The sequence below is a fragment of the Vitreoscilla stercoraria DSM 513 genome (assembly GCF_000382305.1).
Lineage (GTDB): Bacteria > Pseudomonadota > Gammaproteobacteria > Burkholderiales > Neisseriaceae > Vitreoscilla > Vitreoscilla stercoraria.
On the sequence record NZ_KB908025.1, the window covers coordinates 56828 to 114498 of the forward strand.

General features: G+C 44.8%; 52 protein-coding genes and 3 tRNA genes (2 of these 55 running past the window's edge). 32 read left to right on the top strand and 23 right to left on the bottom strand.

All coding sequences use genetic code 11. From position 1 onward, the window contains the following. Positions 1 to 82, top strand: the 3' end of a protein-coding gene (locus H150_RS0107345; RefSeq protein ID WP_019958407.1) for a hypothetical protein. It extends 155 nt beyond the left edge of the window; only the last 82 of its 237 coding nucleotides appear in the window; the start codon falls outside the window, past its left edge; the stop codon is at positions 80 to 82. Here the strand turns inward: H150_RS0107345 and H150_RS0107350 are convergent. The 4 genes from H150_RS0107350 to H150_RS14770 all read right to left on the bottom strand — a co-directional run bounded on the left by H150_RS0107350 (position 69) and on the right by H150_RS14770 (position 3116). Continuing rightward, on the bottom strand, positions 69 to 860 hold the full coding sequence (locus H150_RS0107350; protein WP_158667106.1) for a TatD family hydrolase: 792 nt from the start codon (positions 858 to 860) through the stop codon (positions 69 to 71). The two genes, H150_RS0107345 and H150_RS0107350, sit on opposite strands and share 14 nt — an antisense overlap. Positions 861 to 864: 4 nt before the next feature. Beyond that, a complete protein-coding gene (locus tag H150_RS13980) occupies positions 865 to 1290 on the bottom strand; it encodes a ProQ/FINO family protein (RefSeq protein ID WP_019958409.1) in 426 nt (141 codons plus the stop codon). A 160-nt stretch (positions 1291 to 1450) separates the two neighbouring features. Then, entirely contained in the window at positions 1451 to 1876 is a 426-nt protein-coding gene (locus tag H150_RS0107360; RefSeq protein ID WP_155970482.1) for a hypothetical protein, read from the bottom strand. Next, complete coding sequence (locus H150_RS14770) at positions 1800 to 3116, bottom strand: hypothetical protein (RefSeq protein ID WP_019958411.1); 1317 nt, start codon at positions 3114 to 3116, stop codon at positions 1800 to 1802. The genes H150_RS0107360 and H150_RS14770 overlap by 77 nt, the downstream gene beginning before the upstream one ends. Positions 3117 to 3296: 180 nt before the next feature. On the opposite strand from H150_RS14770, the gene H150_RS0107370 reads away from it, so the two are divergent. From H150_RS0107370 to dapC, 3 genes are all read left to right on the top strand, one after another. Further along, positions 3297 to 3917: a flavin prenyltransferase UbiX gene (locus H150_RS0107370; RefSeq protein ID WP_019958412.1), complete on the top strand. Its 621-nt coding sequence runs from the start codon at positions 3297 to 3299 to the stop codon at positions 3915 to 3917. Positions 3918 to 4232: 315 nt separating this feature from the next. Beyond that, positions 4233 to 4763, top strand: coding sequence for a hypothetical protein (locus H150_RS0107380; protein WP_019958413.1), 531 nt, complete (start codon positions 4233 to 4235; stop codon positions 4761 to 4763). Between the two features lie 6 nt (positions 4764 to 4769). After that, positions 4770 to 5960 carry a succinyldiaminopimelate transaminase gene (dapC, locus tag H150_RS0107385; RefSeq protein WP_026353564.1) on the top strand — a complete coding sequence of 397 codons (1191 nt, stop codon included), beginning with the start codon at positions 4770 to 4772 and terminating at the stop codon, positions 5958 to 5960. Here the strand turns inward: dapC and H150_RS0107390 are convergent. Further along, positions 5935 to 6822, bottom strand: coding sequence for a LysR family transcriptional regulator (locus tag H150_RS0107390; protein WP_019958415.1), 888 nt, complete (start codon positions 6820 to 6822; stop codon positions 5935 to 5937). The genes dapC and H150_RS0107390 overlap by 26 nt on opposite strands. A 301-nt stretch (positions 6823 to 7123) precedes the next feature. Here H150_RS0107390 and H150_RS13990 point away from each other — a divergent pair, with 301 nt between their 5' ends. The 5 genes from H150_RS13990 to H150_RS0107415 all read left to right on the top strand — a co-directional run bounded on the left by H150_RS13990 (position 7124) and on the right by H150_RS0107415 (position 12127). Then, a complete protein-coding gene (locus H150_RS13990; RefSeq protein WP_019958416.1) occupies positions 7124 to 7510 on the top strand; it encodes a DUF485 domain-containing protein in 387 nt (128 codons plus the stop codon). Beyond that, on the top strand, positions 7511 to 9193 hold the full coding sequence (locus tag H150_RS0107400; protein WP_019958417.1) for a cation acetate symporter: 1683 nt from the start codon (positions 7511 to 7513) through the stop codon (positions 9191 to 9193). Positions 9194 to 9285: 92 nt separating this feature from the next. Then, positions 9286 to 11250 (top strand): acetate--CoA ligase, encoded by a 1965-nt coding sequence (gene acs, locus H150_RS0107405; RefSeq protein ID WP_019958418.1) that lies wholly within the window; start codon positions 9286 to 9288, stop codon positions 11248 to 11250. Positions 11251 to 11359: 109 nt separating this feature from the next. After that, entirely contained in the window at positions 11360 to 11668 is a 309-nt protein-coding gene (locus tag H150_RS0107410; protein ID WP_019958419.1) for a hypothetical protein, read from the top strand. A gap of 48 nt (positions 11669 to 11716) precedes the next feature. Then, positions 11717 to 12127, top strand: coding sequence for an HNH endonuclease (locus tag H150_RS0107415; RefSeq protein WP_019958420.1), 411 nt, complete (start codon positions 11717 to 11719; stop codon positions 12125 to 12127). Between the two features lie 84 nt (positions 12128 to 12211). Here H150_RS0107415 and H150_RS0107420 read toward each other — a convergent pair whose 3' ends face one another. After that, positions 12212 to 12715, bottom strand: coding sequence for a tetratricopeptide repeat protein (locus tag H150_RS0107420; RefSeq protein ID WP_019958421.1), 504 nt, complete (start codon positions 12713 to 12715; stop codon positions 12212 to 12214). Positions 12716 to 12845: 130 nt separating this feature from the next. Here H150_RS0107420 and H150_RS0107425 point away from each other — a divergent pair, with 130 nt between their 5' ends. Continuing rightward, positions 12846 to 13652, top strand: coding sequence for an alpha/beta fold hydrolase (locus H150_RS0107425; RefSeq protein ID WP_019958422.1), 807 nt, complete (start codon positions 12846 to 12848; stop codon positions 13650 to 13652). Between the two features lie 413 nt (positions 13653 to 14065). Here H150_RS0107425 and H150_RS0107430 read toward each other — a convergent pair whose 3' ends face one another. Both H150_RS0107430 and H150_RS0107435 read right to left on the bottom strand, forming a co-directional pair. Continuing rightward, entirely contained in the window at positions 14066 to 14410 is a 345-nt protein-coding gene (locus H150_RS0107430; RefSeq protein WP_019958423.1) for a zinc ribbon domain-containing protein YjdM, read from the bottom strand. A 127-nt stretch (positions 14411 to 14537) separates the two neighbouring features. Further along, on the bottom strand, positions 14538 to 16175 hold the full coding sequence (locus H150_RS0107435; RefSeq protein WP_019958424.1) for an acyl-CoA synthetase: 1638 nt from the start codon (positions 16173 to 16175) through the stop codon (positions 14538 to 14540). Between the two features lie 752 nt (positions 16176 to 16927). On the opposite strand from H150_RS0107435, the gene H150_RS13995 reads away from it, so the two are divergent. Then, positions 16928 to 17845: a LysR family transcriptional regulator gene (locus tag H150_RS13995; RefSeq protein WP_019958425.1), complete on the top strand. Its 918-nt coding sequence runs from the start codon at positions 16928 to 16930 to the stop codon at positions 17843 to 17845. An 84-nt stretch (positions 17846 to 17929) separates the two neighbouring features. Here H150_RS13995 and H150_RS0107445 read toward each other — a convergent pair whose 3' ends face one another. Beyond that, positions 17930 to 19225, bottom strand: coding sequence for a replication-associated recombination protein A (locus tag H150_RS0107445; protein ID WP_019958426.1), 1296 nt, complete (start codon positions 19223 to 19225; stop codon positions 17930 to 17932). Positions 19226 to 19540: 315 nt separating this feature from the next. Here H150_RS0107445 and scpC point away from each other — a divergent pair, with 315 nt between their 5' ends. The 8 genes from scpC (at position 19541) to H150_RS0107485 (ending at position 28637) form a co-directional block, all read left to right on the top strand. Continuing rightward, positions 19541 to 21046: a succinyl-CoA:acetate CoA-transferase ScpC gene (gene scpC / locus H150_RS0107450; RefSeq protein ID WP_019958427.1), complete on the top strand. Its 1506-nt coding sequence runs from the start codon at positions 19541 to 19543 to the stop codon at positions 21044 to 21046. A 125-nt stretch (positions 21047 to 21171) separates the two neighbouring features. Next, positions 21172 to 22227: a putative lipopolysaccharide heptosyltransferase III gene (gene rfaQ, locus H150_RS0107455; protein ID WP_019958428.1), complete on the top strand. Its 1056-nt coding sequence runs from the start codon at positions 21172 to 21174 to the stop codon at positions 22225 to 22227. Positions 22228 to 22239: 12 nt separating this feature from the next. Beyond that, on the top strand, positions 22240 to 22635 hold the full coding sequence (locus H150_RS0107460; protein WP_019958429.1) for a hypothetical protein: 396 nt from the start codon (positions 22240 to 22242) through the stop codon (positions 22633 to 22635). 8 nt (positions 22636 to 22643) lie between these two features. Continuing rightward, a complete protein-coding gene (thrC, locus tag H150_RS0107465) occupies positions 22644 to 24059 on the top strand; it encodes a threonine synthase (protein WP_019958430.1) in 1416 nt (471 codons plus the stop codon). A gap of 138 nt (positions 24060 to 24197) precedes the next feature. Continuing rightward, positions 24198 to 25970 carry a lipid A export permease/ATP-binding protein MsbA gene (gene msbA, locus H150_RS0107470; RefSeq protein ID WP_019958431.1) on the top strand — a complete coding sequence of 591 codons (1773 nt, stop codon included), beginning with the start codon at positions 24198 to 24200 and terminating at the stop codon, positions 25968 to 25970. A gap of 43 nt (positions 25971 to 26013) precedes the next feature. Next, positions 26014 to 26790 (top strand): ferredoxin--NADP reductase, encoded by a 777-nt coding sequence (locus H150_RS0107475; RefSeq protein WP_019958432.1) that lies wholly within the window; start codon positions 26014 to 26016, stop codon positions 26788 to 26790. A gap of 66 nt (positions 26791 to 26856) precedes the next feature. Continuing rightward, entirely contained in the window at positions 26857 to 27768 is a 912-nt protein-coding gene (locus H150_RS0107480; RefSeq protein WP_019958433.1) for a LysO family transporter, read from the top strand. 89 nt (positions 27769 to 27857) lie between these two features. Continuing rightward, complete coding sequence (locus tag H150_RS0107485) at positions 27858 to 28637, top strand: DeoR/GlpR family DNA-binding transcription regulator (RefSeq protein ID WP_019958434.1); 780 nt, start codon at positions 27858 to 27860, stop codon at positions 28635 to 28637. Between the two features lie 93 nt (positions 28638 to 28730). On the opposite strand, the gene H150_RS0107490 is transcribed toward H150_RS0107485, so the two are convergent. The 3 genes from H150_RS0107490 to H150_RS0107500 all read right to left on the bottom strand — a co-directional run bounded on the left by H150_RS0107490 (position 28731) and on the right by H150_RS0107500 (position 32430). Further along, complete coding sequence (locus H150_RS0107490; RefSeq protein ID WP_019958435.1) at positions 28731 to 30512, bottom strand: ABC transporter ATP-binding protein; 1782 nt, start codon at positions 30510 to 30512, stop codon at positions 28731 to 28733. Between the two features lie 102 nt (positions 30513 to 30614). Beyond that, the gene (locus tag H150_RS0107495) at positions 30615 to 30878 is read right to left on the bottom strand and encodes a hypothetical protein (protein WP_019958436.1); all 264 of its coding nucleotides are present in this window, start codon (positions 30876 to 30878) and stop codon (positions 30615 to 30617) included. Between the two features lie 133 nt (positions 30879 to 31011). After that, positions 31012 to 32430, bottom strand: a complete 1419-nt coding sequence (locus tag H150_RS0107500) for a DHA2 family efflux MFS transporter permease subunit (protein WP_019958437.1) — start codon at positions 32428 to 32430, stop codon at positions 31012 to 31014. Positions 32431 to 32657: 227 nt separating this feature from the next. Between H150_RS0107500 and putA the strand changes: the two genes are divergently transcribed. From putA to H150_RS14000, 4 genes are all read left to right on the top strand, one after another. Continuing rightward, positions 32658 to 36242: a bifunctional proline dehydrogenase/L-glutamate gamma-semialdehyde dehydrogenase PutA gene (putA, locus tag H150_RS0107505; protein WP_019958438.1), complete on the top strand. Its 3585-nt coding sequence runs from the start codon at positions 32658 to 32660 to the stop codon at positions 36240 to 36242. Positions 36243 to 36742: 500 nt separating this feature from the next. Then, a complete protein-coding gene (gene trmA, locus H150_RS0107515; protein WP_040755764.1) occupies positions 36743 to 37810 on the top strand; it encodes a tRNA (uridine(54)-C5)-methyltransferase TrmA in 1068 nt (355 codons plus the stop codon). A gap of 19 nt (positions 37811 to 37829) precedes the next feature. Beyond that, positions 37830 to 39296 (top strand): anthranilate synthase component I, encoded by a 1467-nt coding sequence (gene trpE, locus H150_RS0107520; RefSeq protein WP_019958440.1) that lies wholly within the window; start codon positions 37830 to 37832, stop codon positions 39294 to 39296. A gap of 24 nt (positions 39297 to 39320) precedes the next feature. Then, positions 39321 to 40187: an alpha/beta hydrolase gene (locus H150_RS14000; protein ID WP_019958441.1), complete on the top strand. Its 867-nt coding sequence runs from the start codon at positions 39321 to 39323 to the stop codon at positions 40185 to 40187. Positions 40188 to 40263: 76 nt separating this feature from the next. On the opposite strand, the gene aroC is transcribed toward H150_RS14000, so the two are convergent. From aroC to H150_RS0107570, 9 genes are all read right to left on the bottom strand, one after another. Then, positions 40264 to 41358, bottom strand: coding sequence for a chorismate synthase (gene aroC, locus H150_RS0107530; RefSeq protein WP_019958442.1), 1095 nt, complete (start codon positions 41356 to 41358; stop codon positions 40264 to 40266). A 44-nt stretch (positions 41359 to 41402) separates the two neighbouring features. Continuing rightward, the gene (locus tag H150_RS14775; protein ID WP_019958443.1) at positions 41403 to 41933 is read right to left on the bottom strand and encodes a hypothetical protein; all 531 of its coding nucleotides are present in this window, start codon (positions 41931 to 41933) and stop codon (positions 41403 to 41405) included. Positions 41934 to 41953: 20 nt separating this feature from the next. Then, complete coding sequence (gene ypfJ, locus H150_RS0107540) at positions 41954 to 42805, bottom strand: KPN_02809 family neutral zinc metallopeptidase (RefSeq protein WP_019958444.1); 852 nt, start codon at positions 42803 to 42805, stop codon at positions 41954 to 41956. Positions 42806 to 42977: 172 nt separating this feature from the next. Then, complete coding sequence (miaA, locus tag H150_RS0107545) at positions 42978 to 43940, bottom strand: tRNA (adenosine(37)-N6)-dimethylallyltransferase MiaA (RefSeq protein WP_019958445.1); 963 nt, start codon at positions 43938 to 43940, stop codon at positions 42978 to 42980. Positions 43941 to 44055: 115 nt separating this feature from the next. Next, positions 44056 to 44796 (bottom strand): acetoacetyl-CoA reductase, encoded by a 741-nt coding sequence (gene phbB, locus H150_RS0107550; RefSeq protein ID WP_019958446.1) that lies wholly within the window; start codon positions 44794 to 44796, stop codon positions 44056 to 44058. Between the two features lie 34 nt (positions 44797 to 44830). After that, positions 44831 to 46369 carry a phospholipase D-like domain-containing protein gene (locus tag H150_RS0107555; protein WP_019958447.1) on the bottom strand — a complete coding sequence of 513 codons (1539 nt, stop codon included), beginning with the start codon at positions 46367 to 46369 and terminating at the stop codon, positions 44831 to 44833. Positions 46370 to 46437: 68 nt separating this feature from the next. Further along, positions 46438 to 47670: an FAD-dependent 5-carboxymethylaminomethyl-2-thiouridine(34) oxidoreductase MnmC1 gene (gene mnmC1 / locus H150_RS14015; RefSeq protein WP_019958448.1), complete on the bottom strand. Its 1233-nt coding sequence runs from the start codon at positions 47668 to 47670 to the stop codon at positions 46438 to 46440. Beyond that, positions 47667 to 49778 carry an AsmA family protein gene (locus tag H150_RS0107565; RefSeq protein WP_019958449.1) on the bottom strand — a complete coding sequence of 704 codons (2112 nt, stop codon included), beginning with the start codon at positions 49776 to 49778 and terminating at the stop codon, positions 47667 to 47669. Before H150_RS0107565 ends, mnmC1 begins: the two co-directional genes overlap by 4 nt. A 91-nt stretch (positions 49779 to 49869) precedes the next feature. Further along, positions 49870 to 50730 (bottom strand): phosphoribosylaminoimidazolesuccinocarboxamide synthase, encoded by an 861-nt coding sequence (locus tag H150_RS0107570; RefSeq protein ID WP_019958450.1) that lies wholly within the window; start codon positions 50728 to 50730, stop codon positions 49870 to 49872. On the opposite strand from H150_RS0107570, the gene H150_RS0107575 reads away from it, so the two are divergent. From H150_RS0107575 to H150_RS0107595, 5 genes are all read left to right on the top strand, one after another. Continuing rightward, positions 50729 to 50920, top strand: a complete 192-nt coding sequence (locus H150_RS0107575) for a hypothetical protein (protein WP_019958451.1) — start codon at positions 50729 to 50731, stop codon at positions 50918 to 50920. The genes H150_RS0107570 and H150_RS0107575 overlap by 2 nt on opposite strands. Further along, entirely contained in the window at positions 50917 to 51870 is a 954-nt protein-coding gene (gene thiL, locus H150_RS0107580; RefSeq protein ID WP_019958452.1) for a thiamine-phosphate kinase, read from the top strand. Before H150_RS0107575 ends, thiL begins: the two co-directional genes overlap by 4 nt. Further along, entirely contained in the window at positions 51854 to 52357 is a 504-nt protein-coding gene (locus H150_RS0107585) for a phosphatidylglycerophosphatase A family protein (RefSeq protein ID WP_019958453.1), read from the top strand. The genes thiL and H150_RS0107585 overlap by 17 nt, the downstream gene beginning before the upstream one ends. Positions 52358 to 52362: 5 nt before the next feature. Further along, entirely contained in the window at positions 52363 to 52734 is a 372-nt protein-coding gene (gene apaG / locus H150_RS0107590; protein WP_026353565.1) for a Co2+/Mg2+ efflux protein ApaG, read from the top strand. 81 nt (positions 52735 to 52815) lie between these two features. Continuing rightward, positions 52816 to 53976 (top strand): MFS transporter, encoded by a 1161-nt coding sequence (locus tag H150_RS0107595; protein ID WP_019958455.1) that lies wholly within the window; start codon positions 52816 to 52818, stop codon positions 53974 to 53976. A gap of 117 nt (positions 53977 to 54093) precedes the next feature. On the opposite strand, the gene H150_RS0107600 is transcribed toward H150_RS0107595, so the two are convergent. Next, positions 54094 to 56001, bottom strand: a complete 1908-nt coding sequence (locus tag H150_RS0107600) for an aminotransferase class I/II-fold pyridoxal phosphate-dependent enzyme (RefSeq protein WP_019958456.1) — start codon at positions 55999 to 56001, stop codon at positions 54094 to 54096. 161 nt (positions 56002 to 56162) lie between these two features. Here H150_RS0107600 and H150_RS0107605 point away from each other — a divergent pair. The 3 genes from H150_RS0107605 to H150_RS0107615 all read left to right on the top strand — a co-directional run bounded on the left by H150_RS0107605 (position 56163) and on the right by H150_RS0107615 (position 56466). Beyond that, positions 56163 to 56238, top strand: a tRNA-Thr gene (locus H150_RS0107605). Between the two features lie 39 nt (positions 56239 to 56277). Continuing rightward, positions 56278 to 56353 (top strand) — tRNA-Thr (locus H150_RS0107610). A 37-nt stretch (positions 56354 to 56390) separates the two neighbouring features. Further along, a tRNA-Thr gene (locus H150_RS0107615) sits at positions 56391 to 56466 on the top strand. Positions 56467 to 56551: 85 nt separating this feature from the next. On the opposite strand, the gene H150_RS0107620 is transcribed toward H150_RS0107615, so the two are convergent. Next, the gene (locus H150_RS0107620) at positions 56552 to 56956 is read right to left on the bottom strand and encodes a roadblock/LC7 domain-containing protein (RefSeq protein ID WP_019958457.1); all 405 of its coding nucleotides are present in this window, start codon (positions 56954 to 56956) and stop codon (positions 56552 to 56554) included. A gap of 246 nt (positions 56957 to 57202) precedes the next feature. On the opposite strand from H150_RS0107620, the gene H150_RS0107630 reads away from it, so the two are divergent. Then, positions 57203 to 57671: the 5' portion of a hypothetical protein gene (locus H150_RS0107630; RefSeq protein ID WP_019958459.1), read on the top strand. The gene runs 398 nt beyond the window's last position; the window shows 469 of its 867 coding nt (coding positions 1–469); its start codon is at positions 57203 to 57205; its stop codon lies off the right edge, out of view.

Genomic DNA, 57671 nt, shown 5'->3' on the forward strand with positions numbered 1-57671 from the left:
AGAGCTGCATGCGGTCAAAGCCAAAGCACAAACAAGTAATCCAAATAAGGTTTTCATGGTGGTATCTTTCAAAAAGATGTAAGAGGTCGTCTTGCTAAAACTGCGTGCACGTTCTGACTGCTATTTTGGGCGATGGTTTGCCAAGAAACTTGATAGAAGTCTGCCAAAATTTGAGCCACTAGCAAGGTATTTGCAGGTTCATTATATTCTTTAGACATATTTTGAAATGGCATATAAGGGGCATCGGTTTCAACAACATAATCTTGCGAATTTAAATGGGGTAACAATTGGTAAATTTTTTTGGCATTGGGCTTGAGTAAGACTGAGCCAAGCCCCAATTTGAACCCCAATTGCAACCAAGGTCTGGCTTGTTGTATGTTACCTGAATAAGCATGTAAGAAACCACCCTGTTGAAAACCTATTTTTTTGATGCTGTGCAACATAATATCCAGTGATGCACGATGATGGAGAATGACAGGGCGTTGGTATGTTTGCGCCAAGTACAATTGCGCTTCAAAAAAGTCAATTTGCTGTTGTTTGTGGGCGTCAGATAAATGTTTGTTGCCAAAATCCAAACCAATTTCACCGACCAATGCTTGTGGCTGCGTGAGTAAGATGGACTCTAGATTTTGGAGGGTAATGTGTAAGTCTGCTTCGGCTATAAAAAATGGATGGACGCCAAAAGCAGGTGTGACACATGCATAGCGCTCACACAATTGTAGCTGTTTGTCAAAATCGGCAAGATGGCTACATGGGACAATAAAATGATGTACAGCAGACGCAAAAGCTGCCTGAATGATTTCAGGCAGCTTTTGCCATAAAGGCGTATCTAATAAATGACAGTGGCTGTCTATTAACACATCTTTATGCTTGGATGATGTCATCTTGCACAACTTCAACAGAAGCTGTGAGTGTTTCAGCCGTAGCAACATCCTCAGCAGGCTTGGTGCTTTGCATGCAAGGGTGGCTTTGAGCAATTTTTTGCTCTTCAGCAGTCACTTCACCTTTGAAACGACTATTTAAGTCAAAGCGTTTACCACCACGGGCTAAAGCTTTGATATAGCGTGGGCGACGGCAATGGTTAGCCAATACACGAGCAATCAAAGTCGCATCAAACTGTGGTAAAGCCGCGATCAAGTCTTGATCGATGCCGACAGCCAATGGCTTAAATTTTTTGAATACATCGTATTTTTCATAGATATGAATACCAATCATATCTGTTTGTTTCTTTTTGCTCATTGTTTGCACAGCTGCTTTTAATGCTGCGCCAATGCTTGTTTCGTTTTGCATGTTTGCTTCAGTCCTTACCGCATCAAGACAATGACGGCCTGATTATAGATTTAAGCAGTGCCGTCTGAATTCAATGACTGCATCTTAACCGATTTTAACGGCATGAGCAAAAAAACTCGCTTGCTCTTGCTGTTTGAATCCATTAATGACAGCGCTAATATTAATTGGATTTTTTGTTGCTATTGCTTTTTGATGTTGTTTTGTTTGTATTTTTTGTCTGTGTTTTAGCGTTATTGGTTTTAGCTGTTTTGTTATTGTCTGCTGATTTGGTATTGTTGTTTTTATTGTTTTGTACTGCGTTTTTTTTGTTGGTGTTGGCTTTTTGGTTATCTTCTTTAACATTTTTAGCATTGTTTTTAGTGGCAGCATTGGTACGGCTGTTCTTTTGGGTAGTAACTTTTTTGTTATCAACAGGCTTTTTAGTGGCTTTGCTGGCATTGGCCTTATTGGTTGTTGATTTATTAACTGTTGTTTTTGGGTTGGTAGTCACTTTTTTATTTTGTGCTTTGTTAGAAGTTGCTTTGTTGCTGGTTGCTGGTTGCTTTATTGTTCGTGGTTTTGCTAGTGGTTGTTTTTTTGCTTGCAACTGTTTTGCTGGTTGCTTTTTTGCTTACTGCTGTTTTGTTGGTGTCTTTGTTATTGGTCGTGGCTTTTTGAGCAGATTGTTGGCTGCGAGTGGCTTTTTTGTTGTCTACAATGGCTTTGCTGCTGTTGGATTTGGTACTTGATTTTTTCGTTGTGTTGGCAGCGGTTTGTGTAGTGGCTTTTTTAGCAGTGTTTGTGTTGGTTGTTGTGCGTTTGGCAGTGCTGCTGGTTGTGGTGCTATTTGTACGTGTTGCAGAGGTGTTCGCTGCGGTTGTGGTGCGAGTAGGTGTGTTGCTGGCTATGGCAACACGGTTGTTGCTTATATTGGTAGTTACTGTGCGAGTAGGGGTCGCTGGTACGGCTGAACGATGGTTGTTGTTCAACTGTTGGGTGTTGTTTGAGCTGCTCAATGCTTTGGCTGCCAACGGTGCTGCAACCATGGCAGCAGTCAATGGCGCGACAATATTCATATCATCTTGCGTTAATTCGGTATTGTTATTCCAATTGCTTGGTGTTGCGCTACTGTGTTGAGCTGCTGCGATGCTTGGATGAGATGGCGTTTGAGTAGGCGTGTTGATAGCAGCCACTTGTGGTGTGTTCACGACACGAGGTGCGGTCACTGTTGTGGTTTGTACATTGGCATTGTTGCGTGTGTCTACCCAAGCGTTATTGGTACCATCTTGCGTTCGTGCGACGAAATTAATATTGTTATTAGCAGGGCGAGCCGCTGCCATTTGGGTGCTGGCTGTTTTAGACGGTGGAACAATTTGCGCCACAGTCGAGGTTTTGCCTTGACCACATTTACTTGGCAATTGTTGCCATGCACGCGACAATAAATTGCCATTGCCATACAGTTTGATTTCACTGCTAGAACCTCTGCCAATCACATCCATGGTGATGCCTTCGGTTTGTGTGAATGGATTAATCAAGCCTACGCTGTGATTGTTGTCGGTATAGACTTTGTGATTGATGAATTCTGCTGGCAATTTGAATTCTGTCGCCAATTTTTGGCGCAAACAACTGGAAGTGTCTGCGACGCTGTGATTGGACTGGGTCGTGCTGTGGGGATTTTCGACACGGCTCGGCATGGTTTTGTGATTCATCGCATTGACGCCACCGATTCGAGTGCTTTCATTCGTATTGGATTGAAGCGTTGAGTTCGTTGACATGGGCGTGGGTACGGCGGTACAAGCAGACAAACATGCCAACACTGCGCTGACCAACAGACGACGTACGAACATAAGCACTTCCTGAGTTAAGAATGAAAAAACACTTCATTGTAACCAATTTGTGATTAAAGGTTCACCTGTTTAATGAAAAATAAATGCAAATATTGATTAAAAATTGACCCATCTCACGATAAGTTTGGGTGCAGGACGCTTATTCGGTACAATTAAGGTTTTACAGGACGCTTAAAATTGATGATGCTCTCTACCCCGATTCAAACTGTCACTTTGGGTTTAACTGGCGCTTCCGGCATGCCATATGGCATTCGTTTATTAGAATGTTTGCTGCGTTATGGTAAAACTGTGTGGTTGGTGTATTCGCAAGCTGCACAAATTGTGGCACAACAAGAAATGGGTTTGCAATTGCCATCATCACCCTCTGCATGTGAAAAAATGTTGCATGAGCGCTATGGTGTGGATGCGTCTCGTTTGCGGGTGTTCGGTCAAAATCAATGGTCAGCGCCACCTGCTTCGGGTACGCATGTTGCCGATGCGATGGTGGTATGTCCTGCTACGATGGGGATGGTCGCAGCCATCGCTTATGGCACTTCAGACCACTTGCTTGAGCGCGCGGCTGATGTGTGCATTAAAGAGGGACGTCCGTTGATCATTGTGCCGCGAGAAGCCCCATTTTCGGCGCTACATTTGGAAAATCTATTGAAATTGGCTCGTTTGGGCGTCTGTGTGTTGCCGCCATCTCCCGGTTTCTACCAGCACCCGAAAACCATTGAAGACATTATTGACTTTGTGGTGGCTCGTATTTTGGATCAATTGCGCATTGAGCATGATTTGCTGCCACGTTGGGGTGAGGAATAAGTGGAGGGCTTGCGGCAATTATTAGAGTTGCTGTGGCGTTTTGTGTCATGGATTATGTGGCTATTGGAAAAGTTGGCAGGTTAGATTTGACAACATTCAATCATATGGGTTAGTGTAATAAACATGAATACTTTGATGTCTGTGAATGTTTCTTTTGCTTACTATTGGTACCGCTCAAATACAGCGGCGCTTCGTGGTGCATGACAGATTCACATTCAAACACGATAAAAACAGCCGCTCACATTGAGGCGGCTTTTTTTATATCCACAGTGAACGCCTCAATCAAGCAAATCTCAAAAGCAAGGAAGGCGTATCATGAATACCGTAGCAATGTTAAAACTTACCCATACTCAAGTTGAACCTGTGCAAACCATTTGCTTGGTGGTCGATGGCAACAGCCATGCCACCCAATTGCTCAATCCTGCGGTACCTGAACATGGCTTGCTGGTCAGCGAAGCTTTGTTACCATTGATTCGCACGGTGGCGATGATGATGGCAAGTTTGCGCTTGGACTTTACAGGCCGCATGCAAGAGCATATTACGGATGAAGCCGATTGGTTTGCAGCGCGTTTATTGGTTTTGGGTGTCAAACAATTTCATTTGGATGTGTCTTTATTGCCGATGCTGCAAACGGCCAATGCCCGAGCGCAGGCATTTGCTGAAATTCATGGTCTGCCTTTTCAGGCCGCTGGCATGAAAATGAGTTTGCATGCAGGTCGTGCCAACAATGTTTTGTTGATGGACTTGCCTGCCGATACTTTGGCACAAAATATGGGTTTGCTTGCAAATAGTTTGGCTTTGAAACACAAAATTTCGTTACAATCGCATTTTTGTCATTTTTTGTAAGCCACTATGAACCCATTCATGCAGCAATTGAATCCATACCCTTTTGCGCGCTTGCGTGCATTGATGCGCGATGTGCAAGTTTCTGAGCATTTGAACCCTATCATGTTGCAAATTGGTGAGCCCAAGCACGCCACACCACAAGTGATACAGGACGCTTTGGTGCAAAATTTGGATGGTTTGTCTAAATATCCAGCCAGCAAAGGCATCGATGCGTTGCGTGAATCATGCAGTGCTTGGCTCAAGCGTCGTTATGATATTTTGGTAGATGCCAACACGCAGATTTTGCCAGTTAATGGCAGTCGTGAGGCTTTGTTTTCATTTGTGCAAGTGGTTTTGGATGCGCAAAGTGTTGAGAAACCTGTGGTCATCAGTCCCAATCCGTTTTATCAAATCTATGAAGGCGCCACTTTTCTAGCAGGCGGTGAAGTGGTGTATGTCAATTGTGAGGCGCCTAATTTCATGCCCGATTGGAAAACGATTGATACCGCGACATGGCAGCGCACGCAATTGGTATTTGTGTGCAGTCCTGGCAATCCATCGGGCGCGGTGATGCAATTGGAAGATTGGCAAGAATTGTTTGCCTTGCAAGACCAATATGGTTTTGTGATTGCTTCGGATGAATGTTATTCCGAGATTTATTTTGGCGACAATGCGCCTTTGGGCAGTTTACAGGCCGCTTCGATGTTGGGTCGTTCTTGGGATGATTTGGTGATGTTCACCAGTTTGTCTAAGCGTTCTAATGTGCCTGGTTTGCGTTCGGGCTTTGTGGCGGGCGATGCCAAATGGATGGCGGCATTCTTGGAATACCGTACTTATCACGGCAGCGCGATGGGCATTTCTGTGCAACACGCAAGCATTGCTGCTTGGAACGATGAAAAACACGTTGAAGAAAACCGTGCTTTGTACCAACAAAAATTTGAGCAAGTGGTGGCTTTGTTACAGGACGCTTATGAAGTCAGCATTCCTGATGCTTCGTTTTATATCTGGTTAAAAGTACCTGATGGCGACGATGCTCGTTTTGCCCAACGCTTGTGGGCAGAACAAGCCGTACAAGTTCTACCAGGACATTTGTTGGCACGAGATACGGTTCATGGCAATCCTGGTGCAGGTTATATCCGCATTGCTTTGGTCGCCAATGTGGATGAATGCGTAGAGGCAGCCAAACGTTTGCTTACATTTGCTCAATCCTTTGCGTGACTTTGGCCAAAGTGTGTTTCCAAGCTTCAATAATGGGATCTTGTTCTAAATCTATGGCATAGATAAAAGACAACATTTCAGTCAATTGAATTTCAGGCAAGCGCACAATCGCATCACGTTGAGCATGAACATCTAAATAATGACTCGGTAGCAATGCCACACCGTGACCTGCTTCAACCAAGTTTAATAAAGCGTACATATCATCGCATTGTAAGGCGGTAGTGGGAGTGACTTTCCATTGCCGCCAAATTTTTTGGGTAAAGCGGGTGAGGGCAGAGAATGCAGACAAGCTAATCCATGGCAATTGTTGCATGGCTTTTTGGTTATTTTCAAAATGCCCCAACCATTTTTGAGCCATGACGACTTCAAATTTGAGTGGCATGATGTCGACGGTGTGCACATTGCGATAAGGATTATCCCCTACAAAAAAACCACCCGTTAATTCTCTTTGTTTGACTTGATTCAAGATAATTCCGCTCAAACCCAAGCTGAAGCTTTGGTGAATGTGTGGAAATTCGGTTTGCAATATCCCCACACATTCGGTCAAAAAAGGAACGGGTAACATTTGAATGATGCCGACTTTGGATTGCAGATGAAAATCATTTTTGATGCTTTGGGCAAAAGAATCTAGATGGTGCATTTGTTGTAACATGGTTTCGGCTCTAGGCAATAAAACTTTGCCTGCGCTGGTCAAACTCATGCCTTGGGCATTGCGATCGAAAAGCTGTACGTCTAAATTTTTTTCCAATGCCTTGATTTGGGCTGAAACAGCAGGTTGAGACAAATGCAAGGTTTCAGCTGCTTGCGTCAAATTTTGTTGGTGTGCGACAGCCACAAAGCTTTTGAGTTGATTTAAATCCACAGCTTATTTCCCCTTACAGTGGTCAATGCTTCATTATGGAAAAGTTTTATGATTTTTAACAAGAATTTTTTGTTTGTAAGTCTGATTTTTTGCGTTAGCACAAAAGAAATTAAAAAGATTTGGGGATTTTGAAAAAAATACCTCAGTGATTATTTGTATTAAATGATTGAAAATAAACACTTATTGCGATGCATCATAATTTCAACAAATCCAAGCCATCCAAAAAAAAAATTATGCGCCATGTAAATCGGGCTTTACATTTCTCACTGTGCGAAACCAACCACGTACAAAGGAGAGAAAAATGGAGAAAAATATTGCACGGCAAGTGCTTGAAAATCCAAAGTTTCAAAAGATGGCCAAAACCAAGAGTATGTATTGCTGGAGTTATTCGGCTTTGATGTTTGTCATTTATGTGATTTTCATCATGTATATTGGCACGAGTCCTGAATCATTTGGGACACCAGTTTCAGAAGGCAGTACCACTACTGTGGGTATTTATGTGGGTTTGTTTGTCATTTTATTTGCCATTGCTATTACGGGTGTGTATGTGCGTCAAGCCAATGGTCCACTAGAAGTGATTACACAAGATGTGGTGAGTGAAGTATTGAACAATACCAAAACCGATTCAGCTTCTAAAAATGCAGCCAGTGATACTGATGCTGTGAATGCTGCGGCAAAGGAGGCATAAATGACTCAATATAAAAAATATGCATTGTATGGCTTGTTGGCGTTGACAGGGGCGTTTGCGCAAGCAGATGCCTTGACAGGGGAAGTCAAAAAACAATCGGTGAATATGTCTGCCATCATCATGTTTTTCATTTTCGTTGCGGCGACTTTGTACATCACATTTTGGGCAGCCAAGCAAAACAAATCGACCAAAGACTTTTATACCGCAGGTGGTGGTATCTCAGGCTTTAAAAATGGTTTGGCGATTGCCGGTGACTACATGTCAGCAGCTTCGTTCTTGGGTATTTCTGCGATGGTATATACCACAGGTTATGACGGTTTGATTTATTCAACTGGCTTCTTAGTGGGCTGGCCTATCGTCTTGTTTTTGATTGCTGAGCGTTTGCGCAATTTGGGTAAATACACTTTTGCTGACGTAGCTGCTTACCGCTTAAAACAAAAACCTGTGCGCTTGTTCGCTGCCTCAGGCACTTTGTTGGTAGTCATCATTTACTTGATTGCTCAGATGGTTGGCGCAGGCAAATTGATCCAATTGTTGTTCGGTTTGGATTACATGTATGCGGTAATGATTGTGGGCGTGTTGATGGTGATGTATGTATTGTTCGGTGGTATGTTGGCAACGACATGGGTACAAATCATCAAAGCAGTGATGTTATTGTCTGGTGCAACGTTCATGGCTTTGATGGTTTTGAAAGTCGCCAATTTTAGCCCAGAAGTAATGTTCACTGAAGCGGTTGCAGTACATCCTAAAGGTGACGACATCATGTCTCCGGGTGGTTTGGTGAAAAACCCAATCGACGCTTTGTCTTTAGGCTTGGCTTTGATGTTCGGTACGGCTGGTTTGCCACACATCTTGATGCGCTTCTTTACCGTTAAAGATGCCAAACAAGCGCGTAAATCTGTTTTTGTTGCAACGGGTTTCATCGGTTACTTCTACATTTTAACATTCATCATCGGTTTTGGCGCGATCATGTTTTTGACCAAAAACCCGAACTTCTTTGAAGAAATCACCAAAGACGGTGCACCTGTGATGCAAATGATTGGTGGTACCAACATGGCGGCGGTACATTTGTCTCAAGCTGTGGGTGGTGACTTGTTCATGGGCTTCATTTCTGCGGTGGCGTTTGCAACAATTTTGGCGGTAGTTGCAGGTTTGACTTTGTCAGGTGCTTCTGCTGTGAGCCATGACTTGTATGCAACTGTGATTAAAAAAGGTCAAGCCACTCAAGCGGAAGAATTGAAAATGTCTCGTTTGACCACTTTGGTATTGGGTGTGTTGGCGATTTTCTTGGGCATTGCTTTTGAAAACCAAAACGTGGCTTACATGGTGGGCTTGGCGTTTGCCTTGGCAGCTTCAGGTAACTTCCCAATCTTGGTGTTGTCAATGTTCTGGAAAGGCTTGACCACTCGTGGTGCGGTTGTTGGTGGTTTCTCAGGTTTGTTGGTTGCCGCTTTGTTGATCGTGTTGGGACCAACTGTATGGGTATCTGTGTTGCACCATGATGCACCAATTTTCCCTTACGGTAACCCTGCTATCTTCACCATTCCATTGGCATTCATCATGGCTTGGATTGTGTCTGTGACGGATAACTCAGCTCAAGCAGTACAAGACCGTGCAGGCTTTGAAGCACAATATGTACGTTCAATGACGGGTATCGGTATCACGGATGCTTCAGATCATTAAAAAAGATGGTTATTAATTGGCAGTAAATAGGTTCAGGACGGCTAACACAGCGTCCTGAAACAAAATAAGAAAATGCAACGGAGAATCAAATCATGGCAGCAATCGAATCGGTATTAAAAGAAAATCGTGTGTTTGAACCATCAGAAGCGTTTCAAAGCACCGCTAATGTGAGTGGCATGGCCGCTTACAACGCTTTGTGTGAGAAAGCCAACCAAGACTACGAAGGTTTTTGGGGCGATTTGGCACAAGAGATGATTACTTGGAAAAAGCCATTTACACAAGTTTTAGATGAAAGCAATGCGCCATTTTACAAATGGTTTGCTGATGGTGATTTGAATATTTCTTACAATTGCTTGGATCGTCATTTGGCTGACAAAGCCAATAAAACGGCCATTATTTATGAAAAAGACGATGGTTCTTCTGAAAACATCACTTACCAACAATTGTATGAGCGTGTGTGTCAGTTTGCCAATGGTTTGAAATCTTTGGGCGTGGGCAAAGGCGATCGCGTGATTATTTACATGCCGATGGTTCCAGATGCTGTGGTGGCGATGCAAGCGTGTGCGCGCATTGGTGCGATTCATTCTGTGGTGTTTGGTGGTTTCTCAGCAGGTGCGGTCAAAGACCGTGTACAGGACGCTGCTGCCAAAATCATCATCACTGCCAATGAAAGCGTTCGTGGCGGTAAAAGTGCCCCATTGAAAGTGACCGTAGATGAAGCTTTGAAAGATGGCGATTGCCCAAGCATTGAAAAAGTGATTGTGTTTGCCCGCACTGACAAAGAAGTGGCGTTTGACGCGGCACGCGATATTTGGTGGCACGATTTGATTGCCAATCAGGCCAGCGAATGTGAACCTGAATGGATGAATGCAGAAGATACTTTGTTTGTTTTGTACACCTCAGGCAGTACGGGCAAACCAAAAGGCGTACAACACAGTATTGCAGGTTATTTATTGGGCGCGATGTTGTCTTTGAAATGGGTTTTTGACCACAAACCAGACGATGTATTCTGGTGTACGGCTGACGTAGGTTGGATTACCGGTCACACTTACATTGCTTATGGTCCTTTGGCTTGGGGCGCGACACAAATCGTGTTTGAAGGTGTGCCAACTTATCCTAATGCAGGCCGCTTCTGGGAAGGCGTAGAAAAACACAAAGTGACCACATTCTACACCGCACCAACCGCGATTCGTTCATTGATTAAATTGGGTGCAGATTTGCCTAATCAATACGATTTGTCTAGCTTGCGTTTGTTGGGTTCTGTGGGTGAGCCTATCAATCCTGAAGCGTGGATGTGGTATTACGAAACTGTTGGTCGCAGCGAGTGCCCGATTGTGGATACGTGGTGGCAGACAGAAACAGGCTCTAACATGATTGCGCCTTTGCCTGGTGCGGTTGCCATCAAACCAGGTTCTTGTACTTTGCCATTGCCGGGCATTATGGTAGACATTGTGGATGAATCAGGTGCATCGGTTGACCAAAGCAACGGTGGTTTCTTGGTCATCAAACGTCCATTCCCATCTTTGTTGCGCACGGTTTGGGGCGATGATGAACGCTTTAAAAGTACGTATTTCCCAGAAGAATTGGGCGGTAATTTGTATTTGGCAGGCGACTCGGCACACCGTGATGAAAACGGTTATGTATGGATTATGGGTCGTATTGACGATGTATTGAATGTTTCAGGTCACCGTTTGGGTACGATGGAAATCGAATCGGCTTTGGTAGCCAATCCATTGGTAGCAGAAGCTGCGGTGGTGGGCAAGCCACACGATGTCAAAGGCGAAGCGGTGGTGGCGTTTGTGATTTTGAAAGGCGATCGTCCAGAAGGTGAAGATGCCAAACGCATTGCGCAAGAGTTGAAGAGCTGGGTGGCGCATGAAATTGGCAAAATCGCACAACCTGATGACATTCGTTTTGGCGACAATTTGCCGAAAACCCGCTCAGGCAAAATCATGCGTCGTTTGTTGCGCACTTTGGCCAAAGGCGAAGAAATCACCGCCGATACTTCTACTTTGGAAAACCCACAAGTTTTGGAACAATTAAAACAAAGCGTGTGATGGCTTGTTAAAAGCAATTTAAGCGTCCTGTAAAATTGACAGGACGCTTTTTTTATTTTATTCAATATTTATGATATATGTATAGAATAACCATCATGAAATAGAATCCATGGGTAAAATTTTAACTGAACACATTCATTTGGCGTATGAGTTAGGGAAAAAAGTATTTTCAAAATACATGACTTTGACACAAGCTGCTAGTGAGTTGGTTCATATTGGTATGAATAAAAAATCGGCTGAAATGTATGTGACATTTTATTTGTGTTTGCGACGTGGCTCGGTTGCGACAAGAGATATTAATTTAGAAGCATTGAATTATTTTTTAAATAGGATTTTACAAGAAGAAACTACGGAAAATTTTGCCGTGGCAATGAAAAGTTTTAAAAGCCATATTGATTGGTATGAAAATGAGTTTTAAAAGCCGGTAATAGGACGATTAAAAATTTACCGCCAATTTGAAGCTTATTTGCCTCAGCCGACTATTTTGTATTTTGATGAACAAGACTCATCGGTGTCATCAGAACCACCAGAGGTGCTTTATCTAGAAGGTGCTCGCAAAACCATCACCGTCAACGCTTATGAGCGCCATTCCAAAGCCCGCCAAGCTTGTTTGGATCATTATGGTTATCAATGCCAAGTTTGTGGTTTTGATTTTGAACGGCAATATGGTGCGATTGGCAAAAACTTTATTCATGTTCATCATCGTGAAGATTTGGCGTGTATTGAGGCCGAATACCAAGTCAATCCGATGGTAGATTTGGTACCTGTTTGTCCTAATTGTCATGCCATGTTGCATCAAAAAAAGCCTGCATATTCCATTGATGAATTGAAAGTCATATTGAAACAGCATGATTCAATGGCAAACTTATCTGAATGATAAGCGTCCTGTAATGTTTACAGGACGCTTGCTAGGTTGAACTATATATAAAATGGGTATGTAAATTGAATGAGTTAGCATGGATTAACAATTGGGTATTTGTTTTAAAAACTTCAAGCTCAATTGCGTATTTTCATGTTGTTGTCCCAATACTTTTAAGCGTCCTGAATAAGCTTGTTGCATGTGTTCACATGCTAATTTGTTTTGATTGCCCGACAATAAAATCACTGCCAAATTGTGCCTGCTCAATAAGGTCAATGCATCAAGCATTCCTAAATATTGCTCTCGTAAGGACAAAGCTTCGCTCAAAGCGTAATAAGCGTCCTGTAAATTTCTTTGATGCATGTATGCCACACCCAAATTATTCAAAGTAGCCGCCCGATTGATTTGGGTTTTGGCATCGGTAGCAGTCAAATCAGGTAAAGCTTGTTGGTACAAACTGATGGCTTGCTGGTATTGACCTTGTTGTGCCAACGCAAAGCCTTGATTGTTCAAATGGACACCGCGTTGTTGATTGGGTGAGGCGATGCTCAATGGAAGGAAACACAGCATCATTAAAATCAATATGGTATGGTTTTTAATATTCATGGCATATTCCAAATGATTTATAAGAGTCGTTAAAAATTTTGAATCTGTGTATCTTAATACATATAGATTAATCAAACAGCTTGTCCGATGATTGGTTTAAACCATCCCTGATATTTTTAGAGACGAATGCATGCAATCCAAAATTTACTTCGCCCACGCCAATGGCATTCCTGCTGCGGTATATCAAAGTCTGTGGCAATGTTTACAGGACACGTATCAAGTGTCTTATTTGCCGATAGTGGGCATGAATGCGGCATATCCTGTGAGCTTGCATTGGGAGGCTTTGGTGGATGAGGTTTTGGAAGACATGCAGCAAAGATATGGAAACGAAGCTGTGATTGGAGTGGGGCATTCGTTTGGGGCTTTGTTGTTGTGGCGTTGTGCTTTCAAGCGTCCTGAAAGGTTTACGCAATTGGTGTTAATGGATCCGCCGATTATGATGGGTATGCGTGCGATGGTGTTTGAGCCGTTGCAGTATTTTAAATTGAAAATGGCCGACAAATTTTCGCCAGCTGGTGTGACTTTGCGGCGGCGGGATACATGGCAGCATCGGGACGAGGCGTATCAATCTTTGCGCCACAATCGCTTGTTTCAACATTTTGAAGAGGCTTGTTTTGCCGATTATATGCAACATGGTTTGGTGGCGACTGGTGTCGATGAGACGGTGACTTTGCGCATTCCCAAGCGGCTTGAAGCAGAAATTTTTCGGCAATTTCCTGTGTATTGGTGGCGCAAACCTTCTGTGGCATTGAATCTGCCAGTACATTTGTTGGCGGCAAGTGGTGGTTTGTTTTACCAACAAGGGCACACGACGGCATTCACACGCAAATTTGGCATCCAGCAAACTGTGGTGCAAGGTGGGCACATGTTTCCGTTAGAGCAAGTGGCGCACACGGCAGATTTGTTGCGACAAATTTTATGCCAAAAATCTGCATGAATGAGTGGGGACGGTTGGGATGATAGTGTTTTGTCATCATCAAAAAGGATGAAAATGTGTTTGGATGAAAATGGATATTGATTTCCAATAAAAGCGTCCTGTAAACCTTACAGGACGCTTTCGTCATGCATATCAATTAATCCATAGACATTATATTGCTATCTTTAGTCTTCAACATTCAGGTCAATGGCGCATTAACAGCATTTATTCAGGTTTAATTGTGGCTGTTAAACGATGAAGCCAGAAGCATTTTCGCTAAAAAATGACATTTCGTGAAATGAAGATGTCTTCTGAAAACATACATGCAAAACCAATATTTTTATTCTATCAGATGGCGATGTGAGCAGCGAATTTGCTGCTCGTACAGTTTCAAATGAAAAAATCGTATCAGGTGTTTTCATTTGAAACTGCAATTAGGCTTTTTTGACAAATTCTGATTTCAATTTCATCGCACCGATGCCATCAATGCGGCAATCGATATTGTGACCGTCGGCAGCATCAGGCAACAAGCGAATGGTTTTGACTTTGGTGCCGACTTTGACCACAGACGAAGAGCCTTTGATTTTCAAATCTTTGATGACGGTGACGCTGTCGCCATCTTGTAAAACATTGCCATTGGCATCTTTGCTGATGGTGGTTTCTTCGTTGGTAACTGCTTCATTGGCTGACCATTCGTGGGCGCATTCAGGACAAATGAATAAGGTGCCATCTTCGTATGTGTATTCAGATTGGCAGTGCGGGCAAGCAGGTAAAGACATGGTTGGCTTTCTTAAATCAAGTGAGAAAGTGCGCATGATAGCACAAGACATTTATGAGCTTGTGCGCATGGCTTAAAAGCGTCCTGTAAAGTTTACAGGACGCTTTTTTAAGATGTTTTAATGACAATTATGGTGTAGTAGCGGCTTCAACGATGGCTTTGGCTTGGTTGCGCAGCGCAAATTTTTGGATTTTACCCGTTGAAGTTTTTGGAATGTCGCTGAAAGAAAAATGTTTTGGGACTTTGTAACGCGCCAAATGTTCACGGCAATATTCGCGCAAGGCTTCTACCGTCAAATCCACACCATCGCGCAATTCGACAAACGCAAACGGCACTTCGCCCCATTTTTCGTCTCCCACTGCCACCACAGCGCAACTTAACACTTGTGGGTGTTTGTAAATCACGTCTTCCACTTCAATGGATGAAATGTTTTCACCGCCTGAAATGATGATGTCTTTGCTACGGTCTTTGATTTGCACATAACCATCAGGATGTACCACGCCCAAATCGCCCGTATGAAACCAACCATCGGCAAAGGCTTCTTGGGTGGCACGCGGATTTTTCAAATAACCTTTCATGACAATATTGCCACGGAACATCAATTCTCCAATGCTCACGCCATCGTGTGGCACAGCTTCCATTGTAATGGGGTCTAAGACGCTTAAGCCGTCCTGTAAATGTGAGCGCACACCTTGACGCGCGTTTTGTGCCGCACGGCCTGAAATGTCCAAATCCAGCCACTCAGGACGCTGCACACACACAGAAGCAGGGCCATATACTTCGGTTAAACCGTATACATGGGTGATTTCAAAATCCATTTTTTCCATCGCTGCCAAAACCGCTTCAGGCGGTGCAGCACCTGCAATCGAACCTTTGACCAAATGTGTCACGCCTTGTTTGAGTTCATCAGGCGCATTGGCCAAACCCGCATGCACTATCGGTGCGGCGCTGTAATGAGTCACGCCAAACGTTTTGATGAGCTCAAAACACACTTTAGGGTCAAAACGACGCAAACACACGTTGACACCTGCACGAGCGGCAATCGTCCACGGGAAACACCAACCGTTACAATGGAACATTGGCAAAGTCCACAAATAGACAGGGAATTTGGGCATGTCCCAATCCATAATATTGGACAAAGAATTCATCATCGCGCCACGATGGTGATAAACCACGCCTTTAGGGTCGCCTGTGGTGCCTGAAGTGTAGTTCAGCGCGATCGCATCCCATTCGTTTTCAGGCAAAACCCAATTGTTCAAATCTTCGGCAGTATTCAAAAACGTTTCGTATTCAATATGGCCGTAATCGTCTTCTTCAGGACCCAATAAATCATTGACTTGAATCACATACAAATCGGGCATGGCTTGTTTAATGGCAGCCACTTCGCTGGCAAATTCAGTGTCGGCAATTAAAACTTTGGCTTCGCCGTGTTGCAAACAAAAAATCATCGCCTCGACATCTAAGCGGATGTTCAAAGTACACAATACACCACCAGACATCGGCACGCCAAAATGTGCTTCGACCATAGCAGGCGTATTCGGTAGCAATACAGCCACTGTGGTGTTGCGACTGACACCTTGTTGGCGCAAAGCCGCTGCCAATTGGCAGCAACGGTGGTGAGTATCACGCCAATTTTGACGCAAGCTGCCATGCACAATGGCCAATTGGTCGCCATAAACTTCAGCCGCACGCAATAAATGGTCAATGGGGGTCAACGCAGCGTAGTTAGCGGTTTGCTGGGTCAAATCGGTATCAAAATCTGCCATATTTTATCCTTTGTCGAATGATTTTATTTTTGGGACTGTGAATCAGACTTACATCATTGTTTTTTTATTATTAATAATGATTTTGAAACGCTTGTCAATTGCTAAATGAAACATAAATCATATGAATTCAATGTAATGTAAATATTTATTATAAATAATTCTATATTTTGTATTTAATTTAAGTTTTTATTTTATAAATATGATAAATTTTGATATAAATTTAATTTAGAGTATGATTGTTAATGTGAATTTATATTCATTTTTTGTTGACATTGTTTTGAACTCGGTTAAAACAAATTAGGTTGTTAATTTGAGAATTACTGATTTCTGATGGGCAAGATGTGGATATGTGTGCCACAAAAATATGATGAGTCGCTTATTGCAGTTGTTTGAATACGTTTCTTCATAATTTGAAAAATTTATGATAAAAGTTTGAATTTAAGTTATATTTTTATCTAGAAGTACAGAGAATATTTTCTGGTGTGAAAGTATGGCAATGATGATAGTGATACTTCATTGAAAGATATTTTCAGATTGCATATATAATATGCAAATTAAATTTTTAATTTGTACAGACAACTGTATTTTGATGACATTTTCATGGTGTTTTGGGAGTCAGAGATGCGTGTCATCGTGATCAAACATCCTCATTTTGCTTGAGGCAAATGAAAATTTGCTAATTTTGAAGATACAATATGATTCAAAATGGTAGACCTTTGTTGGAATAGGTTGACCAAGAAAAAGGTGATGGGATGGATACGTTAAAAGCGATACAAGTGTTTGTAGAGATACATCAACAAGGCAGTTTGACCAAGGCAGCGGAGAAATTGATGTTGTCTCGGGCGATGGTATCGCGGTATTTAGAGTTTTTAGAAAATCGTTTTGGTGCCCGATTGATGCAGCGCAATACCCGCCGAGTGTCATTGACTCAAGCTGGGGAAGAGGCGTTAGGGTATTGTTTGACGATTTTAGAGCAGGAAAAAAAGCTGCAACAATTGAATGCCGATGCTCAAATACAAGGGGTGTTGCGTATCAGTGCAGGGCATTTTATGGCTCGTGCGTATTTGTTGGATGCGATTGTGGCGTTTCAAAAAACAGCACCATATGTGGCTTTTGATGTGTTGTCACAAGAGCAGATGGTGGATTTGATTGCCAATCATGTGGATGTGGCGGTACGTGTGAGCGCACATGAAACCGATGGATATGAAACCTTGGTTTTGGGTCAAGTAGAGCCATGGTTGGTTGCCACACCGACTTATTTACAACAAGCTCATCCGTTGAATCACCCTGAGCAATTGCTGTTACATTCATGTTTAGTGCATTCGTATTTGTCACAAAAAGTTTGGCCTTTGACGCAAAAAGGCGGACAAGTGCGTGAATATAAGCTTAATAAGGTATTTCAATCCAATGATGTGTATGTCTTGTTAGAAATGGCTTTGCGCCACAAAGGCATTGGTATGTTACCTATGGATTTGGTGGCGGCAGATGTGGCTACAGGACGCTTGGTGCGGGTTTTGGCAGATTATGATTTGCCAACTTATCAAGTCATGGCGGTCTTTGTATCTCAAAACCACATTCCTTTGATGCTGAAAAAATTTTTGGATTTTTTGCCTTTATTTTTTACCCAACAACAAAAAGCCATTCAGCAACGTGCACACAATATGGCATAAATGTTGGTGGCGTTGGCTCAAAAGCCAAAAGCATCCATACCAAGCCCAACCATACCAGTTGGGCTTTGTGGTTTGTGTGGAATCTTAAGCTTGTTCATCCAAGCTTTTGAGCCATTGTAGTTTCTCTCTCAATTTGATTTCTAAGCCACGCTCGACCGGTTGGTAAAATTCAGGTTCAGCGATACCGTCTGGCATATACGTTTCTCCCGCAGCATAAGCATGTGGTTCATCGTGAGCATAACGATAAGCATGACCATATCCCAATTGTTGCATCAATTGGGTCGGGGCATTGCGCAAATGCACAGGCACTTCGCGCGTGGGTTCTTGGGCGACAAATTGGCGCGCTTGTTTGTATGCCAGATAACCTGCGTTGCTTTTTGGGGCTGCTGCCAAATACAGGACGGCTTGTGCCAAAGCCAATTCGCCTTCGGGGCTGCCTAAGCGTTCATAAGTTGTAGCCGCATCATTGGCCAATTGCATGGCTCTTGGGTCTGCCAAACCGATGTCTTCCCATGCCATGCGCACAATGCGTCGTGATAAATAAGCCATGTCTGCGCCACCATCTGCCATACGGGTAAACCAGTACAAAGCCGCGTTTGGGTGCGAACCACGCACGGATTTGTGCAAAGCAGAAATTTGTTCATAAAACGAATCACCGCCTTTGTCAAAACGGCGCAATTGGCTGCCCAAGCATTGGCTGAGTAAGGCTGAATCTATTTGGGTATTGGATTGAGCCAAAGCGGCCTGTAAACTTTGTTCTAATAGATTTAAAAACCGTCTGCCATCACCATCTGCCATGTGTACCAATGTTTCTTGCGCCTCTTGAGTTATGGAGATATTTTGGTATTCAGGCAAAGCCAATGCTTTGTGTGCCAAAACCTGTAAATCTTCAGAACAGAGTGAGTGTAAGGTATACACTTGAGCACGGCTTAACAACGCAGGATTGACTTCAAACGATGGATTTTCTGTGGTGGCACCAATGAAAGTTAATAAGCCGCTTTCAACATATGGCAAAAATGCATCTTGTTGTGATTTGTTAAAACGATGTACTTCATCGACAAATAAAATGGTGATTTGCCCACGTTGTAAAGCCATTTGCGCTTGTTCCACCGCCAAGCGTATGTCTTTGACACCGCTTAAAACAGCAGACAATGGCAAAAATTGCGCTTGGAAGCTTTGTGCAAAAATGCGTGCCAACGTGGTTTTGCCCACTCCGGGTGGTCCCCATAACAACATAGAGTGTGGTTTGCCGCTTTGAACGGCCGTGTGCAAAGGCTTTCCTGCTGCCAATAAATGTTGTTGACCCACCACATCAGATAATTTTTGTGGACGCAAGCGTTCTGCCAATGGTGGTAGGGGTGTTGAAGCAAACAAATCCATAACATCACGCCAAAATTGAATAAAGGCTTTTATCATAACACTGTGTTGGTCGAAAAGCGGGCTTTATGGTCTTTGCATTATGGTTGAATTAAGTGGTTTGTTACGTATGATTTTTTATGTGGATGAGGCAACAATTAACATATGTATTATTAAATAAGTTAATAGTTATTGTGCAGAGCAACATTTGAAATGCTTGATATATTTTGATTTAAACGCTATGTTTGCATCCGATTAGATGGAAATGGACCTGATTTTAAGTAAAATCACTCCCACATTAAATCCAGTTATGAATAAGTAAATTAAAAGAGGAACGACATGACTCAAGAACGCATTAAAGTAGCATCTTTATTAGACAAAGTGATGAGCGCAGCAGAAGCGGCACAGTTGTTTGAAGACGGCATGGTAGTCGGTTCTAGTGGTTTTACCAAAGCAGGCGACAGTAAAGAAGTTTTGCCTGCATTTGCAGATCGTGTCGCAGCTGGTGAAAAAGTTCAAATCACCTTGTTAACAGGTGCTTCTTTGGGTCATGGTACCGATGGTAAATTGGCAGCAGCGGGTGCTTTGAAAAAACGCATGCCTTTCCAAGTAGATGCCACTTTGCGCGGCAAAATCAACCAAGGTGAGATTTTGTACTTGGATCAACATTTGTCTGAAGCAGCCGAATTGTTGCACAACGGTTTCATGAAATTAGACTTGGCTGTTTTGGAAGTCGCTGGTATTGAAAAAGATGGCAGCTTGATTCCAACCACTTCTGTGGGTAACAGTGCCAGCTTCGCAGCTTTGGCTGACAAAGTGATTTTGGAAGTGAACGAATCGGTACCATTAGATGTTTTGGGTATTCACGACATTTATATGGCTGAAAGCTACCCATACCGCAACGTGATTCCTGTGGTCGCTGCGGACAACAAAATTGGTCGCCGCACCATTCCTTTGGACATCAGTAAAGTTGTGGCGATTGTGCGCACGAGCAAACATGACAGTCCAGCGGACATCGCTGCACCTGATGCAAAAACCACTGCCATTGCTGGCCACATCTTGAAATTCTTGGAAGCGGAAGTGGAAGCGGAACGCTTGACCGAGCGTTTGTTGCCGTTGCAAGCGGGTATTGGTAAAGTTGCCAATGCAGTCTTGACTGGCTTTAAAGACTCTAACTTCAAACACTTGACGATGTTCTCTGAAGTATTGCAAGACTCCACTTTTGATTTGATTGATGCCGGTGTGATGGATTTTGCTTCTGCGTCTTCAATCACCGTTTCTGCTGAATGTTACGACCGTGTGATGAATAATTTGGATGCTTACCGTGACAAAATGGTGTTGCGTCCACAAAACATTTCTAACACACCAGGTTTGATTCGTCGTTTGGGCGTGATTGCCATCAACACAGCGATTGAGTTTGACATTTACGGTAACGTGAACTCAACCCACATCAGCGGTAGCCGTTTGATGAATGGTATTGGCGGTTCAGGTGACTTTGCGCGCAATGCTTACTTGTCGATTTTTGTGACGCAAGCGGCATCTAAAGAAAACAAAATCTCGCATGTGTTGCCAATGGTTTCTCACGTTGACCACACCGAGCACGACGTGGACATCTTGGTGACTGATGTTGGTTTGGCAGATTTGCGCGGCTTGGCGCCACGTGAACGCGCGATTGAAATCATCAACAACTGTGTACACGAAGACTACCGTGAAGAGTTGAAAACTTACTTTGAGCGCGCTTGTGCTGAAGTAGGCGGTCAAACACCACATTTGTTGGGCGAAGCATTCGCTTGGCACATTCGTTTGGCAGAAACCGGCTCTATGAAAAAAACGGTGACTGCATAAGCGGTCATCGGTGATGGAATCAAGCGTCCTGTAAGTTTACAGGACGCTTTTTTATTGCTTTGCTGGCATGGTTTTGTAATCGGATTGGGTTATAATTGCGCCTTTATTTCTGAAGGTGGCGGCGCATGGCCAAGCGGTATCTCATCATCAAATTAAGGCACCATGGCGATGTATTGCTCATCACACCTGTGATTGCGGCTTTGAAGGCGCGCGAGCCTGATTGTGTGATTGATGTGGTGATTTACAAAGAAACCCGCGACATGCTGGCGGCACATCCTGATATTCATCATATTCACCTCATTGACCGTTCATGGAAAAAACAAGGCATCAAAGCGCAAATAGGGCATGAATGGGCGCTGCTTAAAAGTGTGAAGCAAAGTCGATATGATGTGGTGGTGTGTTTGGCAGACCAATGGCGTGCGGCTTTGCTGGCCAAAGCCAGTGGTGCGGCCAAACGCATTGGCATTGCGTATCCGTATCGAGATGGCAAAATGTGGCGGGTGTGTTTGACAGATGTGGTGCCTGAATTGGATTCTCATCATCATATTGTCGAACAAAATTTATTGGCATTAAAACCTTTGGGCATTGAGCCGACGGCGCGTGTGCCGTTGAAAATGGCGTACCACGCTGATGATTGGCAACAAGTAGAGGCTTTATTACAAGCGCAAGGCTGGCAAGGCGAGGATTATGTGGTGGTGCATCCGGGTTCGCGTTGGTTTTTCAAGTGTTGGGATGACGATAAAATGACGGCTGTCATCCAAAAATTATTGAATCAAGGCAAAACAGTGGTGTTGAGCGCGGCACCTGATGAGCGTGAATTGGCGATGTTGCAAAACATTCAATCGCAATTGAATGTGCTTACAGGACGCTTGTTGGTGATGGCGGGCAATATGAATTTGCGCCAATTGGGCGCTCTGATTGACCATGCTACATTATTCATTGGTGTGGATTCGGTGCCTATGCACATGGCAGCGGCCACGCAAACGCCTGGTGTGGCTTTGTTTGGACCGACTTTTATTCAGCGTTGGCGACCTTGGACGGACAAAGCTAGCGTGGTGTATGCCGCCGATTTTGGCGATTTGCCGCATCCGAACAGCATTGATGTCAATACCAAAGAACGTTATTTGAGCGCCATTCCTGTGGACGCGGTGTGGCAGGCGATTGAACAACAGTCTACTTAAGGATTTAGCACGATGAAACATATTATTACTGCAACTGTTTTGGCTTTGACTTTGGCGGCATGTGCCGGTGGCACAACGGGTTTGGGTTATGGCAACACAGGCAGTACAGGCAATACTAATGCTGCGAGCGGCTTGGGCAAAACTTTGGTTCAAAGCTATGCACGCAACCAATGTTCGGTAGAATTGAACAAGCGTCAAGAATGGCGTTTGATGGCATTGGCGGTGAGTGCTGACAAACAAGCACAGTGGGAAGAGCAAATTTGTGGTTGTGTTTCAGAAGAAGCACCGAACAGCGTGACGGTTTATGATTTGACCCAAGCGGCAGTCAATCCTCAAGCGCGTACTGAAATTGTGGCCAATGCGGTGACCAAAACCGTATCGTCTTGTTTGAATCGTTTAGTGAAATAAGGATTATCATGCAATACCAAAGTACCCGTGGCGAAAGCCCATTGCGTTCATTTAGCCAAGTATTGTTGATGGGTTTGGCACCCGATGGCGGTTTGATGATGCCAACGAGTTATCCAAAAATTTCGACCGAGACCTTGACCCAATGGCGCAGTTTGTCTTATGCCCAATTGGCATTTGAAGTGATGAGCTTGTTCATTGACGACATTCCTAGCGAAGATTTGCGTGCGATGCTTGAGCGCACTTATACCGAAGAAGTGTTTGGTACGGCCGATATCACGCCTGTGCGCCGCTTACAGGACGGTTTATTGGTACAAGAATTGTCTAACGGTCCAACTTTGGCATTCAAAGACATGGCGATGCAATTTTTGGGTCAAGTATTTGAATATGTTTTGGCACGCGAAAACAAAACTTTGAACATTTTGGGCGCAACCAGTGGCGATACTGGTTCTGCAGCAGAATACGCGATGCGCGGCAAACAAGGCATCAATGTGTTCATGCTTTCGCCTGAAGGCAAAATGAGTGCGTTCCAACGTGCGCAAATGTTCAGTTTGGCCGATGAAAATATTCACAATATTGCTGTGAATGGTTTGTTTGACGATTGCCAAGACATCATCAAAGCGGTGCAAGCGGATGCCGAATTCAAACAAAAATATGCCATTGGTACAGTCAATTCGATTAACTGGGCGCGCATTGTGGCGCAAGTGGTGTATTACGTGCGCGGTTATTTGGCAGCGACCACCAGCAACGATGAAAAAGTGTCGTTCTGTGTGCCGTCAGGCAATTTTGGCAATGTGTGTGCAGGTCACATTGCGCGCCAAATGGGTTTGCCGATTGAACGCTTGATTGTGGCGACCAATGAAAACGATGTGTTGGACGAATTCTTCAAAACTGGCGCTTACCGTCCACGCACTTCTGACAACACTTTCATCACATCCAGTCCATCTATGGACATTTCCAAAGCGTCTAATTTTGAGCGTTTTGTGTTCGATTTGGTCGGTCAAGATGGCGAAAAAGTGCGCCAATTGTGGGCAGGTGTAAACAGTGGTGAAGGTTTTGATTTGGCAGACCAATTGGCCCAAGTACATGGTCAATACGGCTTCGCTTCAGGCTCATCCACTCACCAAGACCGTTTGGATACAATGAAAGCGGTGCATGCTGCAGGCGATGGCTTTGTCGATCCGCACACCGCTGACGGCATCAAAGTGGCGCGCCAAGTGCGTTTGGACGGTGAAACCATCATTTGTTTGGAAACGGCTTTGGCGACCAAATTTGATGAAACCGTGCGTGAGGCTTTGGGCAACGATGTGGTGATTCCACGTCCTGAGGCTTTGAGTGGTTTGGAAGATTTGCCGCAACGAGTGACGGTGATTGACAACAATGCCGAAGTGGTTAAAGACATCATTCGCCAAGCTGTGACCGCATAATATGCAACATTAACGGTATTTAACTCAAAGCGTCCTGTAAACCTTTACAGGACGCTTTTGTATGTCCAGCGGCAGATTGTGATGAAAGCCGTTTTCGCTTACAATAGCTCCCTTTATTTGCTTGGACTGTCGCCTCTTATGGCCTCAAATTCAAAACCAGAGTCGACCTTGTCGGGCTGGGAGTTGTACAAACGAATTTTCCCTTATTTGCGTCATTATTGGCTGTTGTTCGTGGTGTCTTTGGTGGCCATGGCCATTGCTGCGGCCACTGAGCCTGCATTTGTCGCATTGCTCAAACCCTTGATTGACGAAGGCTTCGTGGGTAAAAATGCCGAAGCCATGCAATGGATTCCATTTGCCATCATTGGTTTGTTTGTGTTGCGCGGTGTGACCAGTTTTATCAATGAATATGCCACCTCGCTATTGGCTGGCACGTTGGTGAAAAAAATGCGCGAAGAGTTGTTCGACAAATTGTTGGATTTGCCGATGGCGTATTATGCCGACCATCAAAGCGGTCGCATGATTTCACGCATTACCAATGATGTGACGCAAATTTCCAATGCTGGTTTTAACATCATCACCGTCACCGTCAAAGACGGTGTGACGATTTTGGGTTTGCTCGGTTGGTTGGTTTATACCGATTGGCAATTGACGTTAATCATGTTTGTGTTGTTGCCGACGGTGGCCGTGTGTGTGCGTTTTGTCAGCAAGCGTTTGCGCAAACTCTCACGCAAAAACCAACAATACATGGGTGAAATGACGCAAGCTTTGAGCGAATCGGTGCATGCGGCAAAAGTGGTGAAAGTGTATGGTGGTCAAGCGCAAGAGCGTGTGCGTTTTGGTCGTACGATTACCGAAGTCTTGAATACCAAGGTCAAACAAAGCATTACCTCGTCTTTGAATACAGGCATTACGCAATTAATCATTGCCGTGGCATTGTCGATTATTTTGTATTTTGCCGCAGAACGTGCGCGCAGCAATGCGTTTACCGCAGGTGATTTTTTATCTTATTTGTCGGCCATGTTGATGTTGTTTGCACCATTCAAACGCATTACCAATATGTCACAAACCTTACAATTGGGTTTGGCAGCGGCAGAAAGCGTGTTTGCCTTTTTGGATGAAAAAGGCGAGCTGAATCAGGGCACAAAAACTTTAACAGGCTTGAATCAAGGCATTGCTTTGCGCGATGTGGTATTTCGTTACACGGGTGCTGAACGAAATGCTATTAATGGTTTGAATTTGGACATTCAAGCGGGCAAAGTGGTGGCTTTGGTGGGTGCATCAGGTTGTGGCAAAACCACCTTGGCGAACATGTTGTCGCGCTTTTTGATTGCCGATTCAGGCCGCATTGAGTTCGATGGCGTGGAAATCAATGATTTGGATTTGCGCTCTTTGCGCAGTCAAATTGCTTTGGTTAGCCAAGATGTGGTCTTGTTCAATGGCTCGATTTTGGAAAATATTGCGTATGGCGAATTGGCGACACACAGCCGTGAAGCCGTAGAAAAAGCGGCGAAAATGGCCAATGCGTGGCAATTTATCGAAAAATTACCGCAAGGCTTGGACACCTTGATTGGTGAAAATGGCACCAAACTATCAGGTGGTCAGCGTCAACGCATCGCGATTGCCCGCGCTTTGCTCAAAAATGCGCCGATTTTGATTTTGGACGAAGCCACCAGTGCTTTGGACAATGAATCAGAGCGCTTGGTACAGGCCGCTTTGGAACAATTAATGCAAGCGCGTACCACGATTGTGATTGCCCACCGTTTGTCCACCATCGAACAAGCAGATTTGATTGTGGTGATGGATCACGGCGAAGTGGTCGAGCAAGGTACACACAGCGAATTATTACAACAACAAGGTCGTTATGCGCATTTGCATTCGGCTCAATTAATACATCATAAACAAACTTAATTATTCATCTTGATTTATCAGATTTCACTGAAGGAAGCAATAAATGGCAGCATTTAACAGCATGAAGGTTTTGTCAGTACACCACTGGACCGATGCTTATTTCTCATTCACTTGCGAGCGTGACGAAAGCTTGCGTTTTGAAAACGGCCAATTTGTGATGGTTGGTTTGGAAGTCGATGGCAAGCCATTGATGCGTGCTTACAGTGTGGCTTCGGCAAACTGGGAAGAGCATTTGGAATTTTTCAGTATCAAAGTACAGGACGGTCCTTTGACCAGCCGTTTGCAGCATTTGCAAGTGGGCGATGAGGTTTTAATCAGCAAAAAACCAACCGGTACTTTGATTGCCAGCGATTTGAATCCTGGTAAAAACCTGTATTTGTTGTCAACTGGCACAGGCTTGGCTCCATTTTTGAGCGTGACCAAAGACCCTGAAATCTTGGAACAATACGAAAAAGTCATTTTGGTTCACGGCGTACGCTACAAAAAAGACTTGGCTTATTTCGATCATTTTACTCAAGAATTGCCTAACCATGAGCATTTGGGTGATTTGGTCAAAGAAAAATTGATTTACTACCCAATCGTGTCACGCGAAGAATTTCCAGCACGTGGTCACATGACTGATTTGATGCGTTCAGGCAAACTGTTCGAAGACATTGGCTTACCATTCATGAATCCTGAAACTGACCGCGCGATGTTGTGTGGCGGCCCTGGCATGTTAAAAGATGTGGCAGCGATGTTAGATGAGTTTGGTCTTCAAGTGTCACCGAAAACAGGCGTGCGTGGTGATTATGTGATTGAGCGTGCGTTTGTCGAGAAGTAATCTGTTTAGATTGAACTAGTAGCAACCGATGCAGTTTCGAATGTCAGAATGAAAAGGAAGATGTAGATGTTGGATTTGGTGTTGTGGATATTGTTGCCCTTGTGTGTTGGCTTTTGTATCAGAATACACCATACCAAGCAGTTAAACTTCATCAATGGGTCTTTGACTTACATCGTCTATCTGATTTTGATTCTCATCGGCATAGAGCTGGCGCAAGTGGACAATCTTGGCAAAGAGCTGGGATTCATCCTCGGCGTCAGCTGTTTGTTTTTGGGCGTGAATGTGGTGTGCAATGTTTTGGCTGTGATGTTGGTCGATTGGAAATTTCCATTGCGTTTGCGCTCGCACCAAGATGGCGCATCTTTGTCTTTAAGCCATGCTTTGCTCGGTAGCCTCAAGCAAATGGCTTGTGTGGCGGTGGGCTTTGTCTTAGCAAAATTATTAGTCGGTATGTGGATGCCACCACATATGAGCATCAGTGTGGCTTTGGCGGCATTGTTGTTTTTGATTGGTGTGCAATTGCGCAGTACTGGCATCAGCGTTAAACGGGTCTTTTTTAATCGTCGTGGTGTGGTTGCAGCCATTTTAATTGTGTTCAGTTCTGCTGTTGCCAGTGTTATTTTAAGTTGGATTTTGAACATTCCACTGAACCAGTCTTTGGCCATCAGTTCGGGTTGGGGTTGGTATTCTTTATCGGGTATTATCATGACTGATGCTTATGGTGCTGTTTGGGGCAGTGTGGCTTTGGTCAATGATTTGGGACGTGAATTTGTGGCATTGGCATGCATACCTATCTTGATGGCACGCACGCCAACAGCCGCCGTGGCCTTAGGTGGCGTGACCTCTTTAGACTTTACTTTGCCCACTATTCAAAAATCAGGTGGGGTAGAAATGGTGCCGTTAGCCATCAGCTTTGGTTTCATTATGAATGTTATCTCCCCGATTTTAATGGCTTTTTTTGCGCATGCGAAATTCTAAAAATAACATTTTTGGTGAATAACTTGCGCACTATCGAACATTTTGGCACAATTTAACATTCTGTTTTGATACTGAAAAGTGACCCTATAATGACTTTGCGTTCCCCGCGTCATGAAAAAATCGTTGCCTTAGTGCGCGATAGTGGTTTTATGCCGATTGAAGAATTGGCGAAAGTATTGGATGTCACCCCACAAACCATACGCCGTGACATCAATCAATTGTGTGAAGACAATATTTTGCGTCGCTACCATGGCGGTGCGGCTTTAGGCAGCAGCGTGGACAATGAGGATTACAGCGCCCGCAAAGACCGCAACCAAAGCGAAAAATCGCATATTGCCGATTTGATTGCCGCACACATTCCTGAAAATGCTTCTTTGTTTATGAGCATCGGTACAACGATTGAAGCCGTGGCACAAGCGTTGGTGAATACGCACAAAAATTTGTGCATTATCACCAATAATATTCATGTGGCATCTATCATGTCGTCACGACCTGATTACCAAATCATGATTACTTCAGGCGTGGTGCGTGCCAGTGATGGCGGTATTACGGGTGTGGCCACTTTGGATTTTATCAATCAGTTTAAAGTGGATTATGCCATTTTGAGCGCAGCAAGCGTGGAGCCAGATGGTTCTTTGTTGGATTTCGATTACAAAGAAGTCAGCGTGGCACAGGCGATGATGCAAAATGCCCGTCAGACAGTGTTGGCAGTAGACCATACGAAGTTTGGTCGCAATGCTTTGGTGCGCATGGGTGATATTTGCGAATTTGATGCGGTGTTTACCGATTTTACGCCAAGCGATACTTTACAGCGCCGTTTACAAGAAGCAGGTGTGCAATGGCATTTGGCAGAGCGTGAAGAAGACTGAAATACGGTAAGCTGTTTTCATTAAAAAGCGTCCTGTAACTTTACAGGACGCTTTTTTACATGTCATTTAGATGTGAATTGGGTGCGAAGCTTGTTAATCCTCCAAAGTTTTGGCGATTTTGTCTATGTTCAGGCTTTTGGCCATGGCATCGAAAATGCGTTTGTAAGCACCGTGTTGATGGTACAAATCTTCATGAGTACCGTGTTCGACAACGCGCCCATTTTCCATCACATAAGTGTAATCGGCATCGATGATTTGCGAGAGGCTGTGCGAAATCATCACCACTGTGCGGCCTTGTTTGATGGCATCCAGCGATTGTTTGATTTGTTCGGTGGCAATGGCATCCAAACTGGCGGTCGGTTCATCTAGAAAAATAATCGGTGGATTTTTTAAAAACATGCGCGCCAAGGCAATGCGTTGTTGTTGTCCGCCTGAAAGCATGGTGGCATCGCTTTGATAAGCATCCTGTAACAATAAAATTTGTTCGTGTATCGAAGCTTGTTTGGCTGCTTGTATGACATCTTCGTCGGTAGCATCGGTTTTGCCATAACGGATATTGTCGGCAATACTGCCTTGGAAAATGTGGTTTTTCTGTAATACCAAACCAATGTGTTCACGCAAATAAGCGGTGTGCATGTCCAAACTGTCCACGCCATCGATGATAATGCTGCCTGAATCGGGCGCATAGAATTTGTCTAGTAAACTGATGAGTGTGGATTTGCCTGCACCAGACAAGCCAACAATAGCTGTAATTTGATTGGGACGGATGTGCATGTTAATGTTTTTCAGGGCTTTGTGACCATTGGGATAAGTAAAATCCACATTTTGCAGTATAAAGTCGCCTGTCAATGGCGTTGGTTTGAGTGTGCCTTGCGGTTCAATTTGATTGTCGGCTTCTAGAATTTTGAAAAAGCTTTCTGAATACACCAAGGCATCATTAACCTCATCGTAAATGCGGTGCAAAGAACGAATCGGTGCTGATACATTGTTAAACAGCAAGACATGGTACATGATCATGCCTATGGTCATTTGACCGTCTAAAACCAAAAACGAAGTCATCAAAATGATGCATACCACGCCGATTTGTTCAATCAAGGTTTTGCCGCCATCAAATAAAAATGCCAATTGACGCGTACGCATTTGGTTGAGCGTCAATTGGTGTTGTAAAGCCAATTGCTTTTGTGCTTCGATGTGTTCGCGGTTGAAGGATTTGATGACGGTAATGGATTGAATGATGCTCAAAATACCTTGGCTTTTTTGTTCACGACTGTCCCGAAAAGCACGGCGCCAATCGCCTAATTTTTGGGCTTGCAAATACGTGACCCAAAAATAAATCGGCACCGTCACCAAACCAATAAGCCCAACCCATATATTGGCGTAAAACATCAAGCCTAAGGCAATGATGGCACTGGTGAACAAAGGCAAAATATCAATGAAAAAAATTTGAACCAAACGGGTTAACGACCCGATACCTCGGTCGATGCGGGTTTGTAATTTGCCTGCTTGGTGGTCTTCGGCAGTAAAAAAAGCCACGCGGTAACGCAAGAATTTTTCGATAATGCCTTGCGACAAGTCTTGTGATACCAAAATACGCAGTTTTTCACCATAGTATTTTTGCCCAAACCCGATGGCAGCACTCAAAACCTCTTTGCCCAATAAAACCATGCTGATGACGATTAATAAACGTGTGCCTTCGTGTAAACCACCGCCGCTGTCTAGGATTTGGCTGATGTGGTCGACCGCATATTTTAACGTGATGGCATTGACTTGGGCGATGAATGCTGCAACCAAAGTCAACAATAAAGTCGCCACAACCAATAAGCGATAAGGGCGGACAAAGGGGCGAATTTTGTGGAACAATTGCCATAGATTCATGTGGTCATCTCAATATTGCGCAGAATAAAGACCATTGTAATGAAAATAATCAGCATCAAAAACGCCTTTTGAAGGAAGTAGACGTTTTTGATGTAGATAGCATTAAGAATGTATGGCTTGAATAATTGTTGCATACAAGCCTAAGCTGAAAACCAATAGCAAAGTAAAGCAGAACATTAAAAAGGTGAAAATAATATACGCCTTACAAAAATTGGATTTGCTCGTTGGAATGTTTTTGTCGAAAGCCCATACAAACATCATGATGATGTTGACCAAAGGAATGGCAAAAATCAGCAACATGATAATCCATTCTTTGACGCTGATGGCGACTTCGGCTTGGGAGTCTTGGGTGGTAAGCTGGTTCATTGCATGGGACTTTATTTAGAATGTTAAGTAGCTTGGTGAATCAAGACTGCCAAATGGTTCCGAATCGATATACTTAAAATTCTGTGTTGGTGTTGAAAAGCGTCCTGTAAAGGTTTATAGGACGCTTTTGGGTTTAATGCCGATGTGCCAAGCCATCGCCATCGCGGTAGTGTAAGCGGTGAAACACCAAGCTTGAGAGGATGGTAATGATGCCGATGCTGATGAAAGTATATTGAAACGCCAATTGGGTATTGCCTTGAGTCAGGATTTCATGGTTTTGATAAAAGCGTAAAATCAACGAGCCCAAAGCAATGCCAAACCCCATCGCCAATTGTTGGTTGACTGCCATCAGACTGTTGCCGCTGGTGTTTTGGTATTTGCGCAAATCGGCCAAAGTCAAAGTATTCATGGAAGCAAATTGGATGGAGCTGCAGGCGCCTAAAATGAAAAAATGGGCTATCAGCAGCCATTTAGGGCTCGTGGGTGTGTGGCAAGCGACCAAAGCCATCAAGATGCCAACCATCACCGTATTGCTCATCAAAATTTTGCGATAACCAAAAGTTCTGAGCAAACGCTGCAAGATGGGCTTGGTCATCATGGCGGCGATGGCCATTGGTGCAATCATCCAGCCAGCTTCACTAGGAGCGTAGCCAAATGAAATTTGTAACAGCAAAGGCAAGAGCAGTGGAATGGCGCTGACACCCAAGCGGGTGAACAAATTGCCATTGAGACCAATGCGAAACGTGCGCACGGACAAAAGGCTCAATGGATAAATGGCGTTTTGGTGGTTTAAGGCGTAGCGGTAATAGCTGTAAAACAAAGCCGAACCCAAACACAAGGTGAATAAGGCAAAAGGCAACGAAGTTGTGCCCATGAATTCTAGACCGATGGTCAGAAAAAACGCAGCACTGCCAAACAACATGATACCGAGTAAATCGATGCGGGTAGTAGGTTCAATATAATTGGGCATGAAACGCCAAGCGGCGACAAAACACACCATGCATACGGGAATGTTGATGAGAAAAATCCAATGCCAAGACACCACTTCAACCAAATAACCACCGACCAAAGGTCCCATAATCGGTGCCATGAGTGCGGGCATGATGGCGTAATTCAAGGCTTTGACCAAATCGGCTTTGTCAAAAGATTTAATCAGTGCCAAGCGTGCAATCGGTGTCAACATCGCACCGCCCACGCCTTGTATCACCCGTGCCAATACCAACATAGACAGCGTGGGTGCTAAAGCGCATAAAATAGAGCCCAATCCAAACAAGGTGATGGCCAATAAAAAAATGCGTTGCGTGCCTATTTTGTCGCTTAAGTAACCACTGATAGGCGTGAGCAATGCCAATGTCAATGTATACGCTACCAATACCGATTGCATGTTCAAAGGCGAGGTGTGTAAATCAGCGGCAATTTGCGGCAACGCGGTATTTAAAATCGTGGTATCAAGCATTTGCATGAAAATCGCCATGGCCAACAACAAAGGCAAATATTTTCGAAAATTGGCAGGCGGTTCTTTGGGCAAAGACAAAATGGCAAAAGGATTCATAAACAACAAGCGACCTGTAAAACAAGAAGACAGATTGTAATGCCAAGTGTGCTTAGTAGACAGTGTATCTGCAAAATGACTGTTATTTGTTCGCTAGACGAAACCTTATGTCATAGCCATTGACACCGATGTCATTTTTGAGCAATGTTAGCGTTTTGCAGGCACAATTTTGGATTTTTGTAGTTAAAACATATTTCAAGAATACGACACCATAGGAGTACGACCCGATGTTTGATTTTGCCAAAGAGCAAACGCCACTACGCCAGAATATGACCGTTTTATATCGTGAGGATGAAGCACTTGTAGTCAATCGTTTGGCTAACGAGTTGGATTTTTCTGAGCAGGCTACCAAAATTGAAGCTTGGGCCAGAGGTTTGATTACGGAAGTTCGTGCCAAACGCCAAAAAATGGCGGGTGTCGATGCTTTGATGCATGAGTTCAGTTTGTCGAGCGAAGAAGGGGTGGCGTTGATGTGTTTGGCAGAAGCTTTGCTGCGCGTGCCAGACAAACACACTCAAACATTGCTCATTCGTGACAAATTGTCTCGTGGGGATTGGAAAAGCCATGTGGGACAAGGTTCTTCTTTGTTTGTGAATGCGGCAGCTTGGGGTTTGTTGTTAACTGGCAAAATGACGCAACCTGCTACGGAACAAAGTCTGAGCAGTGCCTTAAACCGCATGATCAGCAAAGGCGGTGAGTCGATGATACGCAAAGGTATGGATTATGCTATGCGTATGTTGGGTCAGCAATTTGTCACAGGGCAAACCATTGACGAAGCTTTGAAAAACGGTGTGGAACGTGAAGGCAAAGGTTATCGCTTCTCGTTTGATATGCTCGGTGAAGCGGCGATGACGCAATTGGATGCCGAGCGTTATTACCAAGATTATATCAATGCCATTCATGCCATTGGTCGCCAAAGTTTGGGGCGTGATGTGTATGACAGCAATGGTATTTCGGTGAAGTTGTCGGCATTGCACCCACGTTACCACCGCAACCAACACGCACGGGTGATGAAAGAATTGCTGCCTAAGGTCAAATATTTGTATGTGCTTGCCAAGCAATACAATATTGGTTTGAACATTGATGCAGAAGAATCTTATCGTTTGGACATTTCTTTGGATTTGCTCGAAGCGATTGCGTTGGATGAAGATTTAAAAGGGTTTGAAGGCATTGGTTTTGTGGTGCAAGCCTACCAAAAACGTTGTCCTGCGGTGTTGGACTTTATTATTGATTTGGCACGTCGTTCCGGCCACCGCTTCATGATTCGTTTGGTCAAAGGCGCGTATTGGGACAGCGAAATCAAATTGGCGCAAGTAGAAGGCTTGGAAGGCTATCCAGTTTACACGCGCAAAGTACACACTGATGTGGCGTATTTGGCGTGTGCGCAAAAATTATTGGGCGCTACCGATGTCGTTTTCCCACAATTTGCTTCGCACAATGCTTACACTGTGGCGGCAATACGCAGTTTGGGTGGTGACAAAGACTTTGAATTCCAATGTTTGCATGGCATGGGCGAAACTTTGTACGACCAAGTGGTCGGTGAAAACAATTGGGGCCGCCGTGTGCGCATTTATGCACCTGTGGGCACGCACGAAACCTTATTGGCATATTTGGTGCGCCGTTTGTTGGAAAACGGTGCCAACTCTTCTTTTGTGAATCAAATTGTCGATGAAACCATAGACATTGATTCTTTGGTGCAAAATCCTTTATTACAAGTGGCGCAAACCGGTGGCTTGCCACATCCTGCGATTGCGTTGCCAGCGGCCATTTATGGCAATGGTCGTGTGAATTCTCGTGGCTTGGATTTGAGCAATGAAGCGCAATTGTTGCAGTTACAGGATGCTTTGAATCAAGAAGCCCAAAAAACGCACCATATAGCATCTATTACCGCTGAAGAAGTGGCGCACCATCCTGCCCATCCTGTATTGAATCCAGCCAATCACCATGAAGTGATAGGTGAAGTATCGTTTATCAAAGTGGAAGCTGTCGCCGATGTGATTCAAGATGCGATTCAAGCGCAATTTGTATGGCAAGGCAAATCGGTAGCCGAGCGTTCTAAAGTCTTGCGCGCTACCGCAGACTTATTAGAAGCCAATCAAAATGTGTTGTTGTATTTGGCCATTAAGGAGGCGGGCAAAACATTAACCAATGCCGTCGGTGAGATTCGCGAAGCGGTGGATTTTTGTCGCTATTATGCCCAACAAACCGAAGAGTTTTTACCACAACACGCCAAATCTCGTGGGGTGATGGTGGCGATTAGTCCGTGGAATTTTCCATTGGCGATTTTTGTGGGTCAGGTGGTGGCGGCTTTGGCAGCAGGCAATGTGGTTATCGCCAAACCTGCTGAGCAGACTTCGTTGATTGCCCACGCGGCAGTGACGTTGATGTTGGCCGCCGGCGTGCCAGACGGTGCGGTGCAATTGGTTTTGGGTGAAGGCGATGTGGGTGCGGCTTTGACTGCGGATGAGCGGGTTGAAGGTGTGTTGTTTACAGGTTCGACTGAAGTGGCTCAATTGATTAACCGCGGTTTGGCCAAACGCGAAGACATGCCTTTGTTATTGGCTGAAACAGGCGGCCAAAATGCGATGATTGTTGACAGTACGGCTTTGCCTGAGCAAGTGGTGCAAGACGTGTTGTTGTCGGCATTTGATTCGGCAGGACAACGTTGTTCGGCATTGCGGGTTTTATGTTTACAGGACGATATTGCTGACCGTGTGATTACAATGCTCAAAGGCGGCCTGAAAGAATTGCGTATTGGCAATCCTGCGCAATTGAATGTCGACATTGGACCTGTGATTGACGAAGAGGCGCAACAGCGTTTATTGGCTTACATCGACAGCAAACGCAGTGTGGCAACGCAAGTGACACAATGGTCGATTGCACCAGAATTGGCAGCACAAGGCACGTTTGTACCGCCAACGATTTTGGAATTGAAACACTTAGGCGATTTGAGCCAAGAAGTATTTGGTCCTGTGTTGCATGTGGTGCGTTTTAAAGCCCATCAGTTAGACCAATTGATTGACCAAATCAACCAACAAAACTACGCTTTGACTCACGGCATACACAGTCGTATCGATGGTCAAATTGAATACATTGCCAGCCGTATTGAAGCGGGCAATGTGTATGTTAATCGCAATATTGTTGGGGCAGTTGTGGGCGTGCAGCCATTTGGTGGTCACCATCAATCAGGTACAGGCCCGAAAGCAGGCGGTCCGTTTTATTTACAACGCTTGAGCTTGACCAATCCATGGCGTTTGCCTGAAGGCAGCGAAGTGGGGCAAGCGGCGGTGAATGTGAATGAACAAGCGCAGAAATTGGGCATTACGGTGGATGAGCGCATGACGTGGCAAGCGCATGTCACTTGTGTGTTGAACAGCTTGCCATGTAGCAGTGGTATTTTGCTCAAAGGTCCTACCGGTGAAACCAATAGCTTGAATTGGCATGTACCAAAACACGTGTTAATTGATGGTGGTGATGAGTTGAGTGTGGCCGCTTTGGCGGCGGTATTACAAGCATCGGGCAGCCAAGTGTTTTTGAGTGCCAACCATCGTGCTGCCTCGCGTTTGGCCAAAATGGGTGTGAAAACCTTGTCTGAGGCGGAAATGGGCAGCAAGCCAATTGATGTGTGTGTTGGTTTGAGCAAAGTCGATGTGGCTTTGAAAACCTTGTTGGCCAAGCGTTCTGGTGCTTTGGTCAAATGGGTCGATTTGTCGCAAGGCTTGGATGTGGCGCCTTTATTGCATGAAGTCAGCCGCAGCACCAATACTGCCGCGGCAGGTGGCAATGCTGCTTTGATGACTTTACAGCAGTAGACCATCTGAAGTGAAAAGGCGTCCTGTAAACTTTTACAGGACGCCTTTTTCATATAAAAACAAAGCCGCCAATGCTGGCGGCAGGTTGGATTAATAATCTGTACTGCTTGGTACAGGTAAATCTTGCGCTTTTTTCATGGCGCGGTAAACGCTCAATCGACGACGATGTTGCATATGGCTTGTCCTTTCTTTAGGTGTTGCTGTTTTCTGTGGATCAAGCAGAATCAAAGATGAATATTCCGTTTTTCGGTTGGAATCACACTCTAACAAGGTAGAAACATTATAACGGTTTCAAGGGTTAACTGCCGTTAAGGTGTTAACGGATGATGCTTTTATGGAATAAAAATAATGCTTAAGAATAATTTTTTTTGAGTATTTTGATGCAAGTATATGTTTTTAGCAGGATGGACATTTTCAAGAATTGGTGTCAAAAATCCATTTATATTTGGTTCAGTACTTGGGCAGCTAGTATAATCGTCTTCTTTCAGTTTTAAACAGGAATGCCTACGGTGTTGCAACAACATGCCCAACAATTACAACAGTTTTTAGCCCCTCATTATCAAGGCGAAGTCGAGATGTTTGCCTCGCCTAGCGATGCGTATCGCATGCGCTCAGAATTTCGGGTGTGGCACCAAGATGGCAAACCACATTATGCCGTTTACGATACCACTGACGGCAAGCGTCAAATCCAATTGATTGAAACATGGCCGATCGTGCACGAATCAATCGCCCAAGTGATGCCACGCTTGATGGCGGCGGTGACAGGCAATGATGTTTTGACGCACAAATGGTTTCAAGTGGAATTTTTGGCGACCTTAAGCGGTGAAATGTTGATTACCTTGGTGTATCACCGCGCTTTAGATGCTGCTTGGGAAGAAGCGGCGCGTGCTTTGGAACAAGAGTTGAATGTCAATATCATTGGACGCAGTCGCAAGCAAAAAATCGTTTTGAGCCGTGATTATGTGACTGAAGAGTTGAATGTGAACGGCCAAAAATACCGTTACCGTCAAATCGAAGGCGGTTTCACGCAGCCGAATGCTTGGGTGTGCGAAAAAATGTTGGCGTGGGCAGTCAATGCCGCAGGACAAAACGAGCGTGATTTGCTGGAATTGTATTGCGGTAATGGCAATTTTACGCTGCCTTTGTCACGTTGCTTTAGAAAAGTGTTGGCAACTGAAATTTCCAAAACCTCGGTTGCTGCGGCGCAGTGGAGCATTGAGGAAAACGCTTGCAATAATATCGCCATTGCCCGTTTGTCGGCAGAAGAATTGACCGAGGCAATGAGCGGTGAGCGTGAATTTCGCCGCTTGCAAGAAGCGGGTATCGACTTGAAACAATATGACATTTCAACCGTTTTTGTTGATCCACCGCGTGCAGGCATTGATGACGATACCTTGAAGTTGTTGCAAGGCTTTGAGCGCATCATTTATATTTCATGTAATCCGAATACTTTGGCCGACAATTTGCAAATTTTGACGCAAACCCACCAAGTGGTGTCTGCGGCGGTATTCGACCAATTCCCACACACCCATCACGTAGAAGCGGGTGTGTTGCTCGAACGAATCTAAGCGTCCTGAAAGTGTATTTATGCTGACATTGCAACAATATCAAGATTTGGTAGCACAAGGTTACAACCGTATTCCATTGGTACAAGAATTATTGGCCGATTTGGACACACCGTTGTCTTTGTATTTGAAATTGGCAAACCAGCCTTACAGCTATTTGCTGGAGTCTGTGGAAGGGGGCGAGCGTTTTGGGCGTTATTCTTTCATCGGCTTGCCTTGTCATACCTACTTGAAAGTCAATGCTTGGCAAACGCAAGTGTTTGAACAGCATCAATTGGTGGAAACGCACGATGGCAATCCTTTGGATTTCATTGATGCGTACATGACGCGTTTCAAAACCCCTGAAATTCCCAACTTACCACGTTTTACAGGCGGCTTGGCAGGTTATATGGGTTATGAAATTAACCGTTATGTTGAAAGTCGTTTGGGTCATTATGCTGACAATGACCCGATTGGCGCGCCTGACATTGTGTTGATGTTGTCGCAAGAATTGGCAGTCATTGACAATTTGGCAGGCAAAATCCATTTGATTGTGTATGCCAATGCTGAAAACAGCGAAGGCTACCAACAAGCGCGTGCACGCTTGGAAGATTTGCGCATTCAATTGCGCCAAAGTGCGGTATTGCCTTTGTCTTTGGGTGCACCTAAAACCGAGCCTGTGAGCGAATTGAGCCAAGCTGAATTTGAGGGCATGGTTGAAAAAGTGCGTGAATACATTTTGGATGGCGATTGCATGCAAGTGGTGCCATCGCGCCGCATGAGCATGCCGTTTACCGAAAAACCGATTAATTTGTACCGAGCGTTGCGCACTTTGAACCCATCGCCATATTTGTTTTATTACCATATGGACGATTGCTTTATTGTCGGCTCATCGCCTGAAATTTTGGTGCGTCGCGAAGGTGAGGTGGTGACGGTGCGTCCGATTGCAGGCACACGCAAACGTGGCGCGAACAAGGCAGAAGATGCGGCTTTGGCGCAGGATTTGCAGCAAGACTCCAAAGAAGTGGCTGAACACGTGATGTTGATTGATTTGGGGCGCAATGATGTCGGACGCATTGCCCAAGTCGGTCAAGTGACGGTGTCGGATACGATGGTGATTGAAAAATATTCGCATGTGATGCACATGGTTTCCAATGTAGAAGGCGTCCTGAAACCGAATACGTCCAATATGGATGTATTGAAAGCCACTTTCCCAGCGGGTACTTTGTCGGGTGCGCCAAAAATTCGCGCGATGCAAATCATCGAAGAACTCGAGCCATCCAAACGCGGCATTTATGGTGGTGCGGTTGGTTATTTGGGATTCAGTGGTGATATGGATTGGGCGATTGCCATTCGCACGGCCGTCATACGCAATCACACTTTGTATGTGCAAGCAGGCGCTGGCGTGGTGGCGGATTCTGTGCCAGAGCTTGAATGGCAAGAAACCACCAATAAAGCGATGGCGGTTGTGAAAGCGGCACACATGGTGCAAGAGGGTTTGGATAAATAATCAACATAGGGGAGCATATTGAATATGGAAATTGAATATTCTAATGTTGTAAATCCTCATTCTGAATCACCATCAGAGCAAAATTGGCCATTGACAGTAAAAGATGGATATGTGGAATGCAAGCGGCATGTACCCAATGTTGTGCGCGCTGCACCGCCGATTTTATTTTTACACGGGATTTTTGTAGGCGCTTGGTGTTGGCAGCATTTTTTGAAAGATTTTGCTGAACATGGTTACGATGCTTGGGCCATCAGTTTTCGAGGACATGGGCATAGTAGCCGCGATGGTGAGTTTGGCCTGAATGATTTTGTGCTGGATGCGCAAGCGGCAGTCGATGAAATCAAACGCGTGACAGGACAGATGCCGCTGGTTGTCGGACATTCTATGGGTGGTTTGGTATTGCAACGTTTGATGTTGACCCGCCAATTGGCTGGCGCGGTTTTGATGTGTGCTATGCCGCCGCAAGGCTTGTTGCCTTTGGCTGTGGGCAATTGGTGTTTGCGCCCGCTGCAAATGTTAGAGTTGGGTCAATTGATGTTGACACAGCAAGCTATCAATGCTGAACAGTTACAGTTTGGCATGTTTGCGCAACCGATTGAGGCTGAGCGATTGCAAGATTATGCCAAGCAAACCGTGGTGGAAGCACCACGTTTGTGGAGCGATTTGATGCAAGGGGCAATGTATACGCCTTGGTTAAAAAATTGTCCGATGGCATTGGTTGCTGCCAGCAATGATACTTTGGTGCCGCCAGCCATCACACAAATGACAGCCATGAGTTATAGTGTTTCAATACATTGGCTCGATGGTTTTGGTCATGGGGTGATGTTAGAGCGAGATTGGCAAAAAGCGGCAGCGTGTGTGCGTGGTGTGATTCACAAAATGCATGCTTAAGCTGTGTTTGCATTAAAAAGCGTCCTGTAAATATTTACAGGACGCTTGTTTATAGGGATGGGAATCCAGCCATATCTTACAAATTTTCAATATCTGGTGTGCTCACGCTGACATCGGCGTTTTGCGCACGATGGCGCAAAGCATGATCCATCAACACCAAAGCGAGCATCGCTTCGGCAATTGGTGCGGCACGCAAGCCTACGCAAGGGTCGTGGCGGCCATGAGTGGCCAATTGTACTGATTCGCCATGCATATTGATGGATTCACGCTCAGTGGCAATTGAGCTGGTCGGTTTGATCGCGATGTTGACACGAATGTCTTGACCTGTTGAAATGCCACCCAAAATGCCGCCTGAATGGTTGGTTTTGAAACCTGTTGGTGTCAACTCGTCACCATGCACGCTGCCGCGTTGTGCAACCACGCCAAAACCATCGCCAATTTCCACACCTTTCACCGCATTGATGCCCATCATGGCATGGGCGATGTCGGCATCCAAACGGTCAAATACAGGCTCACCCAAACCCACAGGAATATTGCGTGCGTGGATGGTCAATTTGGCACCAACCGAATCCAAAGATTTGCGGATGCTGTCCATATAGCTTTCTAATTCGGTAATTTGGCTTTCATTGGCAGCAAAAAATGGATTGTCGTGAATGTGGGTTTCGCTTTCAAAGGCAATTTCTTTTTCGCCCACTTGCGTCACATAAGCGACGATTTCAGTGCCAAACTGTTCGCGCAACCATTTTTTGGCAATCGCACCAGCTGCCACACGAGCTGCCGTTTCGCGCGCTGAGCTGCGACCACCACCACGATAATCGCGAATACCATATTTATGCCAATAAGTATAATCGGCATGACCTGGGCGGAACGATTCGGCGATGTTGCCATAGTCTTTGCTGCGTTGGTCGGTATTGCGAATGAGCAAGGCAATCGGTGCGCCAGTGGTTTTGCCTTCAAACACACCTGATAAAATTTCCACTTCATCGGCTTCGCGGCGTTGAGTCACATGGCGGCTGGTGCCAGGTTTGCGTTTGTCCAAATCAGGTTGGATGTCGGCTTCTGACAGTTCTAATAGTGGTGGGCAGCCGTCAATGATGCAGCCTAAGGCTTTGCCGTGGCTTTCGCCGAAAGTGGTGATGGTGAAGATTTGACCGAAAGTATTGCCTGGCATGGTGTGTCTTTTCTTTTCTAAGGAAGGTATTAAAAAATACAAAATCAGCGTATAGCGTGGCCGTTGACATTCCAATATTGTGCGCTGATCAAACGTTGGTTCAGTAGCTCGCGTTTGGAGGCCAATTGACCATTTTCATGGTAAGTGTACAAAGTGCCGCTAGGGGGTAAGGAGTCAAATTGGTAAACTTCGTTTTGATTGAGCAACATCGGTTCATTGTATTTGCGACCTGAGTCGTAATAAAAATCTTGCACCAAAGATTGTGCGCCTTGTTTGCCTAAAAGTTTGCGGTAAAAACCGCCGCGAACAGGTTGGGTACTGGCACGGTGGTGGTCGATGTCGGCAGCAAAATAGCTGATGACTTGTTCTTCTTGGATGTGGATGCCTGATTTTTCAGGGTTATTGCCGCTACCGATGATGGCGCGAATGGGGATATTGATGCCCGTGCCAAAGTGGACACCGCCACCACTGCCACCGCTTAGACCAAAACCCAAGCCAATATCGGCAGGATTGATTTGGCAAGCGCTTAAAGACAAACTTAAAGCCAAAGGCAAACCATATTGTTTGAGATTCATAAAATGTCTTTCAGGCCGCTTTAGCCAAAAGTATTGCATTGGTCAGGGTCACCGCTTTTGAAGCCGCGATTGAACCATTGCATGCGTTGTGCTGATGTGCCGTGGGTGAAGCTATCGGGTACGACATGACCTTGACCTTGTTGTTGCAAACGGTCGTCTCCAATGGCGGCTGCCGTGTCCATTGCTTCTTGTACATCACCCATTTCAAGCAAGCCTTTTTGGTCCACATAATGACCCCAAACCCCTGCAAAACAATCGGCCTGTAATTCTTGTTTGACCGACAATTGATTGGCTTTTTTCTCGCTCAAACGTTCTTGTTGACGAGCCACTTTTTCATTGATACCCAATAAGTGTTGCACATGGTGCCCCACTTCATGTGCCACCACATACGCAAAGGCAAAATCACCTTGGGCGCCTAAGTCTTTCATATCATCGTAAAATGACAAGTCGATGTAAATTTTTTCATCAGCTGGGCAATAAAAGGGACCTGTGGCCGACGTGCCTTTGCCGCAAGCGGTGGAAGTGGCATTGCGGTATAAGACCAATTTTGGCTCACGGTAATAAGCATCGTGGTGTTTGAAATACGCGCCCCATGAATCTTCGGTAGACGCTAAAACCATGCCAGTTAAACCACGCAAATCCGCTTCTTGTTGAGATTCTTGTACGGGTGCATTTTGGCTGATGGTGGTGGTTTCTTGTTTGTCTAATACACCTACTTCATCGCTCAAGTCGACATCGAATAAAAAATAGCCAATTAAAATGATGACGATGCCGGTAATGCTTAAACCGCCGCGGCCACCACCACCACCGCCAGAGCTATTGCCACGGCGGTCTTCGATGTTATTGCTTTGTCTTTGTCCCTTCCAACGCATGGTGGTTTCCCTTGTAAGCAGTAGGTGAAATTGTACCCAAATTGTGTGACTTTGTGCATTTTGCCTGCTGATTGTTGCACAATATCTAGGGCAAATATGATTTGGCTTTGATGCAAGCATCAACCAGAAAATTCTGTTTTTTTTACAGATTAAAATCTTATTTCGATTGTTTTTAGCCCATTGATGGCAATTTATGGGTGTTGGTGAAGTGGTGGACGACTTCAGGTAAAACTGTTTGGGTCAAATCTTGGCATTGATAAGGATCCAAGCTTTGGTCAGCTGGAATCTTGCGCAACCAAGTTAATTGGCGTTTGGCCAGTTGGCGCGTGGCAATAATACCCAGTTCGCGCATTTGTTCGGCATTGACAGCACCTTGCAAATAATCCCACACTTGGCGATAACCGACGCAGCGCATAGACGGTAAATCAGAGTGCAAATCAGGGTATTTTTGTTGTAACGCTTGGACTTCTTGCACAAAGCCGTCCTGTAACATGGTATCAAAGCGTTGGGCAATGCTTTGGTGTAAACGGGCGCGCTCTTCGGGAATCAAAGTGATGGTGTGTAAGTTCAAAGCATGGGTGTCATTGTCTTGCGACAACCATTGGCTCATCGGTTTGCCGCTGATTAAATACACTTCCAAAGCCCGTTCTATGCGTTGGCTGTCGTTAGGGCTTAAACGTGCAGCGGTTATTGGGTCAGCGTCCTGTAAACGTTGGTATAAAGATGCCAAGCCATGTTCTGCTTTGTCTTGTGCCAATTGGGCGCGAATGTCGGTATTGGCGCTAGGCAATTGGTTAAAGCCTTGGCTCAAAGCTTGGTAATACATCATCGTGCCGCCCACAATGACAGGCAAACGGTTGCGAGCATGAATTTCTGCAACCAAACGCACGGTGTCTTGTACAAAATCGGCGGCGCAATACACAGTCAAAGGGCTGATGATGTCAATTAAATGATGCGGCACGCTCGCCATTTCGGCTTGGCTGGGTTTGGCGGTGCCGATATTCATGTCTTGGTACACCAAAGCAGAATCGAGGCTGATGATTTCGATGGGCAAATGGTTTGCCAATTCCAAAGCCAAACGGGTTTTACCAGAAGCAGTTGGACCGAGTATGGCCACAGCGCGAGAATCAGACATGTCACAGCAATCAAATATTCATAAATAGCCGCTATTATAACGGTTGTCTTGCTAACGATGGCAGCCAAATGCAAAAAGCGGCCTGTAAAGCCGCTTTTTTTAACTTACAGGACGCTTATTTCATGTGTTGGCCGCCATTGATGGCAATATTGCTGCCGGTAATGAAGCCTGCTGCTTCGCTGGCCAAATAGTCTACCAAACTGGCAATTTCCTCAGGTTTGCCCAAGCGACCTACCGGAATTTGCGCGATGATTTGGTTGCGGATGTTTTCATCGACTGCCATCACCATCTCCGTGGCAATATAGCCTGGTGAAATGGTGTTCACCGTCACGCCTTTTTTCGCCACTTCTTGCGCCAAAGCCATGCTAAAACCGTGCATGCCTGCTTTGGCAGCAGAATAATTGGTTTGACCAAACTGACCTTTTTGACCATTGATAGACGAAATGTTGATAATGCGACCAAATCCAGCATTGGTCATATCATCGACAACGGCTTTGGATAAATTAAATACCGAATTCAAATTGGTATTGATCACGTCTTGCCATTGTTCGTAAGTCATTTTGCGCAAAGTGCCGTCTTTGGTAATGCCCGCATTGTTTACCAAAATGCTCACCGAGGCACCCAAATCTTGTTTGATATTGGCAACCAATTGTTGCGCTTGTTCAAAATCACACACGTCGCATTGATATGCTTTGGCTTTGATGCCTTGCTCTTGCATTTGCTCTAACCACGCCTCATCGCGTCCTGTACGCATGAAAGTGCTGACCACAGTATAGCCAGCCTTGCCCAATTGCGTACAAATTGCTTGTCCGATACCACCCATACCACCTGTTACCAATGCGATTTTGTCTGTCATTTGTGTCACTCCTCTTATTGTTAAATATGAATTGCTAATCAGACTGCTTGTGATTTTGCGCCTTCGATTGACGGCGCAAGTGACGCAATCCATTGACTGCATGAATGGTGATGGAACCACCACCAATGAGCAGTAAAAAGATTACGGGGTAAATCAAAATCTGAGGTACAAAATAAAGCAACACACACAGCAGCAGTAAAGTTAGACCAATGCTTAAATAAGCCCAAGCTTCATTGTCATCCACTTCGCGCGAACCACGGATGACAGAGTCCAACGAGCTACCGAATTGCGCCATTTGATGCAATGCTTTTTGGCGGTGTGAGTGGTTAAATGGATCTTTCAAATGGTTATAGTTATATTTGGTTTTTTGCCTTTCTTTGGCCAAGCGCGCTTGGCATTGTTCGTTTAATACGACTTCTGTACTGTTTTCTAAATCTTGAATAAAACAATGTTTTAAATATTCAATGGTCGCAGCATTTTCAATGGCGACATCCAATTCACGGTTGGAAAACCAACTGGAAAAATTCAAATTGGTGGAACCAACGCGTGCCCACATGTCGTCTACAATCGCCATTTTGGCATGAACCATAGAGCCATTCCATTCAAACACGCGTGCGCCTGCTTCGAGTAAAGCTCGATATTGTGTGCGTGATACTGTCCCAATCCATTTGATGTCAGAAGTGCTCGGCACCAAAATACGCACATCCACGCCATCACGAGCGGCATTGATTAAGGCTTGACTGTACATGCGTGTGGGCATGAAATACGCATCGGTAATCCACAACGTTTTTTCTGCCATACTTACTGCCAATAAGTCCAAACGCATCATATTGGCATTGGTACCTGTGGTGGCAATCAAGCGGGCGTTCGCATGCGAAAACAGATTATGGGCGCTGGCGTGAGAAGTAGGGATGTCAATATGAGTCGCTGGCGTCAGCAAGATTGATGGCTGCTGTAAACCCATGGCTTGCCACGTGTCTAAAAAAGCGTTCAAAACATCTTGGACAATCGCACCTTGTAATTTTAAACCCGTATCACGCCATGCATTGATGTTGGTTTGAGGGTTGCCATTCCATTGATTTGAAATACACAAACCACTGACAAAAGCGGTGTGATGGTCGATGATGAAGGATTTGCGGTGGTTGCGGCTTAATAAAGTGATGCCAGTACCTAGGCTTAATGGATTGTAAGCATGAATGTGTGCGCCAGCTTGAATCAATGATTTGAAAAAGCCTTTGTAATGTGCGCCGATGCTGCCTACCCAGTCGTAAATCAAAAACACTTGTACACCAGCTTGCAAGCGTTCTAACAACACATCTCGTACTTGTTGACCGAAAATATCGGTAGCAAAAATGTACATTTCAATGCAAATGCTGTGCTTGGCTTGTTGTAAAGCTTCTATCCATGCGGGAAAATTTTCACGACTGTCTAATAAGCAAGTAATGTCATTATCGTATGCCAAAGCCGCACTAGAGGATCGTAAAAACACCTGCTCGATGCGTCTATTGATGGTATCGGCATCGGTTATTTGCTGAGCAACAGTGTTTTGTACATGGAGATGCGTACTTGGCATGAATCAATCAATCTGGCGTAATCAATGAAATTTCATCATACCTTGCCGTTTGTAAAGCTGAAAGAGCTTTAAAATGCGGATTGACCGTAAATCAGTTGGCGGATGGGCAAACGATTAGGGTGTAAAGCGTCCTGTAAAGGCTGAGGTAAAATATCGGTTTCTTGACACAAACGTCGAGCCAAGCTTTCCGCACAGATAGGAGCAGTCACCATGCCACGGGTACCGTGAGCAGTATTTATCCATAAATTGGGATAATATGGGCATTTTGCTTCAATCAAGTAGTGCTTATCTTGAGAAAGTTTTGCATAAGTGTGTTGCATGGCTCTGGCATCGCCTAGCGGACCCAAAATGGGTAAATGGTCTATGCTGTCTGCTCTAATTGAAGCGCGCCCTTGTATTTGTTGCGTTGCACAAACATCGGCTAGCTGCGGTGACAATTGTTGCAAACCATTCAAATTGTGTTGGTGTTCTGCCACACGAAACTGAATATCTTCGTCATTGAAGACAAAACTGGCACCAAAAGTATGGCGATTTTGAAAAGCAGGGGTCAAATAATGTTGGCCTGTGATGGCGTGAGGAATGTGAATAGCCGCGTGGCTGTCTGCATAAGCCACTTGCCCACGAATGCGGCGTAAGTTTAAACATTGGGTTTGGGTAAAGACATCGCTGTGGTTGCCAGAGCAAATGATTAAATGGGAGGCTTGAAAACAGTCGTTGTTTGTATGCACTTGCCATTGCGGGTGTTGCCAATCAAAATGATGGACTTTTTGATGGGTGTGAACATGAATATTGGGGTGTTGTAATAAGGCTTGCACCCACAAAGGCGGGCTGACCCAAGCGCCCTGTGGCCACCACAAGCCTTGTTGCTCTTGCCATATAGATGAGCGCTGAGCGGTACAGTTTTGCCAATTCTCTATGGCGATGTAATGGCTTTGCAGCAATTTTTGCTGGTGCTGATATTCTTTGTCATCGAAAGCCCATTGGAATAAACCACAATCATCCCAAAAAGCTTTATCAGGAAAATGATGCTGTAAGTGTGACAAGGCAAAGGGGAAAGCCAAACGCAACAATTGATTTTGAGCCGTATCAGCTGCAGTGATTTTGGCATACAGTAAGCCTTGATGGTTGCCCGAAGCACCGCTGGCGGCTTCGGCTGCATCTAATACCGTGACCTCAATGCCACGTTTTGCCAAAGCATATGCCGTACTTGCACCTGCAATGCCTGCGCCAATAATGATGACATGTTTAACGGGGTTCGCAGGTGGTGGCGTGAGCCATGTTTTGATGACAGGACGGCTCATGGTTTTTCAGGGAGCTTGAATTCCGGCATTTGCCACAATTGCCATTGCTTGCGTAGTGCATTGCGCACTGCATTGGATTTGTCTGTGGAGTTGGTCAAGCCTTGAGTCAAACCTTGATAGTCCAAAGCAAAATTAGGCTGTTGAATTGGTCCGCTGATGCGCACTGGTAATTTGCTGCCCAATACATCTTGACCTAGTTTGAGCTGGTAATCCAATTTATTATTAGGCAAATGGTATTTGCCGCTACCTTGTAGCTGCAAACCCATAGGTAGATTTAAATCCACCGTTTTGGTATAAAACACGCCGTCGGCAATCAAGCTTTGAGATTTGAATACGTCAAATGTGGTGTGCGCTTGATCGTCTAAAGTCAATTGCATGTTTGGATTGCCATCGACCTGTAAAAAATTGTCCAATGCGATGCCTTGAAACATACCATCTTTGATATCAAAGCGTAAATCACCATTGAGCTGGCTTTGTATGTCATCCCAATGTGCCCCGCTGGTTTGCAGATTGACGCTTAAATTGCCTGTGCCGCTTAAACGAGAATAATCGCGCCAATGTTGCAACCATGGTTGGATTTGCATTTGTTGCACATCCATTTGCAATTGATTAGGTGTTTTGACATCACGTGGAATCAGTAAAGACGCATTTAAGTGACCACCATAAGCATTAGCTTGTACTTGGGTGAGGGACAATAAATCTCGATTCAAAGCCAGTTTGGCGGTAACATTGCTTAATTGCATTTGGTTGCTGCGCAAATTGGCAATGTCTAGGTTGCCATTAAGCTGCCATTGCTCGGGTAAGTTTGCCCAAGTTTGTACCCATTGTTGTACTTGCTGCTCCATTTTTTGGAGGCTTTTGCTTGGATTGTCTATTAAATTAAAATCAGAGCGGGTATCGAACCAATCTTGGTAACGATCTAATTCCAATTGTTGGGCAAGTACATTTAATTGCCATTTTTCAGGTGACTCTCCAAGCAAATCAATTTGCACTGCATCATTGTCCATTTGACCTTTCCATTGCAATTGCCATTGATCATGGATATTGCCTGAAACATTGAGCAGGCCTTCTGTGCGGAACAAACCACTATTGGTCAAATTGGCATCGGATTGGCGACTGCTGATATGCCAATTGTCTAGACTAAATGCGCCGCTGTTGTGCGCACTTATGTGCCCCGCTGCTTTGATAGAAAAAGTGTCTTCTGCATGCTTGAGCAAAATGTCGATGCTACTGCCATCGTTTTTAAAGTGACGGCTGCTCAACTCCGTGGGGTTGAGTTTGATGGTCGCAGTGGCCAAGGTATTGTGACTTTGTTGCCATTGTAATACGCCGTTGGTCTGATTGACATACCAAATTTTTTGCCAATAGGCTTGTGGTATGCTCAATTGTGCCGTGAAAGTATTGTTGGCATCTTGACCTTTGATTTGGATGTTTTGGAACTCATTGCGGTGCTCTAACCACTTGTGTTCAAACTGACCTGTGGCCAGCCATGTCACTGCTCCAATGTGGGGCAATTGGTTGTCTAATTGAATGCGCACATTGTTGCTTTTGAAACCTGTGGCGGTTTTTTGCAACTGTCCTTGCAAATTCACATGCTGTTTTCCGAGCAAGTTACTGTTCCAATTAAACCCTAAATGCAGCTGGCTGTTGGTGTTCTGCCAATCTTGCACCGAAGCATTGATGTTGTGTAAATGGTATTGATGTTCTGTTTCTTGTACTTTTAAGATGCCATCTACAATATTCAAATCATTGAAAATTTGTGCACTTTGAGGCGATTGATAAAAATCATCCATGTCCCAGCTGTTGTTAGGCAGTCTGGTTAAAGTCAGTTGGGGTTGCAATACATGAAAGCTTTGGATATGAGGGTGACCGAGCAGACTGCGCCACGCCAAATGGATATCTAATTGCTTGATGTGTAGTTGCGTGTTGTGAGAATCAGGATAGGTAATGTTGATGTTGTTTAAAGTCACGCTCGGGTAAGGCAACCAACCTTTGTTGCTGATGCTGCCAATGTGGACAGTACGTCCAGTTGGCATGGCTTTTTGCAAAGAGGTACGAATACGCTCATCGCTGAGGCCCCAAATGGAAATAGCATAACCGATGGACATAATAATAACCCATGCAAGGCTACACCAAAAAACCAATTGGAGCCAAAATTTACCCGAGTGTAACTTCTTAATCATGCGAGCTGCGAAAGGCTTACTTGGTTAACAAGTGCAAAGCTTCTTCGTATTTGGCAACCGTTTTGGCAATCACATCAGCAGGCACTTGTGGTGCGGGTGCTTGTTTGTTCCAACCCGATGCTTCCAACCAGTCGCGTACAAATTGTTTGTCAAAAGAAGGAGGATTGGTGCCAACTGCATATTCATCTGCTGGCCAAAAACGGCTAGAATCAGGCGTCAAAACCTCATCCATCAAGACCAACGTACCGTTTTCATCAGTACCAAACTCAAATTTGGTATCGCAAATGATGATGCCGCGAGTGGCTGCATAATCAGCGGCTTTTTTGTACAAGGCAATCGCTTTTTCTTTCACTTCATTGGCCAAATCTGCACCAATGATTTGTGCAGCTTCGTCAAACGAAATGTTTTCGTCATGTTCGCCTACCGCCGCTTTGGTAGAAGGGGTGAACACCACTTCTGGCAATTGTTGCGCTTGTTGCAAGCCTGCTGGCAAATCGATGCCGCACAATTTGCCTGTTTGTTGGTAATCTTTCCAGCCGCTGCCTGTCAAATAACCGCGTACAATTGCTTCGATTTTGATAGGGGTCAATTTTTTGACCACCACAGCACGCTTATCCAATACACGAGCTTGTTCTTCAGGCAAAACGTCGTATACAGTTTGTCCGATGAATTGGTTAGGCATGATGTCTTTTAAGTAATCAAACCAAAAATTAGAAATTTGGGTCAAAATTTCACCTTTGGTTGGAATTGGGTCATCTAAAATCACATCAAAAGCCGATAAACGGTCTGTAGCGACCATCAACATACGTTGATCGTCGATAGCATATAAGTCACGAACCTTACCGGAATAAATTTTTTCTAAGTCAATGGCGCTCATGGTGGTCTCTTTACCAAGCTTTGTCATACAAAAAGGAGCCGAGATTATAGCCCTTTTTGCAGGTTTAGCGTGGGAATGCAGTACAATGTTTACCAAAGCTGACATTTATATGGCATATAATACTTTTAAAAACAAGCACTTTCCTGTTTTTGTGGCAGGTTTGTTAGCAAGAATTTTAGGTGGCAAATGAAAGAATTTGATTTTATTAAGCAGTATTTGGTGAACCGTCAAAGTCAAGATGGGCAGTTGGTGTTGGGAATTGGTGATGATGCCGCCATTATTCGCCCTGATACGAGCCATGATATTCATATCAGCAGTGACATGTTAATTGGCGGTCGCCACTTTTTTACCGATGTCAGTGCAGCGGATTTGGCGTACAAAGTTTTGGCGGTGAATTTGTCTGACATGGCTGCCATGGGCGCAACGCCTAAATGGGCTTTGCTGAGCGTTGCAGTGCCGCAATTGCAAGAAGATTGGGTGCAAGATTTTTGCGACAGTTTGTTTGCTTTGGCAGACGAATATGGTGTGAATATCATTGGCGGTGATACCACGCAAGGGCCGTGGGCATTCAATGTCACCATTATGGGACAAACGCCTCAAGGCTTGGGCTTGCGTCGTGATGCGGCGCAAGTAGGTGATGATATTTGGGTTACAGGACGCTTAGGGTTGGCTTGCGCGGCTTTGTTTGATCATTGGCAAGAGGTGCAATTGGATATGGATGTGTTTGCTGAATGTGAAGCGGCTCGTTTGCGTCCGCGTCCGCGCGTGGCTTTGGGACAACACCTAGTGTCTTTGGCGCATGCGGCACAAGATGTTTCTGATGGCTTTGCGCAAGATTTGGCGCACATTTTGAAAGCTTCTGGTGTCGGAGCCGTTATCAATGTCGATGCTTTGCCAACTTTGCCTGCATTAAAACACCACGAACAATGGCAACATTGGGTGTGTGCCGGTGGAGATGATTATGAATTGGTGTTTACTGCACCGAAGCATCAACGCCAAGCGATTTTACAGGCCGCTCAAACCACACAAACAGCGGTTTCTTTGGTAGGTGTCATTACTGAGCAGACTGATTTGATGTTGTTAGACTCAGACGGTGAAGCAGTGACATTAGAACAATGGGGGTTTGATCATTTTGAATAATCCAATCAAACCCACTTTGGCATGGTTATTAGAAAAACCCATTTGTTTTTTAGGTTTTGGTTTTGGCTCAGGCTTGGCGCCTGTGGCACCGGGAACATTTGGTACCTTGCCTGCTCTACCTATTGCAGCGTTGTTATTGGTCTTGGGCTTAGGACCATGGGGTTTAACCATTTTATCGGTGTTGTTGTTTTTTGTCGGTATTGGCATTTGTGATTACACCGAAAAAGCCCTCGGTACCCAAGATTATGGTGGCATTGTTTGGGATGAAATTGTGGCCATGATGTTGGTTTTAGCATGGACACCCACAGGTTTTTGGTGGTGGGTCTTGGCATTTGCCTTATTTCGTTTTTTTGATGCAGTCAAGCCTTGGCCCATTCGATTTTTTGATGCCAAAGTGCATGGTGGGTTTGGCATCATGTTAGATGATGTGATTGCAGCTGGCTTTGCTTTGGTGGTTTTGGCAATCATACGGTGGATATTAGGATGAAACACATGGTGAGCGAAATTATGGTGGTGGTGGAACCACGTTTTTTGCCAGAATACAGTGACATGGTGCACGATGAATACGTGTTTGCATACCATATTGTGATTGAAAATCGAGGCTATGAAACGGTGACGCTAAAACGCCGTTTTTGGCGCATTACCGATGCCATGGGTCGTATCGATGAAATAGAAGGAGAAGGTGTGGTTGGTGAAACACCGACTTTGGCGCCAGACGACGAATTTGATTACACCAGCAGCGCCCGTTTGCACACGCCTTGGGGTGAAATGATTGGACATTATGAATTTGAAACTGCCAGCGGTGAGCGGTTTCAAGTGCCGATTCCACGCTTTACTTTGAGTGCCAATGTGACTTTGCAATAACTGTTTATTTTTTATTGTTAATTTTGAAATAATCTACTCAATGTGAGACAATGAAGACTGTTTACTTGACGGCTATTCATTGTGTTGAAAAAATCTTGGCTCAGTTTGGACATGGTGGCATTGTTTGCCAGCGTGTCCATTGTTGGTTTGAGCACTGGCTTGACCATTCCCCTTGTGACTTTGTTATTGAATCAAAAAGGCTTGGCCTCTGATTGGCTTGGTATTGCTGCGGCGATGCCAGCTATTGGCATGTTGTTGGCATCTTTAATCAGCCACCGCTTGGCGAAAAAAGTGTCTAACAAAATCTTATTGCTTTGTGCCTCAGGCATGAGTGCCATCAGTATTTTGGCTTTGGGTTTTACCGATTCATTAACATGGTTATTGGCATGGCGCTTTGTGATGGGTTTTGGTTGTGGCTTGTTGGTGGTTTTGGGTGAGACGTGGGTGAATGTGATTTCCACGCCAAGATGGCGTGGCCGTGTGGTCGCTGCTTATGCCACGATGTATACCATTTGCCAAGTGGCAGGACCCAGCATCTTAGCATGGTTTGGCTCAAATGCTGTTTGGCCTATTTGGATTGCGTTTGCGCTCAATGCACTGGGTTTTGCTTTGTTGTTACCGTCCAAATGTGATATGAATTTGGATACCGATTCTCATCACAGTTTGTCGCCATGGAAAGTCATTGCGTATGTGCCTGCGATTATTTTAGCTATTTTTACGTTTGCCTTTTTTGATACGGCGATGTTGGCTTTGCTGCCGCTATATGGCTTGCAATATGGCTTGAGTGAGCAAATCGCTGTTTTGGCTGTGAGTGTGTTGTTTATTGGCGATGCGGTGTTTCAAATGCCGTTGGGATGGCTAGCAGACAAATTGGGTGCTGCACGGGTTCATGTGGGCAGCGCCGCAGTATTTGTCGTGAGCTTATTGTGTTTGCCTTGGGTGATGGGCAGTGGGTTGTTGTGGGTGATGTTGGTCATTATGGGTGCGAGTGCTGGCGGTTTGTATACTTTGGGCTTGATTCGTGTGGGCGGTCATTTTCAAGGACAGGATTTAATTGCTGCCAATGCCGCTATTGGTATCGTGTGGGGCATAGGCAGTTTGGCAGGACCATTGCTTAGCAATGCGTTGATGGGTGCTGTGGGCAGCAATGGTTTGTTATATGGCTTGGTGGCGTTGACGTTGGGCTTTTTGTGGTGCAGCCGTTTGCCGCAAAGCAAAGCGATTGCTTTACAAGAGGTATGATGTTGTAAGCGCTGTATTCAATTGACTCATGGTTTATTGATTGTTTAGCCGCAATGAAGAGTATAAAGCGTCCTGTAAATATTTACAGGACGCTTTTAATTTATTGACAAGATGAAACTAGGTTTGTAGTGCCAGCTGTTCTGCTTCGGTCAACACACGAATGTGCGCATGTTTGCCATGACCAATCAAACCATGGGTTTCAATCGGTTTGTCTTGGCTTAAAATATTGGCCAAGTATTTGACGATTTCAGCGGTAATGATTTGTCCTGGCACCAACACGGGAATGCCCGGTGGATAAGGTACGATTTGATCGCAACAGACTTTGCCTATCAATTGTTGGTGGGCTTTTTTGTCTTTGATTAAGGGGAGTCGCTCACCATCACAATAAAACGCATCGCGTGGCAAACATGCCAATTGTGAAAAATGCGGCACTTGTAAATCCCATTTTTGCCATTTCTTTTTGAGTTTTTTCTTTTTAGGAGCTTCTTGTGCCAATGTATTCAAAGCATGAATCAGGCGCATGGTTTTTTCAGCAGTGGTGCCGATAGTGACCAATAAACTGATGGTGGCAAACGTGGATTTTTCCACTTGAATGTGAAAACGCTCAAACAAAATGTCTTGTATGTGGTCGCCACTGTAACCACTTAAGCGGGTGTCAATGGTGATTTTGGTGGGGTCTAGACGAATGCCGTCTTGGGTTAAAGATTCAGGCAACAAATCTTCCAATTGCAAGACCCGAAAAACGCCTGTTTGATTGATGCGTTCGTGCAAAACTTGCACCAATTGCAAAGCGCGCGATAATAGGCCGTAGCCTTCCATCACCATTTGCTGACGAGCGACGTCGAGGCTGGCCAAAATGCTGTATTGCGGGCTGGTTGAGGCGTGCATATTGAAGGTTTCACGCAGCAAATGTGGGTCAAAATCAGGGTCATTGACATGTACCATACTCGCTTGCGAAAAAGCAGACATGGTTTTATGGGTCGATTGGGTCACATAATCGGCACCACATTCCAAAGCCGTTGGTCTAAAAGTAGGGTGGAAACGGGCAAAGCCATACCAAGCTTCATCGATGATGACTTTGATACCGCGTGCATGAGCGGCCTGTATGATGGGTTGTAAGTCGTAACACAAGCCATCGTAAGTTGAGCTGGTCAAAATCAAAGCTTTGGCATTGGGATGTGTTTGGATGGCTTGTAAAATCGATTGCAATGGCACTGGAGCAAACAATCCCAAGGCATTGTTGATGGCACTGTCTAAATAGACCGGTTTGGCACCTGATAAAATCACGCCATGGTGCACAGATTTGTGACAATTGCGATCGAGTAGCAACACGTTACCCGGTGTGAGCAAGCTTTGTAAAATCACTTTGTTGGCAGTAGATGAGCCATTGGTGGCAAAATAAGTGTGTTGGGCACCAAATGCTTGTGCTGCCAAATCTTGCGCTTCTTGTATTACGCCTTCAGGATGCAATAAAGAATCCAATGCCAAAACCGAAACTGACAAATCCGCTTGCCACATCGATTGTCCGACAAAATGGTAAAAATCGCTGCCCCAAGCCGATTGGCGTAAAGAATCGCCATTGGAGTGACCGGGGGTATGCCATGAGTCGGCGTGTTTGGATAAATAAGATTTCAGTGCAGAGAAAAATGGTGTGGCCGCTTTGGCTTGTAAATGCGAGCATACTTGGGCAAGCAGCAAATCGGTGGCATTTTTGGCGTAAGTCAATACAGGCCACAAATGAAAGCGTTCGTTTTTCTTTTGTTGGTAGTCCCATAAGAATACGGACAACTCGCTGCGCCAATTTTCAGATAAATAAGCGTCCTGTAAGCTTTGTAATTGTGCCAAAGTCAAGCTGTTGGCATCTAAAATCAAAGCTTGTAAACGTGGGTCGACCAAGGCGGTTTCCCACTCTGTGATGGCATAATTGTCAAACACCACCATCATCGGTTCGGCCAATTGCATTTGATTGGCAATATGGCTTTGTCCATTTTTACTCAATACCGCGACACTGCACAATGCACTCATGTGACACTCCTTGTAAGCGATGCTTCATTTTGCCTTATTTTAAGCAGATAAGTGAGAATTAAATTCTTTTTAAAATCACTAAATTGAAAAAAAGTTGCGATAATAAAGTGTTTCAATGCTTGTCAAAGTGTGAATAATTCTGCATAATTCAACCCTCTTTTGCCGGTATAGCTCAGTTGGTAGAGCAGTTGACTTGTAATCAAAAGGTCCCGAGTTCGACTCTTGGTGCCGGCACCAAAAGAACCCATGCTACTTAGGGTATAAATCAGTAGTAACGCCGGTATAGCTCAGTTGGTAGAGCAGTTGACTTGTAATCAAAAGGTCCCGAGTTCGACTCTTGGTGCCGGCACCAAAAACCCATACTACTCAGGGTATAAATCAGTAGTGACGCCGGTATAGCTCAGTTGGTAGAGCAGTTGACTTGTAATCAAAAGGTCCCGAGTTCGACTCTTGGTGCCGGCACCAAATAATAAAAAGCCCCAATCAAAAGATTGGGGCTTTTTACATGAGTGGGTTTAATGGCGCCATGGTTCAAAAATCAAACTGTCGTTTAGGGAGCCAATTCGGTGAGATTGGGAATGGCACGACGCAATGCTGTCCAACCCATGCCCAAGCTGGTGCGTTGGGTGGTGATGAGAATGGCTAGAATATCGGGTTTGTCAGGTAAAATAGCCATGAAATGGAACGTACCATCCGTTGTCATTTGGATTTCTTTAATGGCATTGTTGGCAGGCTTTTTGCGCTGATCGCTTAACATGGCTTCAACGGTTTTGACGGTTTTACCTCGAAACATGTCTACCGCAGCAGAAGATACGGCATCCAAATAACTTTGGTCAAAATGTGGCACTTGGTGGTATACCGATAATGGCAAGCCTGTAGACAAATCTACAACAGCCATGGCAATAGTGCCCTGAACTTCGTTATAAATATCTTGGCAGATTTGATTCAAACTCATAAGAACTCCTTTGTAGAGAGGTTGTTGCCTGAGATGTAACGGTTGGGTGGACGACTGTCACTGGTTTGAATTCAACAATCTTTCATGGGATATTAAGCCCAATAGATTTTTAATGATTTGATTTGGATTTATGATTGTAGACTATATCTTATTTGTCATGGTGATTTTTCAGTTCATTGGCATATCTTTAATCCAAAAACTGATTGTTGGTATTATGATAAAGGTTCCCGTTTTAAGAGAAAAAATATGATTATTGTGATGCAGCCACAAGCTGCTGCTGAAGCCATTGAGCAAGTGGTTCAATATTTGCATAAGGCTGGTTTGCGTGAACACATTTCTGTGGGTGCGGAGCGTGTGATCATTGGAGCGGTGGGCGATGAGCGTGTTTTGGATGCGCGCGTGTTAGAGCAATTGCCACAAGTAGAGCGTGCGGTGCGCATTGTCCATGACTGGCGCATCATCAGCCGTGAAGCACAGCCCAATGACAGTGTGTATGTGAGTTTTGGTGTGTTTTTGGGGCAAGAGTTGTTGAATTTGGACATCAAGCGTCCTGAAAACAGTGCTGTGGCATATTTAGACCCATTTTATATCCCTCACAGTCCTTATCAAGCACAGACCACGATTTCTGAAACGCAATTGAGTCGACAATTGGTAGAGCAAGTGGCATCTTGGCATCAGCAGTACAAGCCTGTGATGGTACGCGTACGTGATTTGC

What these genes read in the sequence shown, in the direction of transcription:
- msbA (WP_019958431.1), top strand. Translation starts at nt 24,198, where the DNA reads ATGGCCTCAAATTCAAAACCAGAGTCGACCTTGTCGGGCTGGGAGTTG.
- H150_RS0107555 (WP_019958447.1), bottom strand. Translation starts at nt 46,369, where the DNA reads ATGCCAAGTACGCATCTCCATGTACAAAACACTGTTGCTCAGCAAATA.
- dapC (WP_026353564.1), top strand. Translation starts at nt 4,770, where the DNA reads ATGAACCCATTCATGCAGCAATTGAATCCATACCCTTTTGCGCGCTTG.
- miaA (WP_019958445.1), bottom strand. Translation starts at nt 43,940, where the DNA reads ATGTCTGATTCTCGCGCTGTGGCCATACTCGGTCCAACTGCTTCTGGT.
- H150_RS0107410 (WP_019958419.1), top strand. Translation starts at nt 11,360, where the DNA reads ATGGGTAAAATTTTAACTGAACACATTCATTTGGCGTATGAGTTAGGG.
- acs (WP_019958418.1), top strand. Translation starts at nt 9,286, where the DNA reads ATGGCAGCAATCGAATCGGTATTAAAAGAAAATCGTGTGTTTGAACCA.
- H150_RS0107565 (WP_019958449.1), bottom strand. Translation starts at nt 49,778, where the DNA reads ATGTCCATCGGTTATGCTATTTCCATTTGGGGCCTCAGCGATGAGCGT.
- H150_RS13980 (WP_019958409.1), bottom strand. Translation starts at nt 1,290, where the DNA reads ATGCAAAACGAAACAAGCATTGGCGCAGCATTAAAAGCAGCTGTGCAA.
- H150_RS14000 (WP_019958441.1), top strand. Translation starts at nt 39,321, where the DNA reads ATGGAAATTGAATATTCTAATGTTGTAAATCCTCATTCTGAATCACCA.
- H150_RS0107430 (WP_019958423.1), bottom strand. Translation starts at nt 14,410, where the DNA reads ATGTCTTTACCTGCTTGCCCGCACTGCCAATCTGAATACACATACGAA.
- H150_RS0107480 (WP_019958433.1), top strand. Translation starts at nt 26,857, where the DNA reads ATGTTGGATTTGGTGTTGTGGATATTGTTGCCCTTGTGTGTTGGCTTT.
- aroC (WP_019958442.1), bottom strand. Translation starts at nt 41,358, where the DNA reads ATGCCAGGCAATACTTTCGGTCAAATCTTCACCATCACCACTTTCGGC.
- mnmC1 (WP_019958448.1), bottom strand. Translation starts at nt 47,670, where the DNA reads ATGAGCCGTCCTGTCATCAAAACATGGCTCACGCCACCACCTGCGAAC.
- trpE (WP_019958440.1), top strand. Translation starts at nt 37,830, where the DNA reads ATGCTGACATTGCAACAATATCAAGATTTGGTAGCACAAGGTTACAAC.
- H150_RS13990 (WP_019958416.1), top strand. Translation starts at nt 7,124, where the DNA reads ATGGAGAAAAATATTGCACGGCAAGTGCTTGAAAATCCAAAGTTTCAA.
- H150_RS0107380 (WP_019958413.1), top strand. Translation starts at nt 4,233, where the DNA reads ATGAATACCGTAGCAATGTTAAAACTTACCCATACTCAAGTTGAACCT.
- H150_RS0107475 (WP_019958432.1), top strand. Translation starts at nt 26,014, where the DNA reads ATGGCAGCATTTAACAGCATGAAGGTTTTGTCAGTACACCACTGGACC.
- putA (WP_019958438.1), top strand. Translation starts at nt 32,658, where the DNA reads ATGTTTGATTTTGCCAAAGAGCAAACGCCACTACGCCAGAATATGACC.
- H150_RS14775 (WP_019958443.1), bottom strand. Translation starts at nt 41,933, where the DNA reads ATGAATCTCAAACAATATGGTTTGCCTTTGGCTTTAAGTTTGTCTTTA.
- scpC (WP_019958427.1), top strand. Translation starts at nt 19,541, where the DNA reads ATGACTCAAGAACGCATTAAAGTAGCATCTTTATTAGACAAAGTGATG.
- H150_RS0107370 (WP_019958412.1), top strand. Translation starts at nt 3,297, where the DNA reads ATGATGCTCTCTACCCCGATTCAAACTGTCACTTTGGGTTTAACTGGC.
- trmA (WP_040755764.1), top strand. Translation starts at nt 36,743, where the DNA reads ATGCCTACGGTGTTGCAACAACATGCCCAACAATTACAACAGTTTTTA.
- H150_RS0107570 (WP_019958450.1), bottom strand. Translation starts at nt 50,730, where the DNA reads ATGAGCGCCATTGACTTAGAAAAAATTTATTCCGGTAAGGTTCGTGAC.
- rfaQ (WP_019958428.1), top strand. Translation starts at nt 21,172, where the DNA reads ATGGCCAAGCGGTATCTCATCATCAAATTAAGGCACCATGGCGATGTA.
- ypfJ (WP_019958444.1), bottom strand. Translation starts at nt 42,805, where the DNA reads ATGCGTTGGAAGGGACAAAGACAAAGCAATAACATCGAAGACCGCCGT.
- H150_RS0107425 (WP_019958422.1), top strand. Translation starts at nt 12,846, where the DNA reads ATGCAATCCAAAATTTACTTCGCCCACGCCAATGGCATTCCTGCTGCG.
- H150_RS13995 (WP_019958425.1), top strand. Translation starts at nt 16,928, where the DNA reads ATGGATACGTTAAAAGCGATACAAGTGTTTGTAGAGATACATCAACAA.
- H150_RS14770 (WP_019958411.1), bottom strand. Translation starts at nt 3,116, where the DNA reads ATGTTCGTACGTCGTCTGTTGGTCAGCGCAGTGTTGGCATGTTTGTCT.
- H150_RS0107485 (WP_019958434.1), top strand. Translation starts at nt 27,858, where the DNA reads ATGACTTTGCGTTCCCCGCGTCATGAAAAAATCGTTGCCTTAGTGCGC.
- H150_RS0107460 (WP_019958429.1), top strand. Translation starts at nt 22,240, where the DNA reads ATGAAACATATTATTACTGCAACTGTTTTGGCTTTGACTTTGGCGGCA.
- H150_RS0107435 (WP_019958424.1), bottom strand. Translation starts at nt 16,175, where the DNA reads ATGGCAGATTTTGATACCGATTTGACCCAGCAAACCGCTAACTACGCT.
- thrC (WP_019958430.1), top strand. Translation starts at nt 22,644, where the DNA reads ATGCAATACCAAAGTACCCGTGGCGAAAGCCCATTGCGTTCATTTAGC.
- H150_RS0107500 (WP_019958437.1), bottom strand. Translation starts at nt 32,430, where the DNA reads ATGAATCCTTTTGCCATTTTGTCTTTGCCCAAAGAACCGCCTGCCAAT.
- H150_RS0107495 (WP_019958436.1), bottom strand. Translation starts at nt 30,878, where the DNA reads ATGAACCAGCTTACCACCCAAGACTCCCAAGCCGAAGTCGCCATCAGC.
- phbB (WP_019958446.1), bottom strand. Translation starts at nt 44,796, where the DNA reads ATGACAGACAAAATCGCATTGGTAACAGGTGGTATGGGTGGTATCGGA.
- H150_RS0107445 (WP_019958426.1), bottom strand. Translation starts at nt 19,225, where the DNA reads ATGGATTTGTTTGCTTCAACACCCCTACCACCATTGGCAGAACGCTTG.
- H150_RS0107575 (WP_019958451.1), top strand. Translation starts at nt 50,729, where the DNA reads ATGGTGGTCTCTTTACCAAGCTTTGTCATACAAAAAGGAGCCGAGATT.
- H150_RS0107420 (WP_019958421.1), bottom strand. Translation starts at nt 12,715, where the DNA reads ATGAATATTAAAAACCATACCATATTGATTTTAATGATGCTGTGTTTC.
- H150_RS0107490 (WP_019958435.1), bottom strand. Translation starts at nt 30,512, where the DNA reads ATGAATCTATGGCAATTGTTCCACAAAATTCGCCCCTTTGTCCGCCCT.
- H150_RS0107600 (WP_019958456.1), bottom strand. Translation starts at nt 56,001, where the DNA reads ATGAGTGCATTGTGCAGTGTCGCGGTATTGAGTAAAAATGGACAAAGC.
- thiL (WP_019958452.1), top strand. Translation starts at nt 50,917, where the DNA reads ATGAAAGAATTTGATTTTATTAAGCAGTATTTGGTGAACCGTCAAAGT.
- apaG (WP_026353565.1), top strand. Translation starts at nt 52,363, where the DNA reads ATGGTGAGCGAAATTATGGTGGTGGTGGAACCACGTTTTTTGCCAGAA.
- H150_RS0107400 (WP_019958417.1), top strand. Translation starts at nt 7,511, where the DNA reads ATGACTCAATATAAAAAATATGCATTGTATGGCTTGTTGGCGTTGACA.
- H150_RS0107620 (WP_019958457.1), bottom strand. Translation starts at nt 56,956, where the DNA reads ATGAGTTTGAATCAAATCTGCCAAGATATTTATAACGAAGTTCAGGGC.